Annotated in this window: 54 protein-coding genes and 4 tRNA genes (1 of these 58 running past the window's edge); 18 read left to right on the top strand and 40 right to left on the bottom strand. The window is 40.5% G+C overall.

What is annotated here, in order from left to right; all coding sequences use genetic code 11:
- Window positions 1-104, top strand: partial view of a hypothetical protein gene (locus tag BANVL01_RS17810; protein ID WP_066094288.1) — the end only. Its footprint begins 130 nt before the window's first position; only the last 104 of its 234 coding nucleotides appear in the window; its start codon lies beyond the left edge, outside the window; the stop codon is at window positions 102-104.
- A gap of 164 nt (window positions 105-268) precedes the next feature.
- Here BANVL01_RS17810 and BANVL01_RS27410 read toward each other — a convergent pair whose 3' ends face one another.
- The 3 genes from BANVL01_RS27410 to BANVL01_RS27405 all read right to left on the bottom strand — a co-directional run bounded on the left by BANVL01_RS27410 (window position 269) and on the right by BANVL01_RS27405 (window position 5,864).
- Window positions 269-2,539, bottom strand: a complete 2,271-nt coding sequence (locus tag BANVL01_RS27410) for an N-6 DNA methylase (protein ID WP_066094291.1) — start codon at window positions 2,537-2,539, stop codon at window positions 269-271.
- A 24-nt stretch (window positions 2,540-2,563) separates the two neighbouring features.
- Window positions 2,564-4,927, bottom strand: coding sequence for an EcoAI/FtnUII family type I restriction enzme subunit R (gene hsdR / locus BANVL01_RS17800; RefSeq protein WP_066094292.1), 2,364 nt, complete (start codon window positions 4,925-4,927; stop codon window positions 2,564-2,566).
- A 775-nt stretch (window positions 4,928-5,702) separates the two neighbouring features.
- A complete protein-coding gene (locus tag BANVL01_RS27405; protein ID WP_156482355.1) occupies window positions 5,703-5,864 on the bottom strand; it encodes a hypothetical protein in 162 nt (53 codons plus the stop codon).
- 190 nt (window positions 5,865-6,054) lie between these two features.
- On the opposite strand from BANVL01_RS27405, the gene BANVL01_RS17795 reads away from it, so the two are divergent.
- Window positions 6,055-6,300, top strand: a complete 246-nt coding sequence (locus BANVL01_RS17795; protein ID WP_169803200.1) for a helix-turn-helix domain-containing protein — start codon at window positions 6,055-6,057, stop codon at window positions 6,298-6,300.
- A gap of 145 nt (window positions 6,301-6,445) precedes the next feature.
- Here the strand turns inward: BANVL01_RS17795 and BANVL01_RS17790 are convergent, their stop codons facing one another.
- Window positions 6,446-7,414 carry a hypothetical protein gene (locus BANVL01_RS17790; protein ID WP_066094298.1) on the bottom strand — a complete coding sequence of 323 codons (969 nt, stop codon included), beginning with the start codon at window positions 7,412-7,414 and terminating at the stop codon, window positions 6,446-6,448.
- A gap of 360 nt (window positions 7,415-7,774) precedes the next feature.
- Between BANVL01_RS17790 and BANVL01_RS27400 the strand changes: the two genes are divergently transcribed.
- The 7 genes from BANVL01_RS27400 (at window position 7,775) to BANVL01_RS17770 (ending at window position 12,066) form a co-directional block, all read left to right on the top strand.
- A complete protein-coding gene (locus tag BANVL01_RS27400) occupies window positions 7,775-7,915 on the top strand; it encodes a hypothetical protein (protein ID WP_156482354.1) in 141 nt (46 codons plus the stop codon).
- Window positions 7,916-8,044: 129 nt separating this feature from the next.
- Entirely contained in the window at window positions 8,045-8,275 is a 231-nt protein-coding gene (locus tag BANVL01_RS27395) for a hypothetical protein (protein ID WP_156482353.1), read from the top strand.
- A 126-nt stretch (window positions 8,276-8,401) separates the two neighbouring features.
- Window positions 8,402-8,548 (top strand): hypothetical protein, encoded by a 147-nt coding sequence (locus tag BANVL01_RS27390; RefSeq protein WP_156482352.1) that lies wholly within the window; start codon window positions 8,402-8,404, stop codon window positions 8,546-8,548.
- Between the two features lie 293 nt (window positions 8,549-8,841).
- Window positions 8,842-9,021, top strand: a complete 180-nt coding sequence (locus BANVL01_RS17780) for a hypothetical protein (RefSeq protein ID WP_066094304.1) — start codon at window positions 8,842-8,844, stop codon at window positions 9,019-9,021.
- Window positions 9,022-9,023: 2 nt separating this feature from the next.
- Window positions 9,024-9,434, top strand: coding sequence for a recombinase family protein (locus BANVL01_RS17775; RefSeq protein WP_066094309.1), 411 nt, complete (start codon window positions 9,024-9,026; stop codon window positions 9,432-9,434).
- A gap of 403 nt (window positions 9,435-9,837) precedes the next feature.
- Window positions 9,838-10,110: a recombinase family protein gene (locus BANVL01_RS28785; RefSeq protein WP_082805050.1), complete on the top strand. Its 273-nt coding sequence runs from the start codon at window positions 9,838-9,840 to the stop codon at window positions 10,108-10,110.
- A 213-nt stretch (window positions 10,111-10,323) separates the two neighbouring features.
- The gene (locus tag BANVL01_RS17770) at window positions 10,324-12,066 is read left to right on the top strand and encodes a recombinase family protein (RefSeq protein ID WP_066094312.1); all 1,743 of its coding nucleotides are present in this window, start codon (window positions 10,324-10,326) and stop codon (window positions 12,064-12,066) included.
- Here the strand turns inward: BANVL01_RS17770 and rlmH are convergent.
- From rlmH to BANVL01_RS17735, 9 genes are all read right to left on the bottom strand, one after another.
- A complete protein-coding gene (gene rlmH / locus BANVL01_RS26860) occupies window positions 11,962-12,441 on the bottom strand; it encodes a 23S rRNA (pseudouridine(1915)-N(3))-methyltransferase RlmH (protein WP_082805049.1) in 480 nt (159 codons plus the stop codon). The two genes, BANVL01_RS17770 and rlmH, sit on opposite strands and share 105 nt — an antisense overlap.
- 101 nt (window positions 12,442-12,542) lie before the next feature.
- Window positions 12,543-12,701 carry a CxxH/CxxC protein gene (locus tag BANVL01_RS26855; protein WP_024030282.1) on the bottom strand — a complete coding sequence of 53 codons (159 nt, stop codon included), beginning with the start codon at window positions 12,699-12,701 and terminating at the stop codon, window positions 12,543-12,545.
- A 156-nt stretch (window positions 12,702-12,857) separates the two neighbouring features.
- Window positions 12,858-14,090, bottom strand: coding sequence for a S1C family serine protease (locus tag BANVL01_RS17765; RefSeq protein WP_066094315.1), 1,233 nt, complete (start codon window positions 14,088-14,090; stop codon window positions 12,858-12,860).
- A gap of 194 nt (window positions 14,091-14,284) precedes the next feature.
- Window positions 14,285-15,079: an MBL fold metallo-hydrolase gene (locus BANVL01_RS17760; protein WP_066094318.1), complete on the bottom strand. Its 795-nt coding sequence runs from the start codon at window positions 15,077-15,079 to the stop codon at window positions 14,285-14,287.
- Between the two features lie 6 nt (window positions 15,080-15,085).
- Complete coding sequence (locus tag BANVL01_RS17755; protein ID WP_066094321.1) at window positions 15,086-15,883, bottom strand: two-component system regulatory protein YycI; 798 nt, start codon at window positions 15,881-15,883, stop codon at window positions 15,086-15,088.
- Window positions 15,870-17,192 (bottom strand): YycH family regulatory protein, encoded by a 1,323-nt coding sequence (locus BANVL01_RS17750; protein ID WP_066094324.1) that lies wholly within the window; start codon window positions 17,190-17,192, stop codon window positions 15,870-15,872. The genes BANVL01_RS17755 and BANVL01_RS17750 overlap by 14 nt, the downstream gene beginning before the upstream one ends.
- Complete coding sequence (gene walK / locus BANVL01_RS17745) at window positions 17,189-19,015, bottom strand: cell wall metabolism sensor histidine kinase WalK (protein WP_066094327.1); 1,827 nt, start codon at window positions 19,013-19,015, stop codon at window positions 17,189-17,191. Before walK ends, BANVL01_RS17750 begins: the two co-directional genes overlap by 4 nt.
- An 8-nt stretch (window positions 19,016-19,023) precedes the next feature.
- Window positions 19,024-19,734 carry a response regulator YycF gene (yycF, locus tag BANVL01_RS17740; RefSeq protein ID WP_066094330.1) on the bottom strand — a complete coding sequence of 237 codons (711 nt, stop codon included), beginning with the start codon at window positions 19,732-19,734 and terminating at the stop codon, window positions 19,024-19,026.
- 216 nt (window positions 19,735-19,950) lie between these two features.
- Window positions 19,951-21,399 (bottom strand): M23 family metallopeptidase, encoded by a 1,449-nt coding sequence (locus BANVL01_RS17735; RefSeq protein WP_066094333.1) that lies wholly within the window; start codon window positions 21,397-21,399, stop codon window positions 19,951-19,953.
- Between the two features lie 460 nt (window positions 21,400-21,859).
- Between BANVL01_RS17735 and BANVL01_RS17730 the strand changes: the two genes are divergently transcribed.
- Entirely contained in the window at window positions 21,860-23,029 is a 1,170-nt protein-coding gene (locus BANVL01_RS17730) for a uracil-xanthine permease family protein (RefSeq protein ID WP_082805048.1), read from the top strand.
- Between the two features lie 125 nt (window positions 23,030-23,154).
- Here the strand turns inward: BANVL01_RS17730 and BANVL01_RS17725 are convergent.
- The 16 genes from BANVL01_RS17725 to BANVL01_RS17645 form a co-directional block, all read right to left on the bottom strand.
- Window positions 23,155-23,227 (bottom strand) — tRNA-Phe (locus tag BANVL01_RS17725).
- A gap of 7 nt (window positions 23,228-23,234) precedes the next feature.
- A tRNA-Asp gene (locus BANVL01_RS17720) sits at window positions 23,235-23,311 on the bottom strand.
- A gap of 8 nt (window positions 23,312-23,319) precedes the next feature.
- Window positions 23,320-23,391, bottom strand: a tRNA-Glu gene (locus BANVL01_RS17715).
- A gap of 13 nt (window positions 23,392-23,404) precedes the next feature.
- Window positions 23,405-23,480: transfer RNA gene (locus BANVL01_RS17710), tRNA-Lys, on the bottom strand.
- 440 nt (window positions 23,481-23,920) lie between these two features.
- On the bottom strand, window positions 23,921-25,213 hold the full coding sequence (locus BANVL01_RS17700; protein ID WP_066094338.1) for an adenylosuccinate synthase: 1,293 nt from the start codon (window positions 25,211-25,213) through the stop codon (window positions 23,921-23,923).
- A gap of 196 nt (window positions 25,214-25,409) precedes the next feature.
- Entirely contained in the window at window positions 25,410-26,765 is a 1,356-nt protein-coding gene (gene dnaB / locus BANVL01_RS17695) for a replicative DNA helicase (protein ID WP_066094341.1), read from the bottom strand.
- A gap of 148 nt (window positions 26,766-26,913) precedes the next feature.
- Window positions 26,914-27,363 (bottom strand): 50S ribosomal protein L9, encoded by a 450-nt coding sequence (gene rplI / locus BANVL01_RS17690; protein ID WP_066094345.1) that lies wholly within the window; start codon window positions 27,361-27,363, stop codon window positions 26,914-26,916.
- On the bottom strand, window positions 27,360-29,333 hold the full coding sequence (locus BANVL01_RS17685; protein WP_066094348.1) for a DHH family phosphoesterase: 1,974 nt from the start codon (window positions 29,331-29,333) through the stop codon (window positions 27,360-27,362). The genes rplI and BANVL01_RS17685 overlap by 4 nt, the downstream gene beginning before the upstream one ends.
- A gap of 25 nt (window positions 29,334-29,358) precedes the next feature.
- Complete coding sequence (locus BANVL01_RS17680; RefSeq protein ID WP_066094351.1) at window positions 29,359-30,303, bottom strand: YybS family protein; 945 nt, start codon at window positions 30,301-30,303, stop codon at window positions 29,359-29,361.
- Window positions 30,304-30,421: 118 nt separating this feature from the next.
- Entirely contained in the window at window positions 30,422-30,661 is a 240-nt protein-coding gene (rpsR, locus tag BANVL01_RS17675; protein WP_024030263.1) for a 30S ribosomal protein S18, read from the bottom strand.
- 55 nt (window positions 30,662-30,716) lie between these two features.
- A complete protein-coding gene (gene ssb / locus BANVL01_RS17670; RefSeq protein ID WP_066097152.1) occupies window positions 30,717-31,247 on the bottom strand; it encodes a single-stranded DNA-binding protein in 531 nt (176 codons plus the stop codon).
- A gap of 74 nt (window positions 31,248-31,321) precedes the next feature.
- Window positions 31,322-31,609 (bottom strand): 30S ribosomal protein S6, encoded by a 288-nt coding sequence (gene rpsF, locus BANVL01_RS17665; RefSeq protein WP_024030261.1) that lies wholly within the window; start codon window positions 31,607-31,609, stop codon window positions 31,322-31,324.
- A gap of 212 nt (window positions 31,610-31,821) precedes the next feature.
- The gene (gene ychF, locus BANVL01_RS17660; RefSeq protein ID WP_066094354.1) at window positions 31,822-32,922 is read right to left on the bottom strand and encodes a redox-regulated ATPase YchF; all 1,101 of its coding nucleotides are present in this window, start codon (window positions 32,920-32,922) and stop codon (window positions 31,822-31,824) included.
- A gap of 121 nt (window positions 32,923-33,043) precedes the next feature.
- The gene (locus BANVL01_RS17655; RefSeq protein WP_066094357.1) at window positions 33,044-35,041 is read right to left on the bottom strand and encodes a molybdopterin-dependent oxidoreductase; all 1,998 of its coding nucleotides are present in this window, start codon (window positions 35,039-35,041) and stop codon (window positions 33,044-33,046) included.
- 42 nt (window positions 35,042-35,083) lie between these two features.
- Window positions 35,084-35,284: a DUF951 domain-containing protein gene (locus BANVL01_RS17650; protein WP_066094360.1), complete on the bottom strand. Its 201-nt coding sequence runs from the start codon at window positions 35,282-35,284 to the stop codon at window positions 35,084-35,086.
- Window positions 35,285-35,313: 29 nt separating this feature from the next.
- Window positions 35,314-36,174, bottom strand: coding sequence for a mechanosensitive ion channel family protein (locus BANVL01_RS17645; protein ID WP_066094363.1), 861 nt, complete (start codon window positions 36,172-36,174; stop codon window positions 35,314-35,316).
- A 323-nt stretch (window positions 36,175-36,497) separates the two neighbouring features.
- On the opposite strand from BANVL01_RS17645, the gene yyaC reads away from it, so the two are divergent.
- A complete protein-coding gene (yyaC, locus tag BANVL01_RS17640; RefSeq protein ID WP_066094366.1) occupies window positions 36,498-37,115 on the top strand; it encodes a spore protease YyaC in 618 nt (205 codons plus the stop codon).
- 47 nt (window positions 37,116-37,162) lie between these two features.
- Here yyaC and BANVL01_RS17635 read toward each other — a convergent pair whose 3' ends face one another.
- The 11 genes from BANVL01_RS17635 to rpmH all read right to left on the bottom strand — a co-directional run bounded on the left by BANVL01_RS17635 (window position 37,163) and on the right by rpmH (window position 47,815).
- Complete coding sequence (locus BANVL01_RS17635) at window positions 37,163-37,879, bottom strand: DUF554 domain-containing protein (RefSeq protein ID WP_066094369.1); 717 nt, start codon at window positions 37,877-37,879, stop codon at window positions 37,163-37,165.
- Between the two features lie 92 nt (window positions 37,880-37,971).
- Complete coding sequence (locus BANVL01_RS17630; protein WP_066094372.1) at window positions 37,972-38,820, bottom strand: ParB/RepB/Spo0J family partition protein; 849 nt, start codon at window positions 38,818-38,820, stop codon at window positions 37,972-37,974.
- Entirely contained in the window at window positions 38,813-39,574 is a 762-nt protein-coding gene (locus tag BANVL01_RS17625) for a ParA family protein (RefSeq protein ID WP_066094375.1), read from the bottom strand. The genes BANVL01_RS17630 and BANVL01_RS17625 overlap by 8 nt, the downstream gene beginning before the upstream one ends.
- Window positions 39,575-39,804: 230 nt before the next feature.
- Window positions 39,805-40,668 (bottom strand): nucleoid occlusion protein, encoded by an 864-nt coding sequence (gene noc, locus BANVL01_RS17620; RefSeq protein ID WP_066094378.1) that lies wholly within the window; start codon window positions 40,666-40,668, stop codon window positions 39,805-39,807.
- 96 nt (window positions 40,669-40,764) lie between these two features.
- Entirely contained in the window at window positions 40,765-41,481 is a 717-nt protein-coding gene (gene rsmG, locus BANVL01_RS17615) for a 16S rRNA (guanine(527)-N(7))-methyltransferase RsmG (protein ID WP_066094381.1), read from the bottom strand.
- A gap of 12 nt (window positions 41,482-41,493) precedes the next feature.
- A complete protein-coding gene (gene mnmG, locus BANVL01_RS17610) occupies window positions 41,494-43,383 on the bottom strand; it encodes a tRNA uridine-5-carboxymethylaminomethyl(34) synthesis enzyme MnmG (RefSeq protein ID WP_066094383.1) in 1,890 nt (629 codons plus the stop codon).
- 90 nt (window positions 43,384-43,473) lie between these two features.
- A complete protein-coding gene (gene mnmE / locus BANVL01_RS17605; RefSeq protein WP_066094386.1) occupies window positions 43,474-44,859 on the bottom strand; it encodes a tRNA uridine-5-carboxymethylaminomethyl(34) synthesis GTPase MnmE in 1,386 nt (461 codons plus the stop codon).
- 862 nt (window positions 44,860-45,721) lie between these two features.
- Window positions 45,722-46,345, bottom strand: a complete 624-nt coding sequence (gene jag / locus BANVL01_RS17600) for an RNA-binding cell elongation regulator Jag/EloR (protein ID WP_066094389.1) — start codon at window positions 46,343-46,345, stop codon at window positions 45,722-45,724.
- Window positions 46,342-47,112, bottom strand: a complete 771-nt coding sequence (spoIIIJ, locus tag BANVL01_RS17595; RefSeq protein ID WP_024031042.1) for a YidC family membrane integrase SpoIIIJ — start codon at window positions 47,110-47,112, stop codon at window positions 46,342-46,344. The genes jag and spoIIIJ overlap by 4 nt, the downstream gene beginning before the upstream one ends.
- A gap of 170 nt (window positions 47,113-47,282) precedes the next feature.
- Window positions 47,283-47,630: a ribonuclease P protein component gene (rnpA, locus tag BANVL01_RS17590; RefSeq protein ID WP_066094392.1), complete on the bottom strand. Its 348-nt coding sequence runs from the start codon at window positions 47,628-47,630 to the stop codon at window positions 47,283-47,285.
- Window positions 47,631-47,680: 50 nt separating this feature from the next.
- Window positions 47,681-47,815 (bottom strand): 50S ribosomal protein L34, encoded by a 135-nt coding sequence (gene rpmH / locus BANVL01_RS26850; RefSeq protein WP_035446353.1) that lies wholly within the window; start codon window positions 47,813-47,815, stop codon window positions 47,681-47,683.
- Between the two features lie 673 nt (window positions 47,816-48,488).
- On the opposite strand from rpmH, the gene dnaA reads away from it, so the two are divergent.
- The 7 genes from dnaA (at window position 48,489) to gyrA (ending at window position 57,573) form a co-directional block, all read left to right on the top strand.
- Window positions 48,489-49,835 carry a chromosomal replication initiator protein DnaA gene (gene dnaA, locus BANVL01_RS17585; protein ID WP_066094394.1) on the top strand — a complete coding sequence of 449 codons (1,347 nt, stop codon included), beginning with the start codon at window positions 48,489-48,491 and terminating at the stop codon, window positions 49,833-49,835.
- 185 nt (window positions 49,836-50,020) lie between these two features.
- Window positions 50,021-51,157 carry a DNA polymerase III subunit beta gene (dnaN, locus tag BANVL01_RS17580; RefSeq protein ID WP_066094397.1) on the top strand — a complete coding sequence of 379 codons (1,137 nt, stop codon included), beginning with the start codon at window positions 50,021-50,023 and terminating at the stop codon, window positions 51,155-51,157.
- Between the two features lie 145 nt (window positions 51,158-51,302).
- Entirely contained in the window at window positions 51,303-51,518 is a 216-nt protein-coding gene (yaaA, locus tag BANVL01_RS17575) for a S4 domain-containing protein YaaA (RefSeq protein ID WP_082805047.1), read from the top strand.
- 16 nt (window positions 51,519-51,534) lie between these two features.
- Window positions 51,535-52,650, top strand: coding sequence for a DNA replication/repair protein RecF (gene recF / locus BANVL01_RS17570; RefSeq protein ID WP_066094405.1), 1,116 nt, complete (start codon window positions 51,535-51,537; stop codon window positions 52,648-52,650).
- Window positions 52,651-52,663: 13 nt separating this feature from the next.
- The gene (remB, locus tag BANVL01_RS17565) at window positions 52,664-52,912 is read left to right on the top strand and encodes an extracellular matrix regulator RemB (protein ID WP_066094408.1); all 249 of its coding nucleotides are present in this window, start codon (window positions 52,664-52,666) and stop codon (window positions 52,910-52,912) included.
- Between the two features lie 184 nt (window positions 52,913-53,096).
- Window positions 53,097-55,019, top strand: a complete 1,923-nt coding sequence (gene gyrB, locus BANVL01_RS17560; RefSeq protein ID WP_066097154.1) for a DNA topoisomerase (ATP-hydrolyzing) subunit B — start codon at window positions 53,097-53,099, stop codon at window positions 55,017-55,019.
- Between the two features lie 25 nt (window positions 55,020-55,044).
- A complete protein-coding gene (gyrA, locus tag BANVL01_RS17555; protein ID WP_066094411.1) occupies window positions 55,045-57,573 on the top strand; it encodes a DNA gyrase subunit A in 2,529 nt (842 codons plus the stop codon).
- Window positions 57,574-57,671 lie beyond the last annotated feature (98 nt).

The raw sequence follows: 57,671 nt of genomic DNA, 5'->3' as shown, positions 1-57,671 counted from the left end.
GTGACATTTGGAAGGAAGCATTTGATCATCACACCTATTGCCAGGAAAAGTTGGAAACCGACTTTAAGAAGGTTCGTTTGCAAGCAAAACGGCTCCTTTTGTAAGAGAAATCCCTATATAAAAATATAGGATAAACGAAGTTGTTTTAACCTTTTTCTTCAAATCCTGATAGATGAAGCACCGTTACATTTGTTTAACCAAATTACTATTAGGTGGCTTCTTCCAAAGAAGAGCCACCCAAACTTAATTCTTTCAGACTGCACGCCTTCTAATCCGCTTTATTCATTGTATCTTGTAACATGGTTCTTACAAACTTTTGTCTATGATATTCACAACTCTCAATTTCCCTCTTTAACTTATCGCACAAGACGAACAATTCCTTTATTTTCTCCACAATTCTCTCTTGTTCAGCCGTAGGTGGAATCGGAACTAACATATTTAGTAATTCTGCCTGTTTGATACCTTCTACGGTTGTTCCTGTTCCAGTTCCCTTCATATCTAAACCTTTGTAGAAATAGTAGAAATATTCCTTTAGAATTTCTTCTGGAAGATAGATTGCTTTTAGGTCTTGATTGATAGCAACATCTATGCTGTTAATCTGGATTTTCCCTAACCCCATTCTGGTCGATAATATAATATTTCCCGCTTGAATAAGGTTTGAGCTACTATTTTCCAAACCCTCTTGTGTAATAGAATCCACAGTTTTCTCCAAATACATATTGTTCTTTAAATCCTTTACGCTTGCCCACGGAATTTCTCCGTTCCAATATTGAGGATTCTGTTTCGATGGAGTACCTCCTCCAATAACAGACAAAATACAATTTCCTATCCGTTCCCACTGCCAATGGTCTGGTATTTTATAGGGAACTTCGTCATTCGAAATCGGCAACAATGGTTTTTCTCTTTTGATTTTTTTTTCACTTAAAAGCCGTTGTTTTTTGTCAATAATTTTTGATAACAACTTTGAAACTGGTTCATCGTCTTCATTTTCACCTACTAAGTTCCCTCTGAAAGCTATTTGAAGTATAAACCTCTCTAATAAGCCAACATCGATTTCCGATTTGATAACATCATGAAACTGCTTTACAAACAATTCAATACTTGGAACATCTTTAGTGACGGGGGTTAATTGTTCAAGTAATTCTTCCTTAGCTATCTTTAGATTTGTTAGGCTAAACATATAATTATCTAACGCAATATCGGGGGCTATTAACTCGTCTTCAATAGAATGGGGATTTTTGAAATCCAAGTTATATCCTTTTGATTTAATTTCCTCAATAGATACCTTCCAAGCGTACTCGTTCTCCACTCTATTATTCCACCATTGCTTTTCCAAATTGAACTCTTCAGTACGAATTGGTCTTGTTTTACTATAAGACTTCTGTCCCTCTGGGTATGGGTGTTCAAAAAACCATATTTCTTTTGTAGGCTCTCCCTTTTGGAAGAATAACAAATTAGTTTTGATACCCGTGTATGGGGCAAAAACACCGTGAGGGAGACGAACAATCGTATGTAAATTGCATTCTTCCAACAACTTTTCCTTAATTCTGTTCTTAACACCATCGCCAAATAAGAAACCATCTGGTAAGACCACCGCTCCACGACCATTCTCTTTAAGCAATGTTAGAATAAGTACCATGAAAAGGTCTGCTGTCTCCTTCGTACGGAAACTCACAGGAAAGTTGGATTGAATTCCTTCTTCTTCAATACCTCCAAACGGTGGGTTCGTCAGAATGATGTCTACCTTATCACCACTTCCATAATCACGTATAGGGCGTGATAGTGAATTGTCATGGCGGATATTTGGTAAATCAACATCATGTAAAATCAAATTGGTGGTTGCCAATACATGTGGTAGCTGTTTCTTCTCAATGCCATAGACAGAGCTTTGGGCAAATTTCCTTTCTTCTGCAGTTTTAGCTTGACTCATTAAATGCTCAATAGTGCTTTTCAAAAAGCCACCAGTCCCGCAAGCAGGGTCCATTACTTTTTCACCCAATTGTGGGTTTATAATATCCACCATAAATTGTGTAACTGCCCTTATTGTATAGAATTCACCTGCGTTGCCTGCGGACTGCAGGTCTTTTAAAAAGGACTCATAAAAATCATTGAATAAGTGGCGATCATCGGAACTATTAAAGTCAATTTCATTGATTTTGTTGATAATTTGACGCATCAAGGTGCCACTTTTCATGTAATTGTAGCTGTCTTGAAAGACTTCACGAATAATAAAGCCCCTTGAACCTTCTTCTACGTCTGGTAGTTCCTTTAAGGAAGGGAAAAGTGTGTTATTGACGAAATTCAATAACTCATCCCCAGTCATTCCTTCCGCATCAGAAGCCCAATTCTCCCAACGTAAATGGTCTGGAAGAGGGGACTGGTAGTCGTCTTCAATAAGTTCCAATTCCGCTTCTTTGTCAGCGAATATCTTCAGGAAGATCATCCATACCAACTGTGCAATCCGCTGAGCGTCTCCATCAACTCCTACGTCTTGCCTCATGATGTCTTGAATTGTTTTGATTACATTTGTTATAGACATACTGTTCCTCCACTGTATCTAATTCTATGCTGTGATGTAAATTTGTTGTTGTAACTCATGAACCGCTTGGATATACTTTTGCTTTCCACCGAAGCTCTTTACTATTTCCATCAGCGACCCCATTGTATCAAATGGACGTAGTTTTAGCACTTCCATACCTTCAATATTTTCAATGCCTTCATCGGCATATTTATCCAATAATGCCTCCAAAACAGCCCTCGCCTGTTCCCCATATTTTGAAAAGGAATCTCGCTTCTTGACGTTCATTGCACGTTCTCGTCGAGTTAGCGGCTTTTGATCAAAGGCAACATGACAAATAAGATCAAATGGATCAAAATCTTTCCCGACTTCTTCCTCCAGTTCGTCTAACAATACCCCTTGCTCTAAGAGTTCTTCAAGGATTATTTCTTTTCTATCAACATTGTTCCATGATTGTAAGAATTCATTAAGAGAAGAGAATTCTTTCTGAACTGTTTTCTTCGTATAGTCTGTCAAAGATTCAGTAATGAGTTTGCCGTCAACTCCATAATACTGAACACGTTCATTGATAACCTGAACCTTTACGTTATTAACGTAATAAATTCGTGGCTTTTCTCCTCCACCGCCTGATCCTTCGTCGCCATCATCAGAGCCTTGTCCACCTCCTGGTGGGTTATTTCCTCCATCATCAGGATTATCATCACCATCTTCTGGAGGAACAGGGTCGTCACCCTCCCCAGGATTATATATCTGTACTGGGTCACCATCGAATTCAGGATCAGCAAACAAATTGGTGACGCCTCGAAAGTCCATTATTGTAAATGAAAATTTACCATGTTCTTCGTTAATTCGGGTCCCTCGTCCAATAATCTGTTTAAACTCCGTCATACTTGTGATATTGGAATCCAAAACAATAAGTTTGCATGTTTGAGCGTCGACTCCTGTTGTCATAAGTTTCGATGTAATAGCAATAACGGGATATTTACTGTTTGGGTCAATAAAGTTGTCTAACTCTGCCTTACCCTCGTCATTGTCACCTGTGATCCGCATGATGTATTTATGGTTTTCAGCAACTAAATCAGCGTTTTCATTTACCATAGCTTGCCTCATGCGTTCTGCATGATTTATATTTACACAAAACATAATGGTCTTCTGATACCGATCGGTCTTTTTCAGGTATTCTGTTACTTTCTTTGCTATCGCAGCGTTCCGCTGCTCCATTATAAGCGAGCGGTCAAAGTCCTTCACATTATAGATACGGTCATCAATAATTTCCCCGTATTTATCCCTCTGCCCCTGTTCTGGACGCCATCCTTCAACATCTTTATCAATGGTATAGCGGATAACACGATAAGGAGCCAGGAAGCCGTCTTGAATGCCTTGTTTAAGGCTATAGGTATAGATTGGCTCTCCAAAGTAATCAATGTTAGATACGTCTTTCGTTTCTTTTGGAGTTGCAGTCAAACCAATCTGAGACGCACTCGAAAAATATTCAAGAATCTCCCGCCAAGCACTATCTTCTCTCGCACTCCCCCTGTGGCACTCGTCAATAACAATTAAATCAAAAAATTCAGGAGAGAACTCTTTATAAATATTCTTCCATTCATCCGTTCCCGTAACTCCTTGATATAGTGCCAGGTAAATCTCGTAAGACTTATCTATCTTTCGATTCTTGATTTTTGTCATCTTGTCGCCAAAGTGCTTAAAGTCGTTTGCCATTGTCTGGTCTACAAGAATGTTTCGGTCGGCAAGGAACAAGATTCGCTTCTTCAAGCGTGATTTCCATAAACGGTAAATTGTTTGGAATGCGATTAGTGTCTTACCAGTACCCGTGGCGGATACGAGCAACACTCGATTTTGTCCTTTTGCAATTGCCTCAACCACCCTATTTACGGAAATACGCTGATAGTAACGTGGAGCCTTGCCATTGGAATAGGAGAAATAATCTTGTGTAATAAATCTTTCTTCCACTTCCCCAATGCCCTTCCAAACCTTATACATGCCCCAAAGTTTTTCGGGGGAAGGGAATTGCTCCATTGTCAATTCCCGCTCGACTTGCCCACTTAGCCCTGTCTTATCGTGAAATAGAAATCCCTTTCCATTTGAACTGAAGACAAAAGGAATGTCCAACATCTCGGCATATTCTAAAGCCTGTTGCATTCCATCTCCAACAGAATGGGTATCATCCTTCGCCTCGACAACAGCAAGCGGTAAGTTAGATTTATATGACAAAATATAATCGGCACGCTTTGCTTTTTTTCGTGTATGCTTATTACCTTTGACCACTATCCGCCCAGCCGTAAAGGTTACTTCCTCTCGAATTTGCTTATGTAAATCCCACCCTGCATTTACAAGGGAAGGAGTAATAAACTTCGTACATATATCTCGTTCCGAATAGCCTTTTTTCAATTAAATCCCTCCATTCTGCTCTGGATACGTCCTTTGTATTGCCTATAGTCCTATTTTAGCAAAGAATTGGAAATAATGTATTTCTTTTTTCCTGATAATGACGGGATTTATTCATTATGTCTTGTTAAATCGGATAACACGCCTATTCTACTATTTAAGGACAAACAGTAAGCTGTGACTATCGGTCAATATGTCTTGTTATAACGGATTGTAAGCATTTCAACCATTGAAAGATCATCAATTTACGGATTCGATCAAAACTACCTTACATGGCTATTTTTCAATATTTCTCATATGTCTTGTTGTAACGGATATTGTGGCTGTTAGAGGAGGGAAAAACACGACGAGGTTTATGAATTTCATAATATTGATGCTTTCACCCGTTTTGTCCAGACATATGAAAATACCAAGGCACAATAAACATAGAAACTGTTAAAATATGAACAGTTTCCGTTTCCTTTGTGATACCATTTCTCTTTTATAGTAGCGGTTAAGTATATGTACAGCTTTTGAACCAAAAAAAACATGGGATGTACCCTATTTTATGTGATTTTTAATGCCTATGTACCCTCTTTCGTTTAAAATGCCCTGAAAATGCAAAAAGGAAAGGTGATTCAAGTTATTACTGAATCACCCTTCCAACTACCTCTCTCTCGCTACTAAGGGTAATCCCCCCTTTCTTTAGCCGAGAAAGGAGGTGAACCATTATGTATACATCCAAATTACGGAATAAACCTCCTGGGATTTCAAGTCCATTATAGAGTGATAATCCATTTTAATGTCTAACCATTTCGCTTATTTTTTTTACACTTTGATTAAAATGATCTGGGTCTGTTTCTTGGATTTCATTCAAATCCAACATTGCTTCTTTAAATTCCTTTTGTTTCTTCGAAGGCAAGGACTGAATCCATTCAATTATTTTCGTTGTATCATCCATAATCCGTTCCACTCCTTTTCCATTAATGAATCCTATTCAAGTGCTTACTGTTGCTCTCTTAACCGTATAAAATATAAAAGCTTTTAATCACTCAATGATATTTCTTCTCCTATGTTATCATTTTCCTACTCAAATCTATCATACTAAAGGAACCCATAAAAAGAGGATACAGTATAGTAAATTGCGGAAGGTGATTGAATTGACAGAAGAGGAAGGATTTGTGGAGGTTTTTACCAATGAAATACGTGAAAGAAGAAGAGAAAAATCGTTTAGCTTAAAGCAATTAGAAATGATTTCAGGTGTTAGTGCCTCATTTATCATGAGAATAGAGAAACACCAAAGGAAGAACCCAGGGCTTATTGTGTCTCTAAAGCTCTCAAAAGCTCTTGATATTGACCTTTCTGTGTTATTTGAAAGGTACAGTAAACAAAAGTAAACAACAAAATCATTTTACGGAAAAAAAGACTTTATTCGCGGCGCTGCCGCAAATAGAGTCTTTTTTTTCTTAGAAATGAAATCAAGCTTCCTAACTCACATAGAGGTTAAATATTGTGGGGTATAACGTGGATTAACTCATTTAATCACAGGACATGTTTTGACAACTCTTGCATTAGCCGATTTGGTATGTGGCTACAATTGCCGAATGACTTTGGGATTAGTACAGGGTTGATCCCAAGTGACTCTAACTGCTTGAGATATTTCCTCCGTATTTCGTTTGAATACTTTTGTTTTACTTCTCCCTTTCCGTTTGTCTTTTTAAGCTTTATCATCCCATCCATACCGTGAACGGATATGTCGCATAAAAATTCTCTCAATCTTTTATAATCCCTCTCTGACAATGAGGAGTTCTTTATAATAGTGTCCGCAAGGAAAATCTTGTAGTAGTCGCCTCTGAAGAAGATAGGACAATAATTCTCAATCATATAAGCAGACCACAATTCCTTCTTGAAGTAACTCTTAAGAGTTTTTTCAATTCCCTTTCTTTTATTATAATTTAGATGCCTGTTACCAAGTCTTACTTCTAAACGTAGAACATTTTCCTCAAACACCTCAGCATCTTCGCCCTTATGCTCCTGTTTGTCATAGATAGTAACGGTCACGCTCTTGTTTTGAAAGTAGATAGTTGTATCATATCTTACATCCTTTTGTTTACGACCGACCTTATTCAACAGTTTTTTGTAAAGTTGAAAAAGAAATTTCCTTTCTTCTGGATCATCAATACGGATGTCAGATCTATAATCAACCCGAATAAGGATAAATTCCGTTTCCTCATCTTCCCCCAAAAGCATTGTTCTGTATTCTTTCAATTTCTGTTTAACCGCTTTATAATCAGATTCTTTAATATCCGCTTTCCCATTCAGTAATTTTATCAAATCTACATGAACAGAAATACTATAGCCATACTTTACCTTTACAATGCTGGTGGAAATACCATTGAAATAGCTATCAACACAGCTGGGTAGCAATCCTGGTGAGGTACAATTCCTTTCACACGATTGTGTCAGTTTTTCTTTCGTTAATTTTGTATAAAATTGAAGTGTATGAAGCATATTTTTTCTACATCCTTTCTGGTTCCAAGTCGGGAGTGTGGAATCGGTAGTTTAACCCTTGATAAATCAACATTTTTCTCAATTTTATTCCCTCTCATTCGAAGATTATTTATTGTTTCACAACCCACTTCAAGCGGGCTTTTTAACATAAATTTTAGGGAAAATAAATGATTCAACAACAAATTTCGTGTCGAACAGGGTCTGATACGGATTATAGATTTAGTTATATTGACAGCGGATAAACCTACGAATCAGGGATAAAAATGTACTGCATTATAGACTTCTTAGATTGGAATAATTCAAGATAGCGAGTTCTATAATAAAAAATCACTATATTCTGAGAAAAGAGGAGGTAGTTGTATGACAGAGCAAGAGTTCTTTTCAATCGATGTCCGTGAAAGGGCTTTAATGATTAATGAACTGTTATCGAAGGAAAATAAAGACCAATTAAAGAAAGTTGCGGAAAATCTTCAAATTCCGTACGGAAGATTCACAAAATAGATGCAAAGGGGGGATGTTACTTATATACAACGGTTGAACAAATACTGCAAATTCTTTTCCGACTGGGATAATGTTCCAAATGTTATTTCACAACCAAATGAAGCTCTGAAACCTGAAGAGGTGGAGTTTTTGAAGAAAAACCTTGGTGCAATCAAACAATTACTTGGTTTGTACCGTAATCAAGAGTTGGTTATTAATCGAGAAGTGCTGAAAATGGGATTCACGAACAGAACATTTAAGCTGAACGATAATGTGTTCACTTGCTTTACAAATTTTTGCAAAGAACAATATCCACAATACAGGATACAGGATTTAATTGGACAAGCACTCTGGGAGTTTGTAAAAAAATATTCAAAGTAAAATATAAAAACGATGCTTTTTCAAATTCATGGAACAACAAACTGTGAAAAAAGAGTTAGAATAAGGAAGAAAGGCAATTGGTTAGTTTATAAATAAAAAATCTACTGTCAGAAAAGAGGGAGAGGCATGAAAGAAGATCAAGCAAAGAAAAAAAAGAAAAGGGAAATACCAACGGCGAAAAGAACTACCCGCTTTGTAGGGGATACCAAAATGAGTATGGAGAATAAAAAAGCCCTTGAACTTATTCGAGCATTCAGGGGCATGTATGGCTAATATGGCTCTCAATGATTGAGGGCTTTTTTATTTTATGCAAGACATTTTACCCTTCTATTTGGTATGTCAATTTGCAAAAAAACGATGATAGTACAATAAAAAATAGGTAGAGAACACCATTGTGATTTCAAATTCCCCCACTTTATCACTTTAACGTACAAAACCTCAAACGCTTCATCTATGGACTTCAGAAAAAAAGGTTGTATACTTATAGTCATAAGAGAACGAAGCATTAATCCGAACTACCCGCAACACAAACACTATTAATCCACCACGTAAGGAGGAAACCCCCATTGTTAAATTCCACCCAGGACATTGAACCCCAAGACAACACTAAAAAACCCGTTTCAAATGAAGAAGATGCAAACTGCCGAGTTCTAACCCGTTCTGAAAGCCTCGACACAGTTGCTTTGTTACTCTTTAAAGCAATAACCCGAAAATCAAACCAAAAAATCGAAAAGGTAGGTGCTTAAGTGTGATAAACGAAAATATAACAAATACTGTCGGAATTTACATTCGGGTAACAAGAGATCGGAAATGCTATTCGTTAGACAACCAGATAACTCTTGGAACTGAATTGGCACAAAAGGCTTTTGGTCAAATTGTCAACGTTGAATACTATGTTGAAGAAGGAAGTGATTCAGTAACCCAACCACAATTAAGTGAAATTTTGTGTGATGCTGAGGATGGAAAACTTCAAGCCGTTATCACTTTTGATTTATCCAGAATTGATCCTTTGTTATCAGTCTCCTTGAAATTAGTAGAACTGTTCCACGAAGCCAAGGTTCGGTTTATCAGCATACGTCAAGGCGAGTACGATACGCATAAATCTAAGGCAACGTATAACCTCTTATCGTGTTTTTCCAAACTTCAACACCAAGATTAGTAGGAAAAAGGATTTCCTTAGTAAAACCCCTTAACAACGTACTACTATCGTACCCAATCAAGAAAACATCCAATTTAATTCCTTCATTACCATTCAGAACATTTCCAAAAAACATGATGTCTTCATGGCGGCGGCATACGCCGCCCCTAACTAAAGTCAAATTAGGCATATCTATTATCAAATAAAATACCAGTAACAGGAAGGTGCTTATCATGGAAGCAATAATTGAAAATCAAGCAGTAACCGTTGGCATTTACATTCGAGTCGCAAAGGCAGATAACGGAAAAAGTAGAACATCAGAAAACTCTTGTAACTGAAAAAGCTAAACAGATGGATCAAATGTTACCTTGAACTACTATGTGGATGAAGGCGTAGGTGGTAGAAGTATTAAAAATCAACTTGAATTGACTCGCATGGTGAAGGACGTGAAAGAAGGAGCCCTACAAGCAGTTCACACAAAAAAATTTCTCGAATAAGCAGAACCCTACCCATTTCACTTAAATTGGTTAAAGAAATTAATAAAGCTAATGTTCGGTTTATCAGCATTTTTGCTAAATTCGGCACACCTGATGGGATCTTCAATTATAATCTTTTAGAATGTGTCTCTGAATATATGCGTAAAGAACATTCAGAGCGGGTTAAGATGGGACTGGCTTACAAAAGAGCAAACTCTTGAAAAAATCAATGATAGTTAAGGTCACCTTATTAAGTAATTAAGACAAGTTCCTCTGCACTATGTCAAAAATTTGTGAACAACATTAGGCTATTGCGGCGTCTGCGCCGCAGCTCCGATTAGGCAATTGGTTATCTTTTCATGCGAAAATTGCTCTAAAATCAATAAAAATATTAATGTAATAACAAAAAATCAAATAAGGAAGGTGCTTTTATTATGGTAACAAAAAATGAAGCAGTAGTTGTTGGAATTTATATAAGGGTATCGACAGATAAGCAGGCAAACGAAGGATATTCCTTAGATGGTCAAAAAGAGGTTGGAACAGAAAAAGCAATACAGATGTTTGGCTCAAACGTCATTTTAGAATATTATGTTGACGGGGGCATCAGTGGAAAAAGCACTAAAAATCGACCTGATTTACAACGTATGATGAAGGACATTAACAAAGGAATACTACACGCCGTCATCACTTACAAAGTGAGCAGATTAAGCCGTTCACTCTCAGACTCCTTAAAATTGGTAGAAGAGATTGATAGAGCCAAGGTTCGGTTTATCAGCCTAAAGGAAGGCGAGTACGGGACACCACACGGAAACCTACAATTCAATATTTTAGCTTCCGTTGCCCAATACCAACGTGAAGAACTTGCCGAGAACGTCCAAATGGGGATGGCACAGAAAGCACGTGAAGGCAAGTGGAATGGTGGTCAGGTATTAGGCTACCAAAGTAAGGACAAAGAGCTTATCATCGTACCAAGTGAAGCTGAAACGGTTAAGCTGGTTTACAATAAATTTGTCAATGAAGGCTGGGGCTTAAAAAAAATTGCCTGCCATTTAAACTTAATTGGTATTCGTACAAAGAATGGTAAAAGCTTTACACCTAACACAACTTCTATCATCCTTTCAAATCCCGTATATGCAGGTTATATTCGATTTAATCAATACGTCGACTGGGAGAAGAAACGTAGAGGTGGCAAAAATCCTGACGCTATTTTAGTAAAAGGTTCCCATGAAGCCATTATATATGAGGAAACATGGAATAAGGCTCAGGAAATTGCGAAAGAACGAGCAACAGGGACACCTCGACAATACACTGGAACATTTCCACTAACACGCCTTGCACGTTGCCCCGAATGTGGATCTTATATGACTTCGTGCTATGGTGGTACAAAACGTAAAGATGGGACAAAGCCCCGCTATTACTGCTGTGGTGAGTATCATAACAAAGGTAAAGCTGTATGTCATTCAAATTCAATAAGGGCAGATTGGCTCGAAAAGGAGGTTTTTGACCGCCTAACAAAAGCAATGATGTCAGATGAAATAATCACAGATATTACCCAGCGGATAAACAACCTTATAAATGATCAGTACAATAAAACTGAACAGTCAACAGAATTACAGCATCTTCAAAAACGTATTGTAGGTTTAGAAGCTCGAAAAAAACGTATTCAAGAATCAGTAGAATTAGAATTGGGGCTATTTACACCAGAAGAAGCAAGAGAACGAATGGCACAAATTCGAGAAGAAATAGCTGAGGTAAACACACTTTTAATCAAGGCTCAACAACAGTCAAATAATAGTAACAGCATTAGACCCGTTTCAGAAGATTTTATTCGCCTACAGCTTAAAGAATTTCTCGACTTGGCAAACCAATTAGAGCCACTGGAATTCCGACAACTTCTTGAAGCGTCTATCGAAAAAATTGAAGCAACAAAAGGAGAACTAAAGCACATTTACTTCTCCTTCATTGCACATCCATCAGATAAAGAGTTGGGTCAAGTTGACCCATCGCTACATATTGAAAATTTACCAACCTCTCTTCTCCTCAGAGGTTTGCTTTATGAGAAAAAACGATACCTACTTGTGATACGGTTCCCCCCGATTAATCCGATAAGCCCGATAAACCTGTTCCACCAAAATCAACCTCATCAGCTGGTGGGGAAAAGTCATCCGCGAAAATGACAGCTGCTCATTTGACCGCTTCAACACTTCCTCACTCAGACCCAAAGAACCGCCAATGACAAAGGCAATTTTGCTTTTTCCGTATGTCGCCAGTTTATCCAATGAATCGGCTAGTTCCTCTGATGAGGCCAACTTTCCTTGGATTGCTAAGGCAATCACATATGTATCCTGGCTGATTTTTGTAAGAATTCTTTCGCCTTCTTTTTGCTTTACCTGCACCATTTCCAGCTCGCTTAATTCTTCAGGTGCCTTTTCATCCGCAACCTCAATAACCTCTACCTTGGCATACGCTGATAATCGCTTTAAATACTCATCAATGCCAAGACGCAAATATTTTTCTTTTAATTTTCCAACCGTAATAATTGAGATATTCACAATCCACAGCCCTTTTCAACTTGATTACAAACAGTTTACAAACAAGTTGTCCACAGGAGTTATCCACATGTCCACATTTTTTATCCACATCTTGTATGGAATCACTTGTTCGCTACCATATATACAGCCCTATTTTGACAATATTCACAGCTTGTTGATAAGTTATCCCCAGTTATTTTCGTCATAACCGGAAAAGTTTGATATTCATCCACAATTGCATCCAAACCAATCTCCACATGTTCCTCACAACAATAAATCACTCTTTTAACCACCTTCCTAAAAAAAGATCTACCTTTTTCCTATTGTTAACTTTACAACCATTTGTCATTCGACAACATCAATTACCTCAATCATGATACCACAACAAAAACAGGAGTGTGAATGAATCACCTCCTGTTTTTGCCGGTCACGGTCGTTTATTGTAATTTCTCTGCGGATAAGCGCAAGGTTGCTTCTTGTAACTTTCCAGCCCGATAAAATTTAACCTTCATTTGCTCGCCTATTTTCTTTTTCTGATACAAGTGCTTACGAAGATCAATGACATCATTTATCTTTTGTCCATCCAATTCAACGATCACATCCAGCTCCTTCAATCCTGCTTGAGAAGCTGGCGAATTTAGTACGACTTGACGAAGTGCCACACCGTAATTCACATTTCGAGGCAGCTTTAACGCCTCTTGCTGATAATAGGCCGGGATTTCAGACACTGATTTTAAATCGACACCCATATATGGGCGTTTAACAGAGCCAAATTGCTCAAGGTCATTAATAATCGGCTTAGCCGAATTAATCGGTATCGATAGGCCGATCCCTTCAACCGCATTCTGGGCTATCTTCATGGAATTAATCCCGATGACTTGCCCTGCCATATTAATTAACGCGCCGCCGCTGTTGCCAGGGTTAATCGCGGCATCCGTTTGCAACACTTCTGACTGCCAATCAACAATGCCATCCTGATTGATATCAACTGGAATCGTCCGCTTTAATCCCGAGATAATCCCCTGTGTTACTGAACCGGAAAATGTGGCTCCAAGGGGATTTCCAATTGCAATCACCGGTTCACCCATCTTTAAACTGTCGGAATTACCGAATTCAGCAATCTTTTTTACTTTGCCGGCATCAATCTGCAGAACGGCTAAATCTGTCCAGATATCACTGCCTAGCAGTTTGGCGGGAATTTTTGTCCCATCTGACAACGTTACTTCCAGCTTGGTCGCACCCTCAACGACATGGTGATTCGTTACGACGAAAGCCTGATTGCCTTCCATTTTATAAATAACACCAGAACCTGTTCCAGCTTCTTGCTCAGAGCCGTTTCCATTATCGGACCAAAAGCTTGTAGACTGGATGTTATTGATGCCCACCACTGCCTCACCTGTTTTATCAACGGCCTTTGTCGTATTGGTGGTCACATCGTAAGATATTTGCTTAATGACATTTTGCTGGTTATTATTATTCGTTTCCGCTGGTAAGTTTTGAGCGGATTCCATCTTATAAGGGAGGACACCCTGCTTGGACAAAGTTGGAATGGCCAGGATAACGACAATGGCCCCAATGATTGCCCCAACAAAGCTGGCAAGAAAAAAGCCGCCCCTTTTCCCCTTCTGCTCTCTATAGCGTCCCTGTGAATGATCATCATAATAACCCAATTTACACCATTCCTCTCTACCCGAAAAGGTTGCTATCTACTATTTTGGCTTATACTAACAATTATACTCATTCAACTGTAAATTACTAAATAATTGCATTTTATTAGCAAAAACTTACGAGTTTGTTCATGATTTTTTAACAATTGATGATAAAAAAAGCGCCACAGTATAAGGGCGCTTCATTTCATTAACATTTATACCGCAGTTAAAGTTGTTGGTGTTTTTGGGTCGGTGTCGTAAAGCCCAAATTGTTCGCCGACAATCAATCCCTGGCTCTCGAGGGTTTGCGTCACCGCCATCTTCGCTAAATCCTTCATATTATTATCTAAGCTAAGATGGGCAAGATATACCCTTTTTGTGTTGTCCCCAACCACATCGCTCATCGCAATTGCTGCATCTTCATTGGACACATGGCCGACATCACTAAGAATTCTCCGTTTGATGTTCCAAGGATATCTCCCCATCCGCAGCATTTGCACATCATGATTGGATTCAAAAATATACACATCGGCATTGGAGATGGTTCCCTTCATCCGGTCGCTTACATAGCCTGTATCGGTAATCAGCACAAGCTTTTTCCCTTCATTATGAAAGACGTAAAACATCGGTTCCGCCGCATCATGCGATACCCCGAACGATTCAATCTCAACAGAACCAAAGCTCTTCACCGTTTCCATATTGAAAACAAACTTTTGCTCAGTCGGAATTACTCCGACTGAACTTTCCATTGCCCGCCAGGTTTTTTCATTGGCAAACACAGGCAAATGATATTTACGGGCGAGAACCCCAATCCCTTTAATATGATCACTGTGTTCATGAGTAACAAAAATTCCAGAAAGCTTACTAATGTCACGTTCAATCTGCCCGAAAAGAGACTCCATCTGCTTGCCGCTAAACCCGGCATCAACTAAGAAGGAATGTTCATCAGATTCGACATAGAGGGCGTTCCCCGTACTCCCACTTGCAAGAATGCTATATCTTAACGACATACTATTTCACTCCACTTTACTATTTTCGTCGCTCTTTAAATCAATAATCTGACCCTCAAACGCATTCACAAATAAACTTTCCTTATCATCGACGACAAAACGCCAGGTTGGTGCTAATACTTGAGAAGCTGCCAGTTGAATAAGGGTCGAATAGCCAAGCTCTACCTTAGTAATTTTACTTTTCGGTTTCAATTGCCCCTTTTGGTGCAGGGTTTCAATCGCCTTTAACGGAAGCAGAATTTCTTCTTTTGCCGTTAGTTTTTCGATTCCCTCTAGATAGGATTGTTCATAAGAAACAATTTGATTATCTGAATTATAAGTGAAAGTAATCGTTCCATTAATATTTTGATACAACGTGAAATTATCATATTGTTGAAAGAAGGTGATGGTATTTTTTTTGTCATCCTTTTCCCAAAATTGATAATGCTCACCGTAAAGGACATTTTCCTTTAAAAAGCCAGAGAGTTCAGACGGTTCAAACTTTGAACTTAACTGCACTGGCTTCTCAAGTGTTACTTGAAGCCTCGAACCAAGGTCTATAATAGTGGCAGACTGGCCTTTTAATTTCGCAAGATCGCCTTTATTAAATATCTTTGGCTTTGCACTTAAATATTGATCCTTGATTGGTACCTTGGGCAGGTCTTTATATTGGATCTCATCCGCCTTCAGTTTTTCTTCAAACGAAGCCTCATTTGCGACCTCGTATTTATTGGCATCACGGATTTTCATGAATTGAAATAAGAGATAAACATCCAATATCAGAAAGGTTATGATAAAAATCGTTTTAATTTTACTCCAATCCATGCTGTAATCCTCCTAGGTCATCCATCGTTATCTGCCCCCAGGCTTTATCATAGCGATAGAACCAGGTAGGCTCTAAGAGAATAAGCTTCTTCAAATCTGAATCCCTTTCCATCCGATAGCCTAATACCATTTCTTCGAGAAGCTCTGGTTTAAAGTTTTTTTGCTTTTGTAAAAATTCCAATGCAGCGTGTCCTGATGGCCGCGATACTTTTTGCATTTCTGTCGTTATTGGCAGCTCCAAGGAAATATTAGGGCGTACATATTTATTAATGGTATCCCGGCCCCACACCTCTTTGATTTCTGAAAGCCCATTATCGTTAAAAACGGGATACCCTTCAATGCTGTATAAACGAAAGGTAACGGACCGGCTATATTCACTTTTTGAAACAAAACGGTACGGGTCCGACCATCCACCGTGCTCATTGACAAAATCAATACTTCGTTTAACTAAATCATACGAGTTGTCAATAAAATCGTCATCTGCCGTCGGATTTACATAAGAAAGCATATTGCTATTATAATTCACGGTCATTTTGCTAGAACCATTTGTGTATTCTTCACCTGACGATATCAGACTTTTTTGAACAAAGCTGGGATCACTAAAAAGCGCCGCTTTAAATTCCTCAGAAATAAGGTTAACAGGTACATACTTATAGGTCATCATTTCTGTCGTGTCTTCAGGCAGGAAAAGCGTATGTTTCTCAGATGTTTTATAGGCAAAGAACTCTGGAAACCGGGTAGCACTTTTGTAGAAGTCACGGTTAAACTCGCTTAAATTGGCCGCTGATATGTGACTAATATGGACTTGCTGGTTTTCTGTTGAAACAAAGTAAACAATCCCATTTTCCTTTTCTGAGTCCTCGACATTAATAATAATTCGATTGAAGTTGAAAGAGGGCAGCTTCTTTCCTTCCATTGTTAAGACACTGCGGTATAATTCAATTGGGACTTCCCCTGGAAAAATAATTTCAGCATTACCGCTGCCGTGCGATAATTCTTCGATATTTCCCACTTTGTCGGTCACATTTTTCACATCGTAAAATGCCCACCCGCTTAATTCCTTGATTACCTTTTCAAGCTCATTCGTATTATTGGTTCCGAAATGCTCACCTTTAACATGAAACAATATCCGGTCAGGCCGAACAATCTTTTGAACCTCCTGTTTTTCACTTACAGTGACCTCTTCTACGATCTTACTATTTTCCATTGTTTCGTAATTGGGCTGGTATGTCCAAAGATTCCAAGTTAACAGAGCGCTGACCATGACTAATATCGTTAAAATCCATGATTTAATATTTTCGTATCTCATGACCACTCATCCTCTTCAGAACGCTCGTACGGCAGTGAAAAGGAAATCACCGTTCCCTTTCCTTCTTCACTTGTCGCCCAAATAGCCCCGCCATGAACATTGACCATTTCCTTGGCAATCGCCAGCCCCAGTCCCGTACCGCCCAATTTTCGGGTTCTCGCTTTATCCACACGATAAAAGCGGTCAAATACTTTGGCAATATTCTCCTTTGGAATCCCCATCCCTTGGTCCGCGATGCTGACGATAATTTTATCTTCCCGTTCCTTGATGGAGAACGTGACCTGTCCGCCTTCCGGTGAATACTTTAAGGCATTTGAAATAATATTGTATAAGACCTGGGTCATTTTATCTTCATCTATTTCAACAAAGATGGCATGGTCAGGAAGCCTTCGATTGAAGGTTACATTCTGCTCCTTGGACATTTCAAAGCGGTCAATGATGCGATGATAGAAATTGACAAAGTTCACCCATTCCCTATTTAGCTTGTAATCCGTACTATCCATTTTCGATAGCTGCAGGAGGTCATTCACAAGCCGAATCATCCGTTCCGTTTCCGTCCGCGTCACTTCCAAAAAGTTTGGAGCAATTTCCTCGTCTTGCCATGCGCCATCAGCAAGTGCCTCTAAATAACTTCTCATGGTTGTTAATGGGGTTCTTAGCTCGTGCGAAACATTGGCGACAAACTCTCTTCGTTCAGCATCAATTTTTTCCTGTTCTGTAATATCATGCAGCACGGCAATTAAGCCGTTAACAAAGCCGGTTTCTTTTTGAATGACCGAAAAATTGGCGCGAAGAATATAGCTTTTTGTATTTGTACTATAGTCTAAGATTAACGAATCCTTCTCCTCTAATAGATCCTCAAAAGAATTGGTATCATCCAAGCTCAATAACGATACAATTGGCTGCGAAAGAACTGTTTCACGTGAAACATTCAGCATATCGGCTGCCGGCTCATTGATTAAAATAACTCGTCCTTTTCTGTCGGTAGCGATGACGCCATCGGTCATATACGATAACACCGATGACAGCTTTCTTCGTTCCCCTTCCGTCATGGCCTGTGCTTCTTGAAGCTTCTTTGTCAGGTTGTTAAAGGTCACCGCAAGCGTACCAATTTCATCATTGCCATATACTTTAACCTTTCGGGAAAAGTTCCCCTTTGCCATCGCTAATGCCTGCTTCTTCATATCCGAAATTGGCCTTGTGATAGTTTGGGCCAATAAAATCCCTAGAATAGCCGTAATCGATAAGGCAATCGCCGTTCCGGTCGCAAAAATTCCATTAATTGTTTTCATTTGTTCAAAGACATTTTCGATTTTTGCAACAAGATCGATGGACCCAATCACTTTTTTACCAGATTTAATCGGGGTAGAGAGGACCCAAATCCGATGTGTTGTTTGCGGATCAATCTTGATTGCACTTTGGTCCTCTTCTAACACCATCGATTGCTTAATGCGCAGCTCTGTTGTCCTTTGGCCGACCACTCCTTGATTACTTGGTTGAGAGGTCCCAAGAATTTTAAGGGACCGGCTTTCAATTACCCGAACTTCAGAAATATCACCTGCATCAAAGTCTTTAAGGATTTTCTTAATATCGTCTTCAAGTGTGGGGTCTTCAGGCGTTCTTTCCTTTTCCATTTCCTCCCGTACATTATAGGCAAGCAAATTAACACGCTGCTTTAATGATGTCTGGAAATTTGCTCGTAAGGTTTCTTCAAGCTGGCGGACAAAATAAACACCGATAATTTGCATCGCCACTAAAATAAGGAGGACATAGATGATAACAAACTTTACATGTATTGAGCGAAAGAAACCAACCTTTTTCATCAAAGAAATTACTCCTGTTCAGGATTGCGCAAGTAATATCCAACCCCGCGGCGAGTGACAATCCACGTTGGATGACTAGGGCTATCCTCAATTTTTTCACGCAGGCGTCTAACGGTTACATCCACTGTCCTGACATCGCCGTAATAATCGTAACCCCATACCGTTTGTAAGAGGTGCTCTCGTGTCATTACCTGGCCGATATGCTTGGCCAAATAGTAGAGCAGTTCAAACTCTCGGTGTGTCAGTTCAATGGTTTCACCGCGTTTTGAAACGACATAGGCATCAGGATGAATCACAAGCGAACCGATTTCAATTTCATTCGTTTCATTCTCAGCATCGGGCTGGGACAGAATCTGTTGGTGCCGGCGTAAATTGGCTTTAACTCGGGCTATGAGTTCCCTTGTACTAAATGGCTTGGTTACATAATCATCGGCACCCAGTTCAAGACCTAAGACTTTATCAATTTCAGAATCCTTTGCCGTCAGCATAATAATCGGCATTTCATATTTCTTGCGGATTTCCCGGCAGACTTCCATCCCGTCCTTTTGTGGAAGCATTATGTCTAAGAGAATAAGGTCAGGCTGGATTTCTTCTACCAATTGAATTGCTTCATTGCCATCATAAGCACAATAGACAACATAACCTTCTTTTTTTAAATTAAATTGCAAAATATCTGCAATCGGTTTTTCATCATCAACAACAAGAATCTTCTTCTCCATACAATTTCTCCTTTTTAGTAAAATAATCTATACAATCAACAGCTGCTAAAAGACATACCTATACTATCTTACTTTACCATTTTATTAGCTTTAATTCACCTATAAGTAGCATTTGGCAGGTTTGGTATAACATTTTTTTCCTTCTCGTTACTAGTAATTCCAATTACGTTTAAATGGAAAAGCCTCTAGTTTCAACTAGAGACTTTTAATTCGGAATTATTTTAGATAAGAAAGCGGGTTGACCAAGCTGCCGTTTTTATACACTTCAAAATGCAAATGGACTCCGGTCGAATCGCCTGTTGAACCCATGATCCCAATTTGCGTGCCCTTGGAAACCGTTTGGCCGGCTTTAACATTTAGCGATGACATATGTCCATATAGCGTGCGGAAGCCGTTTTGATGGTCGATAATGACTCTATTTCCATAGCCGTTGCCCCATCCGGCAGAGACTACGACGCCATTATCTGCAGCCTTGATTGCTCTGTTGCTTGGTCCAGCAATATCAATTCCTTTGTGCATCTTGCCCCAGCGATAGCCCATTTGGCTGGATACATAACCGCCAACTGTCGGCCAGGCAAAGACCCCCTCACCACGAGAAGGAATCGCTTTTGTTCCCTTGATGACAATATGATTTACCACCTGCTGCAGAATTTGTTCGCTTGACTTATCCTTCTTAACGGTTACACCATTTTGTTCTGTGATTGCGTAAGTTACCGAGCGGGATCCGTTTTGACCTTTTTGTTTTTCTTTTGTATCGCCCTTCGGCATCGATGAATCCTCAACCACTTCATTGGCAAAAGGAATTTCTTCCTGTTGATTTAATTCTTTATCAACGATTACTTCAATAAACGGTTTTAGGGCCGTTATATTGATTTCCTGACCAATTTTCAAGAGCGTTTCCTCGGTTAGGTCTGGGTTTAATGCCAGGATATCAGCCAACTTCAAACCGTGATCCTCGGCTATCGTTTCGAGGACATCCCCCTCTTGGATGGCATATTTCTTTTCTTCTAATGTGCCTTTTTGTAAAAAAGTAACGGCATCCGCAGCTGACATAATTTTGTCAGGGGCAATATTTACTGTTTCAACTGAAACATTCTTCGAAAGATGGACGTCTAATAGACGAGTTTCATTTTCTTGCAATTGCGTCGAAGTCGTTTCGGCAGAAGCCTTTCGTGTTTCAAGCTCTGTTAATTGATCCTCAGTGACATATTGCAGCTTTAGATTTTTGATTACTTGTTCGGCTGTTTCTTGATGATCTAAGTAAACAACTGGTGTACCGTCGATGACGATTGCAGATGCCTCAGCCTGGATTTCAAAAGAGTTTTGTATCGTTTGGACGGCTTCCTGATTATTTGCTGCTGAACGGAAGACCTGCTCTGGGATGTATTGCACCTGAGAGCCAATTTTTAAATTGACGTCCTTGATGGATTTCTTTGCCGAGTCTACTTTATCAGAAACGAGTTTATCGATTATGTCTTTATCTGTGACATTTCCAATGTATGTACCATTAAGATAAACATGATATATGGTTGTTAACTTTGGTGATGTGGCAAATGCAACTGGACCGTTACTAAAAGCAATAACGGATGCAGCCATGGTTGTAATAACGGCTGTTTTTAGAAATAAAAACCTTTTTGACTTCGAAGCTTTATTCGAGAATAACATTTTTTCCTCCTAAACCACGGTAAAACCCTCTTAATCTTGAATTGTTAACTAGTAAGGAATTATCCAGAATTTTAGACCTTCTTTACCTTATCATAATTTTATTTGAAAAGTTTAATAGTCTCTATAATGTAACAAAACTGTATAATTACTGACATTTTCCTACTTTTTCTGAAATACTCTAGTCATATTTTCATAGTTTTTGTTAGATTTTTTTAAAAAAGAAGGGAGGAATCCCTATTATATCAAGGATTTTATTTGTTCGAGAGTAATAGATTCCTATTATACACAGTAGGCCAACCTACGAGGAATTTTTGTAAGATAAAGGTGGTTTTATTTCATTTTTGTAACAATATTAATTAGTTAAATTCAAAATATATAGAAAATACTTTTCAAATTTATTCTAAAAATAAATAGAAGCAATATATGATAAATGAAGGGACAATAAAAGGGGGGAGAACGATTGAAAAAATTTTTAAGCGCAATACCATTATCATTACAGCATTTGCTTGCGATGTTTGGTGCAACCATTTTGGTGCCGGCACTAACTGGTCTTGATCCAGGAAGTGCACTTATTGCCAGTGGTTTAGGAACCTTGATTTTCCATCTTATTACACGTGGGAAGGTTCCTACGTATCTAGGTTCATCTTTTGCCTTTATTGCTCCGCTTGCGTTGTATGTGGGGGAGTTACATTCACCGGGTCAAGCGGTTGCAGGTCTTATCAGCGTTTCCATTGTTTATGCCATTGTATCTATGATCATTTCCTTTGTCGGTTTTGAAAAAGTCCGCAAAGTAATTCCTGCAGTTGTCGTTGGACCTGTTGTAAGTATTATTGGTCTTTCGCTAGCAACCACGGCGGTGACCAGCATGGCTTCGACCCATTGGGATGTCGCAATCGTCAGCCTTCTGGCAGCGGTCATCGCAACACTTGCGGGCACAAAGGTGATCCGCCTCTTTCCGCTCATCATCGGTCTTGGAGTAGGCTATGCTTATGCCGCGGTGCGAGGATTTGTAGATTTTCATACCATCGCCACTGCCCCGGCTTTTGCTCTTCCACATGTTGTCATGCCGGAATTTACGTGGGTCGTGATCCTCGGAATGGCGCCGATAGCCCTGGTTACCATCATCGAAGACCTTGGACATATGTTTGTGCTAAATGAGATTACAGGAAAAGATGTGACAAAGAATCCTGGGTTTTCCAGCATCCTATGGGGGAATGGCATTGCAACACTAATCTCAGGCTTCATCGGAGGACCTGCACAAACAACTTACGCGGAAAACCTCGGGGTTCTAGCCATCACACGCCAGTTTTCCAGTAGGATCATTCAAGGCGCTGCGGTTCTTGCGATTCTTCTTGGCTTGTTCGGTAAAGTTGGAGCTGTTATCCAATCCATTCCAGTTGCAGTGATGGGAGGTATATGTATCCTGTTGTTTGGTATGATCGCTGCAATGGGGATCCGTCACCTGATTGAGGAAAAAGTGAGTCTGGCTAATATGAAAAATTTGGTCATCGTCGCGATCATCTTCATCGTCGGTGTTGGATATTCTCATAATGGTATTGCCTACGCTACCATTGCCGGATTGCTCATCCATTGGCTCGTACCCGATTTTACGACAAAGAATGAACGTTAAAATGAAATAAACATAATTTTCATTCCCCTTTCAAGTAAAGATTGCAAATAAATATAAAAAATGGCTTAGTTCAAGAGAACTAAGCCATTTTTTATACGATAAACATTTGAAAGCTTCTTTTTTTATGGCTCAGGACGGAATCGAACCGCCGACACAAGGATTTTCAGTCCTTTGCTCTACCGACTGAGCTACTGAGCCACTTTAGTGGCGGTCTGGACGGGACTCGAACCCGCGACCTCCTGCGTGACAGGCAGGCATTCTAACCAACTGAACTACCAGACCAAAACCAATGACCCCTACGGGATTCGAACCCGTGTTACCTCCGTGAAAGGGAGGTGTCTTAACCACTTGACCAAGGGGCCATATTATTAAAAATGGTGAGCCATGAAGGACTCGAACCTTCGACCCTCTGATTAAAAGTCAGATGCTCTACCAACTGAGCTAATGGCTCGCTTTATGTCGTATTGTGACGACGCTTTTTATAATAGCATGGCTGATACCTAATAGGCAATACTTTTTTTAAAATATTTATTAAAATATAGTTTCTATCTAAACTTCCACTTAATTTGATCCAATTTTGCCGATTAAACATGTGCTTTTCGTTGATAATCTGTTCGAATTATGGGCTCAAACGGGCAAACTGCAGAAAAAAAGTATTTTTGGGGCAAAAAGTTCTGTCAGAATCACTTATTTAGGGACGCAATCTAGTTTATTTGCGAATAAGTCTATTTTATTTGCGAATTACCTGGCTTTATTTGCGAATCCAGGCCTTTTATTTGCGAATTACTTAGTTTTATTTGCGAATCGTCAAATCAAACAATTTCCATCCCTCTCAAACCTTTCATATTCAAAGAGGAAAGCCCGCCAAGATGCGGGCCTCTCCTAAATGATTTAAATCTGTCTCCAAGGGCTGCGGACGACGTTTGTTTGGTTTCGATCTGGGCCGACAGAGAAGGTTGTCAGCGGAACTCCTGTAAGCTGGGTGACACGCTCAATATAGTGGCGGGCATTGGCAGGCAGTTCATCTAATGATTTAACACCTGTAACATCCTCCGTCCAGCCTGGAAGGTCTTCATATACAGGTTCACACTCCGCCAATACCTTTAAGCTCGCCGGATACTCTGTAATGAGTTCGCCTCTATAGCGATAGGCCGTACAGATCTTCAATGTTTCAATGCCGGTTAAGACGTCAATCGAATTAAGGGAAAGATCCGTTAAACCGCTGACACGGCGGGCATGACGAACGACGACGCTATCAAACCAGCCGACACGGCGCGGGCGTCCTGTTGTAGTACCGTATTCACGCCCAACCTCACGAATGCGATTTCCTGTCTCATCATGTAATTCAGTAGGGAACGGTCCGTCACCGACACGGGACGTGTAGGCCTTACAAACGCCAACGGCATGGGTGATTTTAGATGGACCAACTCCAGAACCAATCGTCACTCCTCCAGCAACTGGGTTAGATGATGTAACAAACGGATAGGTACCTTGGTCAATATCTAACATAACACCTTGGGCTCCTTCAAAGAGCACCCGCTTACCGTCATCTAGAGCATCATTTAACACCACAGAGGTATCACAGACATATTGCTTAATTTGCTGTCCATACTCAAAATATTCATCTAAGATTTCTTCTTTCTTAAATCCGGTAGTCTCATAAATCCGTTCAAATAAGCGGTTTTTCTCAGCAAGGTTTCGCTCCAGTTTTTCCTCAAACACATCACGCTCAAGCAAATCAGCAATCCGGATCCCGACGCGGGCGGCCTTGTCCATATAGGCAGGTCCAATTCCCTTTTTCGTCGTACCAATCTTATTAGCGCCCTTACTTTCTTCTTCCACTTCATCCAATTTCAAATGATAAGGAAGGATTACATGGGCACGATTACTGATCCGAAGATTCTCCGTTGTAATGCCCTTTTCATGTAAATAAGCCAATTCCGTAACCAGCGCTTTGGGATCAACAACCATTCCATTGCCGATTACGCTTATCTTTTCTTTATTAAAAATCCCCGACGGAATTAAGTGTAATTTGTAGGTTTCTCCGTTAAATTTAATGGTGTGGCCTGCGTTGTTTCCACCTTGATAACGCGCAATTACCTCTGCATTTTCAGACAAAAAGTCAGTAATCTTTCCCTTGCCCTCGTCTCCCCACTGCGTACCAACAACCACTACTGATGACATTTAACGCACCTCCGAAATTTTTGTTTCCCGTTATTATTTATTAACACCACAATAGTTTACCAACTTACCACTAAAAAATCAACAAAACACGAACATTTTATATAAAAATATCAAATATGTTCGTATATATAGCAATCTATTAAAATATAAAAAGAGTCAGCCACAGGTTTCTGGCTGACTCCACAAAATATACACGTTACGCACCCGGAGCATCATTATAACGTGTCTCTAGGTTAACGAATTTATTATATTCCTTCACAAAAGCTAACGAAACCGTCCCAGTCGGACCGTTACGCTGCTTAGCAATGATAATCTCGATAATATTCTTATTCTCTGATTCTTTATCATAGTAATCGTCACGATACAAGAAGGCGACGATATCAGCATCCTGCTCAATACTTCCTGATTCACGAATATCGGACATCATCGGACGTTTGTCCTGACGCTGCTCGACACCACGGGAAAGCTGGGAAAGGGCAATAACGGGGACTTGCAGCTCACGAGCTAATTGCTTAAGGGAGCGGGAAATTTCCGATACTTCCTGCTGACGGTTTTCGCCAGAACGGCCGCTACCTAATATCAACTGCAAATAGTCAATTAAAATCATCCCTAAGCCATGCTCTTGCTTTAAGCGGCGGCATTTAGAGCGAATATCACCGACGCGCACACCAGGGGTATCATCGATAAAAATCCCCGAATTGGAGAGACTGCCCATGGCCATCGTCAGCTTGCCCCAGTCATCGTCCGTAAGCGATCCGGTACGAAGCCTTTGGGCATCAATGTTTCCTTCCGAACAGAGCATCCGCATCACCAGCTGCTCAGCACCCATCTCCAGACTAAAAATCGCTACATTTTCACTCGTCTTCGTTGCGACATTCGCGGCGATATTCAAGGCAAAGGCAGTTTTACCGACGGAAGGACGGGCGCCAACAATGATTAAATCATTGCGCTGGAATCCGGCTGTCATCTTGTCAAGCTCGGCAAAGCCGGTGGCGATCCCAGTAATATCACCGACGCGGTTGTGCATTAACTCAATATTGTCATACGTCCGAACGAGGACATCTTTAATATTGTGGAAGGCACCGGCATTCTTTCTTTGCGCAACCTCCAGGATACTTTTCTCCGCTTCGCTCAAAAGCGCTTCGACTTCATCCTCACGCGAATATCCATCAGTGGCAATGCCCGTTGCCGTCCGAATTAACCTTCTTAATAAAGACTTTTCTTCTACGATTCTAGCATAATACTCTATATTTGCGGCTGTTGGAACCGAACCCGACAGCTCGTTTAAATAACTAACCCCGCCTGTATCCTCAATAAGCTTTGCCGCTGCCAATTCTTCTGTAACCGTAATTAAGTCTACCGCTTTACCGTCATCGTTTAGCTTTAACATAACATTAAAGATTTTTTGATGGGAGGCACGATAGAAATCCTCAGGAATTAATATTTCTGAAGCTAATGTTAAGGCAGAGGGCTCTAAAAAAATCGCCCCTAAAACGGCTTGCTCCGCTTCAATATTTTGCGGCGGCATGCGATCCGCATATAAATCACTCATCTATTTAAAACCTCCTATATGAGAGGATGATTTATAAATATCATATCTTATAAAGAAAAAAGTGACCAGTCAAAACCGATCACATCCCGTTGCTTACTTATTCTATTCTATCATGTTTATCCTAAAATTGAACTGGCAAATTTTTATCTTATTTTATTTCCTTCACTGCAACAGTAAGGGTTGCAACTACTTCATGATGAAGCTTCACTGGAACCTTCGTTTGGCCAAGGGTGCGGATGGCATCTGTTAATTCCATTTTCCGCTTATCAATTTTAATCCCATGTTTCTTTTGCAGCTCTTCGGCAATTTGTTTCGTGGTAATCGAGCCGAATAATCTGCCGCCCTCTCCAGCTTTGGCCAATAGCTCAACCGTAATTTGATCCAATGTTTCTTTCAGCTTTTTCGCTTCTGCAAGCTCTTCAGCAGCAGCTCTTTCTTGTTTTTTCTTTTGTGCATCTAATGAACTGATGCTGGCATTATTTGCTTCTACCGCTAATCCCTGCTTAATTAAGAAGTTTTGCGCATAGCCGTCAGCGACATTTTTTACCTCACCTTTTTTTCCTTTTCCTTTAACATCCTTGAGAAAAATTACTTTCATTCCTTTTTCACTCCTTCAAAATAATCATCAATCGCTGTTTTTAATTGTGCTTCCGTTTCTTCAATTGACTGCCCTGTCAGCTGGGTGGCCGCATTTGTTAAGTGACCGCCGCCCTTTAGGCTTTCCATAATCACTTGAACATTGATGTTTCCGAGCGACCTCGCACTAATACCAATGACTCCTTCGCTCCGTTTTGAAATCACAAAGGAAGCAAGAACACCGTCCATCGTTAACAAGGTATCGGCCGCTTGGGCAATAAGCACTTGATCATTAAGCTCATTTTCAGTTCCTTTAGCAATCGCAATCCCTTCACGGTAAAAGGTTACTGATTCAATTAGCTTCGACCTTTTGATATATGTATCGACGTCCTCTTTCAAAAACTTTTGCACGAGAACGGTATCGGCACCGTGTGCCCTCAGGTAGGAGGCGGCATCAAATGTTCTTGCGCCGGTTCGTAATGAAAAGCTTTTTGTATCAACAATGATTCCTGCTAACAGCGCCGTCGCTTCAATCATTTCAATTTTAGCTCGTTTCGGCTGATATTCCAAAAACTCTGTTACTAACTCCGATGTAGAAGAGGCATATGGCTCCATATAAACGAGCAATGCGCCCTCAATAAAATCTTCGCCGCGGCGATGATGATCAATCACCACAACATGATCAATTTTGTTTAATAGCCGTTCTTCCATGACGAGAGAAGGTTTATGGGTATCCACAACAACAAGCAGCGTCTTATCCGTGGCAATTTCAAGCGCCTCTTCAGGGCCGATAAAGTGAGAAAATAACTTCTCTTGATTGCGGATTTCGGCCATCAGCCTTCTGACACCATTGTCCATTTCCTGCGTATTAACAACGATATAGGCTTCCTTCTGGTTCATTTGCGCTACTTTATAGATTCCAATGCTTGCGCCAATCGAATCCATGTCAGGATTTTTATGCCCCATAATAATCACTTTATCACTGGCAGTAATTAAATCCTTCAGGGCATGGGAGATGACCCTTGCTCTGACTCTTGTCCGTTTTTCAATTGGATTTGTTTTGCCGCCAAAGAACTTCACTTTACCATTTGGCAGTTTTATCGCCACTTGATCTCCGCCCCTGCCTAAGGCTAAATCGAGACTCGATTGCGCCAGGACACCTAATTCAGGTAGGGACGAGACGCCGGTTCCAACCCCAATACTCAAGGTAAACGAGACATTCTGCTTTGAAGTCATTTCTCGCACCTCATCAAGGATGGCAAATTTCCCTTTTTCAAGCATCTGAAGAATTCCTTCGCTAAAAACAGCCATAAAGCGTTCCGAGGAAATCCTTTTTAAGAAAATACCATTATCAGTTGCCCACGTATTCAGGATGGACGTGACTAAATTATTGATGCTGCCGCGCATCTGGTCGTCCATTCCCTGGGTTAAGTCATCGTAATTATCTAAAAAGATCGTCGCAATTACGGTCCGTTCTTCATGATACATTTTCTCAATTTCTGTTTGTTCGGTTACATCAAAAAAGTATAACAGCCGTTCTTCACGTTTATGGATGACGCGGAATTTCCGGTCATGCAGCGTGATGATTTCCGTTTCTACTTCCTGCTTAATTAACGGTACCAAAGTGTCTGCAACATCATAAAGCGACCTTCCGACAAGCGTGTCCTCATCAAAACAAGAGGATAGAAACGGGTTTGCCCATTCAATATAATACTCATCATTAATAAGCATAATCCCGATAGGCATCCCCAGAAGCGCTTCTTCGCCCACTCTTTTTACCCGGTAAGAAAGTGTCGAGATATACTCCTCCATTTCCACCCTCTGGCGACGGTCGATGACAAACATATAGTAGATAGGAAAAAACATGAGTAACAGCCCGGCAGCACTTAATATCCAATTATATAAGGACAGGGCAATGAGCACGACCACTGTAACGCCTATTAACCCGTAAAAGGGGTAACGTATTGACCGCTTTTCTAAAAATGCCGGCAAAGTTTTCAGCTCCTAGTCACAAGTCTTACTCTTTCTTCTTAAAACGCTTTCGATAATCGAACCCTATATCCAAAATCCCCAACATTAATATTATATAATGAACAATCGGTATCATGAAAGCAAGAATTACCACAAGGGCGTTAAAACCCTTGGAAACGGACTTTTGATAAAAAATATAAAGAACAAACGCAAGACCTTGAAAGATCAAAAACATCTCCAATATATACCTTGCATTGATGACAACTGTATATAAATAAGTCCCCTGATCTGGATGGGCGAGGGCATCAACTCCGATGACAATTAAATAGTACCATAAAAGGCTTCTTGGTAAGGATAGATTTCTAAAACTCCCCCATGGCTGGACGTTTACTCCAAATCTCTTTAGAATCGGAAAATTGACCCACTGGATAATAAAAACAACTATAATTGACATCATAATCAAAAAGTATGGGACAAGTGTTCCAACCATCTTAATAAAATCTGCATTCTGCTTTTTCAAAAGTTCAATTTGATCTTCTTTTCCCATTGCTGTAAGCATATCTTGAGAATTTTTGACTGCATCATTTAATGCGACAGTTAGCTCTTGAATGATATTTAACTTCAAAAAGGCGACAGAAATCACATAATAAATGACCAGGCCTGCCATAAAGATCAGCGAATTTAAAATTAATATCGATGTCCGGCTCTTATTTTTTTGAAGCATAAACCCGATAACGACTCCGATTGTCCCATAAAGCAGCATTAGTCCAAGTCCCAAGAACGATCCGGCAAGAAAGGAAAGGAATATCGCCGCTAGAAAGAAGGCCACTATATTTTTCGGCTGGTTTTTTGCTGAAAACAACATGAACAGCAGCGGTAAGACCAAGTTTAAAAAGGCTCCAACAGGCGGTATGTATATGGTGATTAATAATAGAACGGTAAATACCGTTAAAAGAATAGCACCTTCTGTTAATTTACGAACATTTTTCACTTCTTCACCTCTAATTTTCTAACCCTATCTCCTTATATTAGCTAGTTACGCGTCAGCTTTCAAGCTAACAAAAGTAAAAAGGCAGCAAGAGCGGGGCCCCTGCTGCCTTAACTATTCATTATTCTCCAGCCACGAATGGTAATAATGCCATTTGACGTGCACGTTTGATAGCAACTGTTAGTTTGCGTTGATATTTAGCGCTTGTACCAGTTACACGACGTGGTAAAATCTTTCCACGCTCAGAGATGAATTTTTTAAGTAAATCCACATCTTTATAATCGATGCGAGAGATGCCATTTGCTGTGAAATAGCACACTTTACGGCGCTTCGCGCGTCCGCCTTTACGTCCTCCTGCCATGAAAATTCCCTCCTTTATGAGTTTTTTTAATAAACCTGCGTTCAAAAAGGTTTATTTAAAATGGCAGATCGTCATCAGAGATGTCGATTTGACCATTTCCTGCGAATGGATCTTCATCCACCTTTGTAAAACCCTTATTTTGTTGTTGATTCTGGTTTTGATTTGAGCGTTGATTCTGATTGCTGTTTCCATAAGGGCTGCCTTGTGGTTCCCGTGGTGGAGCACCAAAATGATCGTTGTCGCTTCTTCCGCCACCGCCAGATGAACTTTTAGGTTCTAGGAATTGTACACTCTCAGCCAAAACCTCTGTAACGTATACACGCTTACCATCTTGTCCTTCATAGTTGCGGGTTTGAACACGACCATCAACGCCTGCTAGACTACCCTTTTTCAAATAGTTTGCCACATTTTCAGCAGGACGGCGCCAAACAACACAATTAATAAAATCTGTTTCTTTTTCACCTTGCTGATTTGAAAATGGGCGATTAACTGCTAAAGAAAAAGTAGCAACGGGGACACCATTTGGCGTATAGCGCAAATCAGGATCCTTCGTTAAACGTCCAACAAGCACGACACGATTCATCATTAGAATCAACTCCCTTTCTCCTAAAATGTTTCACGTGAAACATTTACACCAGAAAAAACTTTTTAATCTATTATTTAAGCTTCTTCTTTAATAACTAAATGGCGAATGATATCTTCGCTGATCTTTGCAAGACGAGAAAACTCTTGTACTGCAGCAGCTGAAGATGTTGTTTTAGCGATTTGGTAGTATCCGTCACGGAAATCGTTGATTTCGTATGCTAGACGGCGCTTACCCCAATCCTTTGTTTCAGCAGTTTCCGCACCATTGTCAAGAAGAATTGTGTTGAAACGCTCAACAAGAGCCTTTTTCGCTTCATCTTCAATATTTGGGCGGATGATGTACATGATTTCGTACTTATTCATCACAGTCACCTCCTTTTGGTCTAAACGGCCCGAATGGGCAAGGAGCAATTATTCATTACTCACAAGTTGAAATTATAGCACAACATTAATGGAAAAGCAATGACGTTCACAGGAATGTGATGATTTATTACATAAAGGGTCAGACCCCTCTTCCTAATATACAGTTGTATATCAAGTATGGAACGAGAGATCAGACCCTTTTAAAAATTCTTTTATACATTAAAACGGAAATGGATGACATCGCCGTCTTTAACTTCATATTCTTTGCCTTCTAAGCGAACCTTGCCAGCTTCTTTCGCTGCAGTATGACTGCCAGCTGCCAGTAAATCCTCATAAGAAACTGTTTCAGCACGTATAAAACCTCGTTCAAAATCGGTATGAATGACTCCTGCACATTGTGGTGCCTTCATGCCATTTCTGAATGTCCAGGCACGAACTTCCTGAACCCCAGCAGTAAAGTAAGTAGCTAATCCAAGTAAGGAGTAGGCTGCCCGAATTAATTGATCAAGGCCTGACTCCTCAATCCCAAGCTCTGCTAGGAACATCTGCTTTTCTTCGCCTTCAAGCTCAGCAATTTCCTCTTCAATTTTGGCACAGATGACAATCACTTCGGCGTTATCTGCAGCAGCAAATTCACGAACCTTTTGAACATATTCGTTTTCAGTTGGATTTGCAATATCATCTTCGCTCACGTTGGCGACATAAAGGACAGGTTTGATCGTTAACAGATGCAATCCTTTAACTAATTTCATTTGTTCTTCCGTAAAATCAACGGTACGAGCAGGCTTTTCTGCTTCAAAGGCATCGCGCAGCATCGAAAGGACTTCAAATTCAGCAACTGAATCTTTGTCTTTTTGCTTGGCTAATTTTTCAACACGGCCAATTCTCTTTTCGACGGATTCCATATCCGCAAGAATTAACTCCAGATTGATGACTTCAATATCATCGATAGGGTCCACTTTACCGGATACATGTGTAATATTATCGTCTGCAAAGCAGCGAACCACTTGGCAAATGGCATCCACTTGACGGATATGCGAAAGGAATTTATTCCCAAGTCCTTCTCCTTTACTTGCACCTTTGACAATTCCGGCAATATCGGTAAATTCAAAAGCCGTTGGCACGGTTTTCTTCGGCTTCACGAGTTCCGTCAATTTTTGCAGGCGGTGGTCAGGAACCTCTACAATTCCGACATTCGGGTCAATCGTACAGAAAGGGTAATTCGCTGATTCTGCCCCTGCCTGTGTTATTGCATTAAAAAGAGTAGACTTACCAACGTTCGGTAACCCTACGATACCAGCTGTTAAAGCCATTCACGTTCACTCCTCATTAAAATTGATCTATTTAAAAAAATAAAGTTCAGAAATTTAAAATGCCTTCCACAATTATAGGCATTTGTTAGGAAAAAAACAACTGCCGCCGTATTGGCGACAGTTATTGAAGCTTTTCTAAATTGACAAGACAATCGTATAACGTGCTTCCAAGACCATTATCCGATTCCCTGCTTGAGGTCAGCTGATTGACAGGCCCGCCAAACTCTTTCCAAATACCTTCATCGATATTAATCGTGTCCGGGTGGGCACCAGCTAAAATCGAAATAAATCCTTTTATTTCACCACGATCATTCCAAACCTTGACGAAATCACCATTTTCTAGGCTCAAACCTTCGGCAATATTTGCGGCAACCTCCACTTTCAGCTTTGGCTTTGACGCTAATAAGTGATAGTTCTGCGAGTGATTTGAGCGCAGCGGATGAATCGTGAGCAGATGATACGGATATTTCACTGCAAGCTCAGGATTTTCCCATTTCGATTCATCCGGAACGGCTAAAGTTAACAGCCCTTGATGACCTTCTTTCTGGGCAGTAAATTCGTACTTACCGGTTGGTGTTTGGAATTGATGATCATGCCATGGGATTTTTTCAACTGGGAGTTCTATTGTATGCTGCAACTTTAATTTTTCAAGCGTCAAACCCTTTTCCGCTAATGATTTAAGCGCCATCTTAAACCATTCGTCTCTCGAAAAGTCAAAATCGTCACCAAAGCCAAGTCTCTTTGCCAGCTGTGTCCAAATCCATAGATCCGGCTGTGCCTCACCTGGGGCTGAAACAAGTTTCGGACCGTAGTTTAAATAGTGATGGTACATCGATGAATAGTAGAGATCTTCTTCTTCAAAGGCAGTTGTCGTCGGCAGCACATAGTCTGCAAGCATGGCTGTATCGGTCACAAATTGTTCCATCACAACAAGCGTCTGCGCAGAAGCAAAGGCCCGTTCAACCACATGGGTGTCAGGTACCTGTGTCAAAGGATTGCCGCAGGTCACGATAATCATCTTTATTGCTGGGTCATCTGCGGCAAGCACTTCTTCCGCTTGCTTCATGATGGAGAATTTCCGATGGTTTTGCCGGCGCCCCGGAAGTGTTAATTCCTCAAACGCAAAGCTTTGCCCAACCTGGAGATTGGCATAATTAGCCCCGCCGCCGGCAATGCCAATATTCCCGCTGATGGCAGCTAGGGCATCAATCAAGCGGATGGTATTACCACCGTTTTTATAGCGCTGCAGTCCTAAGCCCATATAGGTTGCCGCCGGCTTATCTCCATAAACACGGGCTAATTTTGTCATAACCTCACAGGCGACTTCCGTCATTTCACTAATTTTTTCTAAGGAAATGCGATCAACCAGCCGCACTACATCAGCAAATCCGTGGGTAAATTGCTCAATAAACACGCGGTCCTCTAAGCCTATCCTCAGCATTTCCTTGATAATGCCAGCTGCCAATAATCCGTCCATACCAGGTTTAATTGTAATATGTTCGTCAGCGATTTTGGCTGTCGCATTATAAAGCGGGTCAATGACGTAAAGTTTGGCACCATGCTTCTTTGCTTCCAAAAGCTTTTCGTAAAAATGCATATTAGTCCGGGCCACATTTCTTCCCCAGATGATGATATTTTTGCTATTGAAAATATCATCAGGTTCATGGCTCCAAGCATTGCCAAAATCCCACTTCTGCGCTTCAATCCCAGCCCCCCAGCAAAGCGAGCCGTAAAGCTCGGTTACACCGCCATAGCAATTAAAAAAGCGCTGGTCTAGATTTTTCAAGATCCCGTTGTTGGCATAATCATGACTGTGGAGGACAGCAGTGGTCTGATATTTTTCTTTAATATCTGTTAATTTAGCAGCTATTTCATCGAGCGCCTGCTCCCAGGAGATTTGCACAAAATGCCCGTTTACCTTTTTTAAGGGATGCAGCACCCGCTTGGATGAGTTGGTTCTAGTTTCAAGCATCCGGCCCCGGCCGCAGATTTTCCCTTTAGTAATTGGATGGGAGGGATCACCGTCCACTTTTGTCACTCGATTATTTTCTACTGTTACATGAAAGCCGCAGCTATCCCAGCAATTTAACGGACAGGCCGCCTTTCGAACCTCAGCCAAAATTGTTTCCCCCTCTTAGCGCAATCGTTCTATTTCTAGTTGTTATTCACCCTCATGCTTGACCAAGATTTTCTTCATCTTGCGCGAAAACTCCCTTCTTGGAATCAAGACGCTATGGCCGCAGCCCTCACATTTAATTCGTATATCCATTCCTAAACGGATGATTTTCCAGCGATTTGTTCCGCACGGGTGCTGTTTCTTCATTTCAACAATATCATTTAAGGCAAATTCTTTTTCTTCCATAACTTTCACCACCATATCAACTTAGATTATTAGGAGCCATTTTTGTACATATAAAGTCTTGGATCTGGCGCTTTAATGCCATTCTCGTCCAATAATAGCTTGATATCTTTCCGAATCGCCCGGGTTACTCCGAACTGCTTCATTGGCAATGTTTCAGCTACAATTCGTAAAACAATCTCGGCTGGGTCCATCGTTTGTATCCCTAACAGCTCAGGTGCTTTCGTTAACTCTTCATATTTCAATGGCATGGTTTGAAGAGCCTCGCCAATCACTTTTTCCGCCCGAACAATGTCTTCTCCGGAGGAAATCGCAATATCAATCATTGCCACGCTATTATTTAATGAAAAATTGGTTACTTGGGTAATGCTTCCGTTCGGTAAAATATGAACCTCGCCTGTCCCGCTTTTTATTTTTGTTGTTCGGAGCCCAATTGTTTCGACTTTTCCTTCTAATACTCCAACTCGAATTTGGTCACCGACTGAAAATTGATCTTCAAAAATAATAAAGAAGCCTGAAATAACATCTTTCACAAGACTTTGGGCACCAAAGCCGACCGCTAAACCAACAACCCCGGCACCGGCAATAAGCGCCTTTACATCAATCCCTAATACAGAAAGAATCATCATTAACGCAATAAAATAAACGACATATGAAAGAATGTTATCGAGAAGCTTAGAAAGCGTCTCTTCCCGTCTTACCGAAGTATTGAGCGGCGAGAGGTTTCTAATTTTAAACATGTTATGAATGGCTACTTTTCCAATTCGAATTATGATATTTGCAATGACGATAATCGCAATTATTTTAAGCAGGCCTTCACCGATAGAGAGCCATGTACTTTGTTCTTGAAATTTAGTCACTTGTTCTTGAAAATTCTTTTCATTAATCTCCATTTCCCACCATCCTTTAAACAAGCTTTTAAATTACCATCTATTTTAACAATTTTTTTCTGTTCTTGATAGCAATCTGAAATTTTCTTTTTCTTCCAATACTCATGTATAGATTTCCTGAATTTTCCGTATACTAGTTAGAAATGCGCAAGCACCCTGTTCAGCGGCGTATGGCCTGGAGCGCTCCAACCGAGATAAAGGAAACACGGTGAGCTCAAGCGAACCGATGTTGACTTATCGTAGGGCGGAGAGCGGAAGGCGTCTCGCCGCTAGGGTGCTGGAGCTGGACAGTAAGACTTATTAACGGTATAGGGAGAGGACTTTACATGAATCTGAAAGCAGGCTTTTTTGAACGGAGGGCGGGGAAACAAATTCTTCATGACGAATCGCAAGCAGCTGAAAATCTGGCGGCAGAACTGCTTTCCACTATTCCTAAAGTGACAAGCCGGCCAATTGTATTTGTTTGTATTGGGACGGACCGCTCTACAGGGGATTCATTAGGACCGCTTGTCGGGACACTTTTAGAGGAGAAAGAGCTGAAATCGTTTTATGTGTATGGGACATTAGATAAGCCAATCCATGCCGTTAATTTGGCTGAGAAAATTGCTGAAATCAATACAAAACATGTTCATCCCTATATTGTGGGAATAGATGCCTGCTTAGGGCGGATCAAAAATGTTGGTAACATCCAGGTTGGAAATGGTCCAGTTAAGCCGGGAGCAGGCGTTAACAAAGACCTGCCCGCTGTTGGAGACATACATATTACTGGCATCGTAAATGTCAGTGGCTTTATGGAGTTTTTCGTTTTGCAAAACACCCGCTTAAATCTCGTCATGAAAATGGCCAAAACAATCGCCAGCGGCATTTACGAAGCCAGCCTGCAATACCCAAAACTATCTTGGAACGACTTAAAATGGTTAGAAGAAGAGGAGAAGACCAACTAGAAAAGAGCGCACAGTGTTAATGACACCGTACGCCTTTTTGTTTTCAATTACCAATAAATGGTATCAATAATATAAACAGCCGTTACAACCATTCCCGTTACGAGAATGGCAGGCAGCAGGTTAGCTACCTTTATTTTTACAATTCCGGTAAGATTTAAACCAATTGCAAAAATCATGATTCCACCTGTGGCTGTCATTTCAACAATAAACTGATCCATTAATGCTTGAGGAACAAATTTATCTATTTGGGTAGCAAATAATGCAATTAATCCTTCATAAAGTACAACGGGAATCGTAGAAAAAATAACACCGATACCTAGGGTGGTGGTTAAGATAATTGCTGTAAAACCGTCAATCAAAGACTTTGCGTACAAGACACGATGATCGCCGTGAATGCCACTGTTTAGGGCACCAAGAATCGCCATTGCTCCAATCACAAAGATTAATGTAGCGTTCACAAACCCTTCTGATATGCTTCCTTTTCCGCTTGAACCAATCTTCCGCTCAAGCCACAGACCCAACTGATTTAATCGATCTTCTAATCTTAACAGCTCCCCGATTACCGCTCCGACTACAAGGCTAATAATAACAATGATGAAATTTTCACTCTTAAATCCCATCTGTAAGCCTAAGACCATCACAGACAGTCCAATCGCATACATAACCGTCACTTTCATACCTTCAGGGATGCGGTTTAGCAGCTTTCCGATCAAAGAACCAATAATAATTAAAAGTCCATTTACAAGTGTACCAAGTAAAAACATTGTCTTTTTCGCCTCTCGAAATAGTAATAGTACTAAACTATCATGTTTTACTGCTGTTGGAAAGTAAAAAAATAAACCATCGTCGCGATGGTTTATATTGAATCCTCTTTACCCAGCATTTCTAGAATGCGCTCCAGATCTTCTGGTGAGAAAAATTCAATTTCAATTTTCCCTTTATTTTTGTTTTGTTTAATATTTACAGTCGTCCCATAGCGCTCACAAAGGAAATGTTCCCTTTCTTTGATGAAAACATCCTTTTTCTTTTCCGGCTTTTTTGTTTCACGTGAAACATTTTCATTTAATTGCTGAATTAATTTTTCTAACTGACGGACATTCAGCCCTTCATTGACAACCTTTTCAACTAGAACTGGCACCTTTGCCTTTTGCCTAAGCCCTAATAATGCGCGGCCATGGCCCATTGATATTTTCCCAGCTGAAATCAGTTCCTGAATTTGTGCCGGAAGGGACAGGAGCCGAATGTGATTGGCTATATGCGGCCGGCTTTTCCCTAACCGCTTTGCTACTTCTTCCTGTGTCAGCTTCAGCTTTTCCATTAAAGTTTGATAGGCTAGTCCCTCTTCAATCGGGTTTAAATCTTCCCTTTGCAGGTTTTCGAGGACAGCTAATTCCATCATTTTCTGTTCAGAGAGCTCACGGACTACTGCCGGAACCGTTTCAAGCTTCGCTTCTTTAGCAGCACGAAAACGCCGTTCTCCCACTACAATTTCGTAGCCTTTAATACTTTTTCTCACAACGAGAGGCTGTAAGATTCCATGTTCTATAATTGAATCCTTTAATTCATCTATTGACTCTTGTTGAAAGGTTTTGCGAGGCTGGTAGGGGTTGGGACGCAGATCCTTAAGTTTGATCTCTTGGACAGTTTCTTCCTTACTGACATCATTAAAAAAAGCATTTAGGCCCTTTCCTAAACCTTTAGCCATTCGCGACCACTTCCTTTGCTAAATCTAAATACACTTCAGCGCCGCGGGATTTCGAATCATAGGTAATGATTGGTTCCCCATGGCTTGGAGCTTCACTTAGACGCACATTTCTTGGAATAATGGTTTTATAGACTTTATCTTGAAAGTACTTTTTCACTTCTTCAATGACTTGGATGCCAAGATTTGTTCGCGCATCAAGCATCGTTAATAAAACGCCTTCAATTTTCAAGTCCTGATTTAAGTGTTTTTGTACTAGTCTAACCGTGTTTAAGAGCTGACTTAAGCCTTCCAGCGCATAATATTCACATTGAACAGGGATTAACACCGCATCAGAAGCTGTTAACGCGTTGATTGTCAACAAGCCCAATGATGGCGGACAATCAATAATAATGTAATCAAATTGATCTTTGACCTCTCCAAGAGCGCGTTTTAGGCGGACTTCTCTTGAAATAGTGGGAACCAATTCAATTTCTGCACCTGCTAACTGAATAGTAGCCGGAATAGCATATAAATTCTCAACAGATGTTGGCTTAATAACAGCCTTCGCTTCGACATCGTCTACTAAAACATCATAGATACACTGATCTACTTCTGCTTTTTCAATGCCGATACCGCTGGTTGCATTGCCCTGTGGGTCTGTATCTACCAGTAAGACCCGTTTCCCGATATAGGCTAAGCAAGCGCCTAGGTTGACAGAGGTAGTTGTTTTGCCGACTCCGCCTTTTTGATTCGCAATTGCAAGGATTTTGCCCACGTTGTCACCTACCCTTTAATTCTCAAAAGATATTATTCTCAAATTCTATCAAAAGTGTCGTTAATATCACCAATTATCTACCATAAAACAAGGAATGTAAAATTCCATTCCTCTATTTTATCATGAAATGAATGAGTTGTTGTTTTTTTTCCAAAATAAATATAGCTTGCCGAGCCACGCAAAAACAGGGGAGCAGACTAAAAGTCGTTTGCTCCCCTGAAGATAGTAATCTATTTTTTCTTTGGAATCCGAATGGTAAATTGGTAAAATTCATCAAATTCTTCTTCCTCAGCATCCAAGTTAATGCCGCTGTCCGTTACCATCGTTAATGACTGACGAATGGTATTGACAGCGATTCTCATATCTTTACTGAAGGCCTTCCTTTTCGGCTTAGGTTTTTCATGCTTTTGTTCAAGCAGCCTGGCAACCCGTTCTTCCGTCTGCTTAACATTCCAATTCCGTTCCATCACTTCTGTTAAAAGAGCCACTTGTTTTTCCGGATCTTTTAATGGGATAAGTGCTCGGGCATGACGTTCAGTAATTATTTTATTTAATAAGGCATCCTGAACCGGCTGCGGTAATTTAAGAAGCCGCAGTTTATTGGCAACAGTCGACTGCCCTTTACCAAGGCGCTGTGCTAAAGCCTCCTGCGTTAAGTTGTGGAGCTCCAGCAGTTTTCCGTAGGCGTGGGCTTCTTCGATTGGGGATAACTCTTCCCGCTGTAAATTCTCAATAAGGGCCACAGATGCCGTTTCCGTATCGCTTAAATTTTTAATAATGGCTGGCGCTTCGGCCCAGCCAAGTAATTTCATCGCACGCCAGCGGCGCTCCCCCGCGATAATTTCATATTTATCGACTGCAAATTCCCTGACGACAATCGGTTGAATAATACCGTGTATATGAATCGTTCTCGATAACTCTTCAATTTTATCTTCATCAAATACCGTCCGCGGCTGGAATCGATTGGGCACAATCTGATCAATCGGTATTTTTTTTATTTCTTCGTTTCGTTCGATATCCAGCTCTTTCTCAAGCTCAACCTCTTGTTCTCCCTTATCGCCGAGGCCAAAAAAGCGTGTAAACGAACTCTTCATCCCCAACACCACCTTTACGAAACTCCCTATTACTTATTCTCTATGCAATCCAAATATCCTTCCTAGGATAACATTTTTGTCTAAAAATTGTAAGCTTTATTCGATTGGCATTTTACCGGGTGTTCCCGGCTTTCGGGGGTATTTCTTTGGTGTCTTACTATCTTTTTTTATGATTAAGATTGTTCGTTCACTTTCCTCCATTGGCAGCGTAAAGGTAAACTCCTTTTCCACCTTACCACCTAGAGTGGATATGGCCTTTTGACCCACTTCTAATTCATCTTTTGCATGGGCTGCCTTCATGGCAATAAAATGGCCGCCTACTTTAACGAGCGGTAAACAGAGCTCACTTAATACGGACATTCTTGCCACTGCCCTAGCTGTTACGACATCAAATCTTTCCCGGTAGTTTGGATTCACTCCAAAGGTTTCCGCCCGATCATGAACAAAATGGACGTTTTCCAAATTTAAGATGTCAGCAAGATGATTTAAAAATGAAATTCGCTTATTTAATGAATCGACAATCGTCACTTCGATATGAGGATAAACGATTTTTAACGGAATGCTTGGAAATCCTGCACCCGCCCCGACATCGCAAAGATGAAAGGGCTTGGTAAAATCAAAATAAAACGAAGCTGTAATCGAATCATAAAAATGCTTTAAATACACATCTGCTTTTTCCGTTATTGCGGTTAAATTCATTTTTTCATTCCACTCAACCAAGGTTGAATAGTACTTTTCAAACTGCTCCACCTGCATTTCAGAAAGGAGGATCCCTTTTTCCTTTAAACTTGCTTCAAATTGTTCGATATTCATTGATAAATCTTCCTATTCATGTGAGATTCTGGCCACGCGGCCGTGCTCCAGGTAGACAAGGAGAATCGAAATGTCGGCTGGATTTACCCCGGAAATTCGCGATGCTTGGGCTAGGGATAGCGGTTTGATTTGCTTTAATTTTTGTTTTGCCTCGGTTGCAATTCCTGAAATGGCATCGTAATCGATATTCTCAGGGATTTTCTTATCTTCCATTTTCTTTAAGCGTTCAACCTGCTGCAATGATTTTTCAATATAGCCCTCATACTTAATTTGGATTTCTACTTGTTCCTTGATTTCATCATCCAAAGGAGCCTCTGACATCGTAAGAGTTTCTAGCAACTTATAGGACATCTCCGGTCTTTTTAACAAATCAGAAGCGCGGATTCCATCCTTCAATTCACTGCCGCCAATACTGCGAATCAGTTCTTGGACTTCGGCAGAAGGTTTTAAGATGACAGACGATAATCGTTGCTTTTCTGCTTCAATCGCTGCCTTTTTCACTAAAAATGATTGATAACGGTCATCACGAATCAGGCCAATTTCATGCCCTGTCTCTGTTAACCGGAGATCGGCATTATCATGACGTAATAAGAGCCGATATTCCGCTCTTGATGTTAACAATCGATAGGGTTCGCTTGTTCCTTTTGTAATCAAATCATCAATCAACACACCAATATAGGCATCGGAACGGCTTAACACTAATTGTTCGCGGCCGAGTGCACTCAATCCGGCATTAATACCGGCCATTAACCCTTGACCTGCTGCCTCTTCATATCCAGAAGTACCATTAATTTGACCTGCTGTATATAAATTTTTGACAACCTTTGTTTCTAGCGTCGGCCATAGCTGTGTCGGTACAATCGCATCATATTCAATCGCATAACCTGCTCTCATCATTTGGGCATTTTCGAGGCCGGGAACCGTTTTGATGATTTGCTGCTGTACGTCTTCCGGCAGACTTGTTGACAACCCTTGTACATAGACTTCCTTTGTATTTCGTCCTTCAGGTTCGAGAAAAATCTGATGGCGCGGCTTGTCATTAAATCGAACAACCTTATCTTCAATTGACGGACAATACCTTGGCCCTGTGCCTTTAATCATTCCGGAAAACATCGGTGACCGATGAAGGTTCGCGTCAATTAACTGATGGGTTCTGTCATTTGTATAGGTCAGCCAGCATGGCAGCTGGTCGGTAATATATTTTGTTGTTTCATAGGAAAAGGCGCGTGGCGTTTCATCACCGGGCTGGATTTCCGTCTTGCTGTAATCAATCGTGTTGCTATTTACCCTTGGAGGTGTCCCCGTTTTAAAACGCACTAGTTCGAAGCCAAGCTCCTCTAAATGCTCCGACAGCTTAATTGATGGCTGCTGGTTATTCGGACCGCTTGAATATTTTAATTCGCCAAGGATAATTTCTCCGCGTAAGAATGTTCCTGTAGTGATAATGACTGTTTTTGAACGGTAAACAGCACCTGTTTTGGTAATGACTCCTTTAGAAACACCGTCCTCGACGATCAATTGCTCGACCATGCCTTGGATTAAGGTTAGATTGGTCTCTTCTTCTAAAGTCTTTTTCATTTCATGCTGGTAGGCAAATTTATCAGCTTGTGCTCTTAGGGCGCGGACAGCCGGTCCTTTACCGGTGTTCAGCATCCGCATTTGAATATAGGTTTTATCGATATTCTTTGCCATTTCGCCGCCAAGGGCGTCGATTTCCCGAACGACAATCCCTTTTGCCGGACCGCCGACAGATGGGTTGCATGGCATAAAGGCAACCATATCTAAGTTGATAGTAATCATTAATGTTTTTGCGCCAATCCGTGCCGCCGCAAGGCCCGCCTCACAGCCAGCATGGCCGGCACCGATGACAATGACGTCATAATTTCCTGCTTCGTACTGCATGTATTTCCTCCTTTTCCGGATAAACGGAAAAAATTGCGATAAACAAAAAAATGTTCAGCTCCAGCGTCGCAAACGGGAACTTCTGCTTTTCTATTTCCCTAAACAAAACTGCGCAAATAACTGGTCTATCAGACTTTCATGGACGCTGTCGCCGATGATTTCGCCAAGCAGTTCCCATGTTCTTGTTAAATCAATTTGGATAATATCAATCGGAGTGCCCATTTCCACCCCTTCAAGCGCCTCTTCAATTGCGTGAAGACTTTGATGCAATAACGCTATATGACGGCTGTTGGAAACGTAAGTCATATCTCCTGTTTCAATTGAACCAGCAAAGAATAACGAAGCAATTGCTTCCTCAAGCTCATCGACACCGCGATCTTCCAATAGTGAAGTCGTCACAACTTTATGTTCCATTGCTAATTCACGAACGCGTGCCATATCAATGTGCTGCGGCAGGTCCGTTTTATTGACAATAACAATAGTATCCATTCCCTCAACAACCTTAAAAAGATTTTCATCCTCATCGGTTAGCTGATCAGAATAATTCAATACAAGTAAAATTAAATCCGCCTCTTTCAATACTTGACGGGAGCGCTCGACACCAATCCGTTCGACGATATCCTCCGTTTCCCGAATACCGGCCGTGTCCAATAATCTGAGCGGTACGCCGCGGACATTGACATACTCTTCAATCACATCACGGGTTGTTCCAGGAATATCGGTAACAATTGCCTTGTTTTCCTGGACAAGGCTATTTAATAAGGACGATTTCCCGACATTTGGGCGCCCGACAATGGCAGTAGACAGGCCTTCTCGTAAAATTTTCCCTTGCTGTGATGTTTGCAGCAGCTTATTTATTTCCTCACGAACAAAATGAGCTTTTTCATCAAGCATTTTATGGGTCATTTCTTCGACATCATCGTATTCCGGGTAATCAATATTTACTTCAACATGGGCAAGGATTTCTAAGATTTCCTGTCGAAGCTTTCGAATCAGCTTCGATAAGCGTCCGTCCATCTGCCCAAGCGCCACATTCATCGCCCGATCCGTTTTCGCTCTGATTAAATCCATGACCGCTTCTGCTTGCGATAAATCGATTCGTCCATTTAAAAAAGCCCGTTTCGTAAATTCACCGGGTTCAGCAAGTCTGGCGCCATTCGTTAATACATGCTGTAATACTCGATTCACGGAAACAATTCCGCCATGGCAATTTATTTCAACGACGTCCTCTTTCGTAAACGTCTTCGGCCCTTTCATGACAGAGACCATTACCTCTTCCACCACTTGGCCGCTTTTCGGATCAACCAGATGCCCATAGTGAATCGTATGGGTTGCCACTTCAGCTAACCTTTTGCCCCCGATACTCTTAAATAGCTTATCTGCTATTTGGATGGCCTCATCACCGCTCAAACGAACAATCGCAATGGCACCCTCCCCCATCGGCGTCGATATCGCTGCAATCGTATCAAATTCCATCAAGTCCACCTCACTTTTAAAAATCTATCTCTATATATAAAAATCACCTTTTAGCCAAAATAATAGAATATCATATCTTTTTCTGTTCTACCTAAGCAAATTATCCACAACCTGATAATATCCTTGTATTATTTTAACTTATCCACATGTGAATAACAATAAAACAAGAAACGAAACAAAGTTATCGACAAGTGAATTACTTAAATTAAGCAAAAAAAAGACACCCTGCAAAATTTAATAACGGGTTCTCTTTCGGGGTGCAAAAGGTGGAAAAACTGGTTAAATAACTTACGAAAAAACAGGGTCATTCGCAAAGGGATTCGCCAAAGGATGGGTATGAGAATTCATAAACGGAGAATTTCCGTCTAATGTAAATTTTGAGGCTTAATAAGCAGATATAAGCGGAGATATTCCGATTAATCCCTCTAAATTAGACAAAATCCAAGGATTTGGATGAAATAAGCGGAAAAACTTCCTTTAATTCAAGGGAAATATAAGCATTTCCCAATATAAACGGAATTTTTCCGTTTATTTCAAACACAGGGGAATCAGATGGTCATTTACCATCCATTTTAGCTATTCAATTATCAGATAGAGAAGATCTATTCACAAATTGTGATTTGCCATGTGATTTAGATTGTGATTTTATATGCTAATTTATCAACAACATTGATACAGCAACAAAAAATAGGGTGAGAAACTCACTTGAGAATTCTCACCCTATTTACATGGCGATTTACTGTATTGCACCTTTAAAGAGAACCCGTTACAAATTTAAGCAGGATGACTTAAAAAAAAGGTTTAAAATTCTAACTTTGAGAAATGTCCATCTCCAGCGCGCAAAGGAAGCGTGCTTTTCTTTTTATCTCCTCACTGGTGTGATCACAATAAATCGATGCGGTTCGGATCCATCTGAAAATGTTTTTACTCGTTTGTTATCGGCTAAAGCGGTATGAATCACTTTCCGCTCATAGGATGGCATTGGTTCTAATGGGACATCTTTTCCTGACTTAACAGCCTTAAGAGCCAGGCGATGTGCCAATTGAATTAGCGTTTCACTGCGCCGATTGCGGTAATCTTCAGCGTCCAAGATAACCGTTAAATATTGATTGGAAAAACGGTTAATGACGAGCTGGGTTAAATATTGCAGCGAATTAAGTGTTTGACCTCTTTTCCCAATCAAAAGAGCAATCTTTTCCCCAGTCATTACAAAGTGAACCTGTTTGCCGTCACGTTTGATTTCGATTTCCACCGGAGCTCCCATTTGTTCACTCACCTGGATGAGAAATTTCTTTGCTTCTTCAAGTGGATCAATGATGACTGATACTTTGACGACAGCCGGACGTGAACCAAAAATACCGAAAATCCCTCTTTTTCCTTCGTCTATGATGTCTACCTCAGCGCGGTCTTTTGTTGTTTGTAATTGAACTAAAGCTGATTCTACTGCTTCTTCGACAGTTTGTCCTGTAGCAGTTATCTGTTTCACTTCTTTTCACCCGCTTTACCGGTTGCCGTTGCCCGCAAATCCGGTCCTTTAATAAAATAGGTTTGCACAATCATAAATATATTACCGACAACCCAGTACAAGGAAAGAGCTGCTGGGAAACTAAACGCGAAAAAGACAATCATAATCGGCATCATCCATAACATCATCGCCATTTGCGGATTTTGCTGCTGCCCAGCCATCATCATTTTTTGCTGGATAAAGGTGGTGATACCGGCAACAATCGGCAAAATATAATATGGATCTGAATGACCAAGCTCAAACCAAAGGAATGTTCCTACCTTAAGCTCTGGTGTTCTAGAAATGGCATGATAAAAACCAATTAAAATTGGCATTTGCACGATTAATGGGAAACAGCCAGCCATCGGATTAACGCCATGCTTGGAAAACAGCGCCATTGTTTCTTGCTGCAGCTTTTGCTGTGTCTTTTGATCTTTAGAGCTGTATTTTTCTTTCAGTGCCTTCATTTCTGGCTGCAGGGCCTGCATCGCCTTTGAGCTCTTTGTCTGCTTAATCATCAGCGGCAATAGCACTAATCGAATTAAAATCGTAACGACAATAATCGAAAAGCCATAGTTGTCTCCTAGAAAATGAGCAACCTCCTTAATCAGCCAGGACAATGGATAGACAATGTACTCATTCCAAAAACCTGTGCTCTCTGACGTAATCGGCTTCTTAATCTCACTGCATCCAGCTAAAAGAAAGAATACAGAAAGCATGCCGAATAAAAGTAATATTCGCTTTTTCAACCAAATTTTCCTCCTCACGATCGTCTACTTATTGAAAAATAGCTGTTATCAAAAACCTCTATGTATCCGTTTTCCAAAGAAGACAATATTTCATTGGTATTTTATCATTTCCCCAATTGAATTGTCTTCAAAACGGAGCGATATTTTGCCTAAATCGGAAACATTTACCTTCATCTGCTTTTCTTTAGGACCTTACCCACTTTAAGGACATGAGTGATACTTTTTTTCACCTCAAAAAAGTCCATATCGGCCGTAGGTTTCCTGGCAATAATCACATAATCATTCCCAATTGTTAACTGATCCTTCAATTCAAAAATAGCTTGTCTTACATACCTTTTAATTCTGTTTCTAGTCACAGCATTGCCAATCTTCTTACTGACAGACAGGCCAATGCGAAAAAAGTCTTGGTCCTCTTTTTTTAATGAATAGACAACAAACTGCCGATTGGCAAAAGAAGTTCCATTCTGAAAGGCAGCTTGAAATTCTTTATTCTTTTTTATTCGTAACTCTTTTTTCATCATAACACCCTCAGACGGATTAGAAAAAAGACCACTGACGTTGCAGTGGCCTAAGCTGATAATACTTTTCTTCCCTTTAGACGACGACGAGCAAGAACCTTACGTCCATTTGCTGAACTCATACGACTGCGGAAACCGTGAACTTTACTATGTTTACGACTATTTGGTTGATATGTTCTTTTCATTATATGACACCTCCCTGAGGAATAGCTCTCAAATTAAACAGAGTCTAGACTATTATAAAGACGGCAGCATAAAATTGTCAACCACTCTCCAAATATTGTTTCCCTTTTTTATTTTCTTGAACATGATCCAAACTAGTTTCCAGAAATTCCATCCCAAAAGAAAATCCCCTTCATTTTCATACCTGTGGATAAAAAATCGACATATTTTTCATTGTCCCCACAGGATATTGACAAGTTTTTCACAGAACCCTACCTTGTGGACAATTTCTATGCACAGAATGTTACAGTTGTGGATAAACTACGAAAAACCATTGCACCTATTGCTATTATTTGATATTATATTTGTGTTTTCACTCTGAATAACTTTATCCTAAATAATATTTATCCACAGTTTGTGGATAACATGTGGACATGTTATTCTATAGCTCTGTAGAAACTTGTCCACAAGCGGTGGATATTGTCGAAACTCCACTTTATTTCCTTATTATACGTTTTCCACAACCTGAACTGCCATTAATGTTATTGCATATTTATAAATTACTAGGCTGTATCCTGTTGTATGACAGCAATTTTTACGGATTTTTGGTCGAATAGGTTACCGGGTGGAGAGGAAAATACTAAATAAATTCGGACAGCTTTTAAATAAAAAGTAAGAAAAAAGGAGGGATATTCGTTGGAAAATATTGCGGATCTATGGAATGCCGCGCTTGGCAATATTGAGAAAAAGATAAGCAAGCCTAGCTTTGATACCTGGCTTAAGTCGACAAAGGCTCATTCCCTTCAAGGCGATCTGCTAGTCATCACTGCCCCGAATGAATTCGCGCGCGATTGGCTGGAAGAGCGTTATTCTCAGTTAATCTCGGGAATTCTTTACGAAATCACTGGAGAAGAACTTTCAGTGAAGTTTATTATTCCGCAAAATCAAAAAGAGGATAGCCAAGACGTGCCAACACCCCCAAAAAGGGCAAAAAGGGACGATGATCACGGCGATTTCCCGCCAAACATATTAAATCCGAAGTACACGTTTGATACGTTTGTAATTGGTTCCGGCAACCGGTTTGCCCATGCTGCCTCACTTGCTGTGGCAGAAGCACCGGCAAAAGCGTACAACCCCTTGTTTATCTATGGGGGCGTGGGCCTAGGGAAAACACACTTAATGCATGCGATCGGTCATTACGTTTTAGACCATAATCCGTCTGCGAAGGTGGTTTATTTATCATCAGAAAAATTCACCAATGAGTTCATTAACTCGATTCGTGACAACCGAGCGGAGAATTTTCGTAATAAATATCGAAACGTGGATATCCTGCTCATTGATGATATTCAGTTTTTGGCTGGAAAAGAATCAACACAGGAAGAATTTTTCCATACATTTAATGCCCTGCATGAGGAAAGCAAACAAATTATTATCTCCAGCGACCGGCCGCCAAGGGAAATTCCGACATTGGAGGACCGTCTGCGCTCACGGTTTGAATGGGGTTTAATTACCGATATTACTCCGCCAGATTTAGAAACAAGAATTGCCATTCTCCGGAAAAAGGCCCGAGCAGAAGGTTTAGATATTCCAAACGAAGTGATGCTTTATATTGCCAATCAAATTGATTCCAATATTCGTGAACTAGAGGGTGCACTCATCCGCGTTGTTGCCTATTCATCGTTAATAAATAAAGACATCAATGCCGATCTTGCTGCGGAAGCATTAAAGGATATCATTCCAAGCTCTAAACCACGGGTGATAACCATCCTTGAAATTCAAAAGATCGTCGGTGAGCACTATAGTATTAAACTTGAGGATTTCAAGGCAAAAAAGCGGACAAAGTCTGTCGCCTTCCCAAGGCAAATTGCCATGTACCTTTCACGTGAATTAACCGACCACTCTTTGCCTAAAATAGGGGAAGAATTTGGCGGACGCGATCATACAACCGTTATTCATGCCCATGAAAAAATTTCAAAACTCCTTCAATCAGATTCACAGTTCCAAAAGCAAATGAAAGAACTGAATGAGCTGTTGAAAATTTAATAAGATTGTGAATAACTTTTACCTATCTGTACACAGTCTGTCCACATGTGGATAGACTGTGTTTCTATTGAAAATAAGTAGTTATCCACATACTAACAGGCCCTACTAGTACTTCTACTATTTTTTTTAAAAAATAATATTATATGTTTATGCTTTTAAAAATATGCTCACAAGGGGGATAAAAAATGAAATTTATAATCCAACGAGATCGTCTGGTGCAAAGTGTCCAAGATGTTATGAAGGCGGTCACAGCAAGAACAACGATCCCAATCTTAACGGGAATTAAAATTACCGCAGCCGCAGATGGGGTAACCCTAACCGGAAGTGATTCAGATATCTCAATTGAATCGTTTATCCCTAAAGAGGAAGCTGGGGATGAAATTGTCGAAATCAAACAACCCGGTGCAATTGTACTCCCAGCCAAATTCTTTAGTGAAATTGTCAAAAAACTCCCTACAGATTCAGTTGAAATAGAAGTACTGGGATCGCTCCAAACCGTGATTCGTTCCGGTAAATCGGAATTCAACCTAAACGGTCTGGATGCAGAGGAATATCCGCACCTGCCGCAAATCGAAGAAGATAATAAATTTCGTATTGCGACAGATCTATTAAAGGCAATGATCAGACAAACCCATTTTGCGGTGTCCACCTCAGAAACACGGCCCATCTTGACAGGTGTCAACTGGAAGATTGAAAATGGGGAACTAAACTGTATTGCAACAGACAGCCATCGTCTGGCGCTCCGGAAAGCAAAAATCGAAACGGAAATGAATGCAAGCTATAATGTCGTAATTCCAGGCAAAAGTTTGAACGAGTTAAGTAAAATTATTGATGACACAAATGAATTAATTGATATTGTCATTACTGAAAATCAAATTTTATTTAAAGCGAAGCACTTATTATTTTTCTCAAGATTGTTAGAAGGCAATTATCCTGATACATCTCGGCTGATTCCAAGTGAAAGTAAAACGGAGATCACGGTTAATACGAAAGAATTCCTTCATGCAATTGACCGTGCTTCCCTGCTTGCTCGTGAAGGAAGAAACAATGTCGTCAAATTTTCAACAATCGCCGACAAAGTCATCGAAGTTTCTTCAAATACCCCTGAGGTTGGAAAGGTGGTTGAGGAGATTCAAAGCCAATCAATTGAGGGAGAGGAATTGAAAATTTCCTTTAGTGCGAAATACATGATGGATGCCCTAAAGGCGCTTGAAGGCACGGATATTAAAGTGAGCTTTACTGGGGCTATGCGTCCTTTTGTTATTCGTCCCCTACATGACGAAACGATCTTACAGCTGATTTTACCGGTCAGAACCTACTAAAATTTATCGTATTCATCCATTGCCGCCAGTTAAATGGCGGCTTGGTTTATTTTTTAAACAAAATCTTTTTTGTTTTCTTTGTATCTATACGAATAGTTTAGTAAAATAAAGTATTGAGACCATTTTAGAAATGAGGGTGACAATTGTGCCTGAAAAAATAAAGCTGAACACGGAATATATTACAATGGGGCAATTTTTGAAATTGGCTGACGTAATTCAAACGGGTGGCATGGCAAAATGGTTTTTAAGTGAACATGAGGTCGTAATAAATGGTGAACAGGACCAAAGAAGAGGAAGAAAGCTTCGTGCAGGTGACAAAGTCCAAATTGCCGGCTTTGGGGAGTTTGTGATTACCGAGTAGCTAAAGGATGTTTGCCATGTATATTGAAAAGTTAGCGCTGCAAAATTACCGGAATTATCAAGATTTATTCATTGAATTTGAAAATAAAGTAAATGTTATCCTTGGCGAAAACGCCCAAGGGAAAACAAATGTCATGGAATCTATTTATGTGTTAGCGATGGCAAAGTCACACCGAACCTCGAATGATAAAGAACTTATTCGCTGGGATCAAGAGTATGCTAAAATAGAGGGCAGAGTTCAAAAGCAGCACAGCTCTTTACCGCTGCAATTGGTTATCTCCAAAAAGGGAAAAAAGGCCAAATGTAACCATATTGAGCAGCAACGGTTAAGCCAGTATGTCGGAAATATGAACGTTGTTATGTTTGCACCGGAAGATCTTAACATTGTGAAAGGCAGCCCGCAGGTCCGAAGACGGTTTATCGATATGGAAATCGGGCAAGTATCCCCCATTTATTTACATGATATAAGTCAATATCAAAAAATACTTCAGCAGCGTAATCATTATTTAAAAATGATGCAGATAAAAAAACAAACGGATCAGACGATGCTCGACATTTTAACCGAGCAGTTTATTCAAACCGCCGTAAAGATTGTAACCAAAAGATTTGAATTCCTTCGTTTACTGCAAAATTGGGCCAAACCGATTCACCAAGGGATATCAAGGGGGCTGGAATCGCTGGAGATTACCTATAAGCCTTCAGTTGAGGTATTAGAAGGGCAAAATTTGTCGAAGATGGTAGCAAGCTTTATGGAAAAGTTCGCAAAGGTAAAAACGAGGGAAATCGAACGCGGCACTACCCTTTTCGGCCCTCACCGTGATGACTTGTTATTTCTTGTCAATGGCAGGGATGTTCAAACATTCGGATCCCAGGGTCAGCAGCGAACAACCGCCCTATCCGTCAAACTTGCTGAAATTGAATTAATCCACAAGGAAATTGGAGAGTATCCTATTCTTCTCCTTGACGATGTTTTATCGGAATTAGATGATTACCGCCAATCCCATTTACTTAATACCATTCAAGGAAAAGTCCAAACGTTTGTGACAACAACAAGTGTTGAGGGAATCCATCATCAAACATTAAAAGAAGCCTCAACCTTTGTAGTCGAAGCAGGTGCGATAGTAGAAAGTTAACCTGAGGTGAAGCATGTATATTCATATTGGCGAAGATCTGAACATAAGGGCGAAGGATATCATTTCAATCTTGGATAAAGAGAGTGTAAACCATTCAATCCTAATTAAAGAGTTCTTACATCGCCATCAAGAAAAGTTAATTAATTTGTCCAAAAGCCCCTTTAAGTCGGTCATTATTACATACGACAAGGTTTATTTATCCCCAATTGCTTCTGGAACATTAAAAAAACGTTCAAATCAAAGGAATATACAGGGATTTTAAGATTATTTTTGAAAATATAGATGTATTGTCTAGCTGCAGCGCCTAGCCCCTCGAGGTCAAATAACCTCCACCCAAAAAGTCAAAGAACGACTTTCCGGGTGGAGAACATTTGCTTGTCGGGGCTGAACGAGGCGCTTCCGCTTTTCTATTTTTTGTAAGAAGGTGCAGGTGAACAAGCATGACTATGGAACAAAAGGCAATCGAAGAAGAAGCATATGGTGCCGATCAGATTCAGGTGTTAGAAGGACTGGAAGCTGTTCGAAAAAGACCTGGTATGTATATCGGTTCAACTAGCGGTAAGGGTCTCCACCATCTTGTTTGGGAGATTGTTGATAATAGTATTGACGAGGCGCTTGCTGGCTTCTGTGACGAAATTAACGTCATTATTGAAGAGGACAACGGCATTACTGTAAAGGATAATGGCCGTGGAATCCCAGTCGGCATTCAGGAAAAAATGGGTCGGCCAGCGGTGGAAGTCATCATGACAGTGCTCCACGCCGGCGGTAAATTTGGCGGCGGCGGGTATAAAGTTTCCGGTGGTCTCCATGGCGTTGGTGCTTCAGTTGTAAATGCCCTTTCCACCCAACTTGAAGTTTACGTCCATCGTGATGGTAATATCTACCAAATTAAATTTGAACGAGGCGTCGTAGTTTCTGAGTTAAGTGTAATCGGAACTACTGAAAAAACGGGTACAATTACACACTTTAAACCGGATAGTGAAATTTTCACCGAAACATTGGAGTTTGAATATGACATTCTCGCTACTCGACTTCGTGAACTGGCTTTCTTAAATCGCGGCATCAAAATCACGATTGAAGATAAGCGGGTAGAAAATAAACAAAATGAATATTACTACGAAGGCGGAATTAAATCCTATGTAGAGCATTTAAACCGCACAAAGGAAGTTATTCATGATGAACCGATTTATATTGAGGGAGAACGTGACGGTATTAGCGTAGAAGTAGCCATCCAATATAACGAGGGTTATACAGATAGCATTTACTCTTTTGCGAACAATATCCACACCTATGAAGGCGGAACTCATGAATTTGGTTTTAAAACTGCTTTAACAAGAGTTATTAATGACTATGCCCGAAAAAACGGGCTTATTAAAGAGGCAGATTCCAATCTTTCCGGTGAAGATGTTCGTGAAGGGATTACAGCCATAGTTTCCATCAAACACCCTGATCCGCAATTTGAAGGTCAAACAAAGACAAAGCTTGGAAACTCTGAGGTACGGACGATTACCGACGCTGTTTTTGCCAATCATTTTGAAAAGTTCCTTTTGGAGAATCCAACGGTAGCTAAGAAAATTGTTGAAAAAGGCCTGATGGCAGCGAGAGCAAGGCTTGCAGCAAAGAAAGCCAGGGAATTAACGCGCCGTAAAAGTGCACTGGAGATTTCCAGTTTACCAGGAAAATTGGCTGATTGTTCTTCCAAGGATCCTTCGGAAAGTGAAGTGTATATCGTTGAGGGAGATTCGGCTGGCGGATCGGCAAAACAAGGTCGTGATCGCCATTTCCAAGCCATTCTACCGCTTCGAGGGAAGATTCTTAATGTGGAAAAGGCACGTCTAGATAGAATTCTATCTAACAATGAAGTGAGGGCGATGATTACTGCGATTGGAACAGGAATCGGAGAAGATTTTGATATTGCTAAAGCTCGTTATCATAAAGTCGTCATCATGACAGATGCAGATGTAGATGGTGCACATATTCGGACGCTCCTCTTAACGTTTTTTTACCGTTTTATGAGGAAAATTATCGAAGCTGGTTATATTTATATTGCCCAACCGCCACTCTATAAAGTTCAGCAAGGCAAACGAATTGAGTACGCCTATAATGACAAAGAATTGGAGCAGATCTTTTCAGAGCTGCCGGCTACGCCAAAGCCTAATATCCAACGGTATAAAGGGTTAGGTGAGATGAACCCTGAACAATTATGGGAAACAACGATGGATCCTGCGCAAAGAAGCATGCTCCAAGTTAGTCTTAAAGATGCTATTGAAGCAGATGAAACCTTTGATATGTTAATGGGTGAAAAGGTAGAACCGCGCCGGAACTTTATTGAAGAAAATGCACAATACGTTAAGAATTTAGATATATAAAACTTTTCGGAGGGAGGTACTAAATATGTCTGAAACACCCAATCCTCAAATAAAAGAGATTAATATCAGTCAGGAGATGCGTTCATCATTCCTAGACTACGCGATGAGTGTTATTGTTTCTCGTGCCCTTCCAGACGTTCGTGATGGGCTAAAACCAGTTCATCGCCGTATTTTATACGCCATGCATGACCTTGGAATCCATGCGGATAAACCTTATAAAAAGTCTGCCCGTATCGTTGGGGATGTAATTGGTAAATATCACCCGCATGGTGACTCTGCAGTTTATGAAACAATGGTTCGTATGGCACAGGATTTTAACTATCGCTACATGCTCGTCGATGGCCACGGGAACTTCGGCTCTGTCGATGGAGACAGTGCCGCAGCGATGCGTTATACAGAATCGAGAATGTCAAAGATTTCAATGGAATTATTAAGAGATTTAAATAAAGATACCATTGATTATCAAGATAACTACGATGGTGAGGAAAGAGAGCCAGTTGTACTGCCCGCACGTTTTCCAAACCTTCTAGTCAACGGGACAACCGGGATTGCTGTTGGGATGGCGACAAATATACCGCCGCACCAGCTGGGAGAAGTTATTGATGGGGTTTTAGCTATTACACGAGACCCTGAAATCACGATTCCAGAGTTAATGGAAATTATCCCCGGTCCGGATTTTCCAACAGCTGGATTAATTCTCGGTCGAAGTGGTATTCGTAAAGCATACGAAACAGGTAGAGGGTCGATAACACTACGTGCAAAAGTAGAAATCGAGCAAAAATCAAACGGTAAAGAAGTTATTATTGTTAAAGAATTGCCGTATCAAGTAAATAAAGCGAGATTGGTCGAAAAGATAGCTGAATTAGCACGTGATAAAAAAATTGAAGGCATTACAGACTTGAGAGATGAATCCGATCGCAAAGGGATGCGAATTGTGATTGAGGTTCGTAAGGATGCCAATGCCAATGTTCTTTTAAATAATTTATATAAACAAACGTCACTGCAAACTAGCTTCGGAATTAATACATTAGCCCTTGTTAATGGACATCCGAAGGTGCTGAATCTTAAACAATGTTTGGTTCATTACTTGGATCACCAAAAAGTGGTCATTCGCCGCAGAACAGAATTTGAATTGCGTAAAGCAGAAGCACGCGCCCATATTTTACAAGGCTTAAGAATTGCACTCGATAATTTAGACGCAGTCATTACCCTTATCCGAAACTCGCAAACAACCGATATTGCCCGTGAAGGCTTGATGACTCAGTTTAACCTATCCGAAAAGCAAGCACAGGCCATCCTCGACATGCGCCTGCAGCGTTTAACAGGATTGGAACGTGAGAAAATTGAGGACGAGTACCAAAGCTTGATGAACCTTATTGCTGAATTAAAGGCGATTTTAGCTGATGAAGAAAAAATCCTTGAAATTATCCGCGAAGAATTACTGGAAATTAAAGAACGTTTCAATGATAAACGACGCACAGAAATTGTCGCAGGCGGAATTGAAAATATTGAAGATGAGGATTTAATCCCCCGCGAAAATATTGTCATTTCGTTAACACACAATGGATACATTAAGCGTCTTCCGGTTTCCACTTATCGGGCACAAAGACGTGGTGGCCGCGGTATACAAGGGATGGGAACGAATGAAGATGATTTCGTCGAGCATTTAATCACGACATCGACACATGATACGATTCTCTTCTTTACAAACAAAGGGAAGGTCTATCGTTCAAAAGGCTATGAAATACCGGAATTCAGCCGAACTGCGAAAGGATTACCGATTATTAATCTCCTTGGGATTGAAAAAGGAGAATGGGTTAACGCCATCATTCCTGTCGAAGAATTCGTTGATGATTGGTCCTTATTCTTTACAACAAAAGAGGGTATCTCAAAACGTTCGCCATTAACATCGTTTGCTAATATTCGGAACAATGGTCTAATTGCTTTGAGTTTGCGTGAAGATGATGAATTGATCTCCGTGCGTCTTACTGACGGCAGCAAGCACATGATCATTGGTACAAAAAATGGTATGTTAATTCACTTCCCTGAGACCGATGTAAGATCGATGGGACGTACAGCAACAGGTGTTAAAGGAATTACTCTTGATCCTGGTGATGAAGTGGTCGGGATGGAAGTATTAGAGGAAGATAATGATGTTCTAATCGTAACGAAAAATGGGTACGGTAAACGAACACCAGCATCTGAATACCGCATCCAAGGAAGAGGCGGTAAAGGGATAAAAACCTGCCATGTAACGGAGAAAAACGGAAACCTTGTTTCCATGAGAGCCGTTACAGGGGAAGAAGATCTGATGCTTATTACTACTGGCGGCGTCCTAATTCGGATGGATGTAGCCGGTATTTCAAAAATGGGCCGGAACACGCAAGGTGTGAAACTCATAAGTATGAAAGAAAGTGAAAACGAGTTTGTAGCAACAGTGGCCAAAGTTGAAAAAGAAGAAGAAGAAGTCCAAGAAAATGAAACCAATGGTGAAATCGAAGGGACATCTTCTGAAGAAACCACAAATGAAACCACAACAGAAAATGAAGAATAAGTAACAGGGAAGGAGCACCGCTTGGTGTTCCTTTTTCTTTTGGCTGTGTTAAAGAATATTGTTGATTTTGATCACAATGTTGATTGGACGTGGATACA

Source organism: Neobacillus novalis NBRC 102450 (assembly GCF_001591805.1).
Classification (GTDB): Bacteria; Bacillota; Bacilli; order Bacillales; family Cytobacillaceae; genus Neobacillus; species Neobacillus novalis.
Note: the sequence above shows the minus strand (reverse complement) of the source record. Positions and strands in the feature narration are given on the sequence as shown.

Bases quoted from the DNA above. Each gene is read 5' to 3' on its own strand.
- BANVL01_RS17790 (WP_066094298.1), bottom strand. From the start codon at position 7,414: ATGCTTCATACACTTCAATTTTATACAAAATTAACGAAAGAAAAACTG.
- BANVL01_RS17650 (WP_066094360.1), bottom strand. From the start codon at position 35,284: ATGGAAGAAAAAGAATTTGCCTTAAATGATATTGTTGAAATGAAGAAA.
- BANVL01_RS27400 (WP_156482354.1), top strand. From the start codon at position 7,775: ATGACAGAGCAAGAGTTCTTTTCAATCGATGTCCGTGAAAGGGCTTTA.
- BANVL01_RS27410 (WP_066094291.1), bottom strand. From the start codon at position 2,539: ATGTCTATAACAAATGTAATCAAAACAATTCAAGACATCATGAGGCAA.
- noc (WP_066094378.1), bottom strand. From the start codon at position 40,668: ATGAAGAGTTCGTTTACACGCTTTTTTGGCCTCGGCGATAAGGGAGAA.
- BANVL01_RS17750 (WP_066094324.1), bottom strand. From the start codon at position 17,192: ATGAGATACGAAAATATTAAATCATGGATTTTAACGATATTAGTCATG.
- walK (WP_066094327.1), bottom strand. From the start codon at position 19,015: ATGAAAAAGGTTGGTTTCTTTCGCTCAATACATGTAAAGTTTGTTATC.
- yyaC (WP_066094366.1), top strand. From the start codon at position 36,498: ATGAATCTGAAAGCAGGCTTTTTTGAACGGAGGGCGGGGAAACAAATT.
- dnaN (WP_066094397.1), top strand. From the start codon at position 50,021: ATGAAATTTATAATCCAACGAGATCGTCTGGTGCAAAGTGTCCAAGAT.
- ychF (WP_066094354.1), bottom strand. From the start codon at position 32,922: ATGGCTTTAACAGCTGGTATCGTAGGGTTACCGAACGTTGGTAAGTCT.
- BANVL01_RS17735 (WP_066094333.1), bottom strand. From the start codon at position 21,399: ATGTTATTCTCGAATAAAGCTTCGAAGTCAAAAAGGTTTTTATTTCTA.
- rpmH (WP_035446353.1), bottom strand. From the start codon at position 47,815: ATGAAAAGAACATATCAACCAAATAGTCGTAAACATAGTAAAGTTCAC.
- BANVL01_RS17755 (WP_066094321.1), bottom strand. From the start codon at position 15,883: ATGGATTGGAGTAAAATTAAAACGATTTTTATCATAACCTTTCTGATA.
- rpsR (WP_024030263.1), bottom strand. From the start codon at position 30,661: ATGGCAGGAGGACGTAAAGGCGGACGCGCGAAGCGCCGTAAAGTGTGC.
- ssb (WP_066097152.1), bottom strand. From the start codon at position 31,247: ATGATGAATCGTGTCGTGCTTGTTGGACGTTTAACGAAGGATCCTGAT.
- rsmG (WP_066094381.1), bottom strand. From the start codon at position 41,481: ATGAATATCGAACAATTTGAAGCAAGTTTAAAGGAAAAAGGGATCCTC.
- BANVL01_RS27390 (WP_156482352.1), top strand. From the start codon at position 8,402: ATGAAAGAAGATCAAGCAAAGAAAAAAAAGAAAAGGGAAATACCAACG.
- remB (WP_066094408.1), top strand. From the start codon at position 52,664: ATGTATATTCATATTGGCGAAGATCTGAACATAAGGGCGAAGGATATC.
- BANVL01_RS17770 (WP_066094312.1), top strand. From the start codon at position 10,324: ATGGTAACAAAAAATGAAGCAGTAGTTGTTGGAATTTATATAAGGGTA.
- dnaB (WP_066094341.1), bottom strand. From the start codon at position 26,765: ATGAGTGATTTATATGCGGATCGCATGCCGCCGCAAAATATTGAAGCG.
- mnmG (WP_066094383.1), bottom strand. From the start codon at position 43,383: ATGCAGTACGAAGCAGGAAATTATGACGTCATTGTCATCGGTGCCGGC.
- gyrB (WP_066097154.1), top strand. From the start codon at position 53,097: ATGGAACAAAAGGCAATCGAAGAAGAAGCATATGGTGCCGATCAGATT.
- BANVL01_RS17700 (WP_066094338.1), bottom strand. From the start codon at position 25,213: ATGTCATCAGTAGTGGTTGTTGGTACGCAGTGGGGAGACGAGGGCAAG.
- BANVL01_RS17630 (WP_066094372.1), bottom strand. From the start codon at position 38,820: ATGGCTAAAGGTTTAGGAAAGGGCCTAAATGCTTTTTTTAATGATGTC.
- gyrA (WP_066094411.1), top strand. From the start codon at position 55,045: ATGTCTGAAACACCCAATCCTCAAATAAAAGAGATTAATATCAGTCAG.
- rnpA (WP_066094392.1), bottom strand. From the start codon at position 47,630: ATGAAAAAAGAGTTACGAATAAAAAAGAATAAAGAATTTCAAGCTGCC.
- yycF (WP_066094330.1), bottom strand. From the start codon at position 19,734: ATGGAGAAGAAGATTCTTGTTGTTGATGATGAAAAACCGATTGCAGAT.
- BANVL01_RS27405 (WP_156482355.1), bottom strand. From the start codon at position 5,864: ATGGATGATACAACGAAAATAATTGAATGGATTCAGTCCTTGCCTTCG.
- recF (WP_066094405.1), top strand. From the start codon at position 51,535: ATGTATATTGAAAAGTTAGCGCTGCAAAATTACCGGAATTATCAAGAT.
- mnmE (WP_066094386.1), bottom strand. From the start codon at position 44,859: ATGGAATTTGATACGATTGCAGCGATATCGACGCCGATGGGGGAGGGT.
- rplI (WP_066094345.1), bottom strand. From the start codon at position 27,363: ATGAAAGTAATTTTTCTCAAGGATGTTAAAGGAAAAGGAAAAAAAGGT.
- BANVL01_RS17760 (WP_066094318.1), bottom strand. From the start codon at position 15,079: ATGTCGTTAAGATATAGCATTCTTGCAAGTGGGAGTACGGGGAACGCC.
- BANVL01_RS17645 (WP_066094363.1), bottom strand. From the start codon at position 36,174: ATGGAGATTAATGAAAAGAATTTTCAAGAACAAGTGACTAAATTTCAA.
- BANVL01_RS17635 (WP_066094369.1), bottom strand. From the start codon at position 37,879: ATGTTTTTACTTGGTACACTTGTAAATGGACTTTTAATTATTATTGGT.
- rpsF (WP_024030261.1), bottom strand. From the start codon at position 31,609: ATGAATAAGTACGAAATCATGTACATCATCCGCCCAAATATTGAAGAT.